This is a genomic window from Nonomuraea sp. MTCD27 (genome assembly GCF_041950495.1).
Lineage (GTDB): Bacteria > Actinomycetota > Actinomycetes > Streptosporangiales > Streptosporangiaceae > Nonomuraea.
In genome coordinates, this window is record NZ_JBGNUW010000010.1 from 279653 (window position 1) to 335451 (window position 55799).

Below are 55799 nucleotides of genomic sequence, written 5' to 3' on the forward strand. Positions count from 1 at the left end.
CCGCTCATGGCCCTCGCCGTCGGCCCGCTGCTGCGGCCGCTGCACGGACGGCAGCGCGCGCAGCGCGAGCTGTCCGGCGAGCTGTCCACCAGGGCCGCCGACATCGTGGCGGGTCTGCGGGTGCTGCGCGGGATCGGCGGGGAGCAGGTGTTCTCCGAGCGCTACCGTGAAGAGTCGCAGCGCGTGCGCCGGGCCGGGGTGCGGGTGGCCGGGGTCGAGTCGGTGCTCGAAGGCGCCCAGATCGTGCTGCCGGGGCTGCTCATCGCGATCGTCACCGGCGTCGGCGCCACCTTCGCCGTCGCCGGTGAGATCCCCACCGGGCAGCTCGTCGCCTTCTACCTGTACGCGGTGTTCCTCATCGGGCCCATGCGTACGCTCACCGAGGCCGCCGACAAGCTCACCAAGGGCCATGTCGCGGCCGGGCGGGTGATCCGGATCCTGTCCATCGAGCCCGAGATCACCGGCGGCACGGGGGGCAGCGAGGGCGGAGTGCTGCGCGACTCGTACAGCGGTGTCACGCTCCAACCCGGCTCGCTCACCGCCGTCGCCGCCGGCACTCCCGAGGAGGCCATCGCCATCGCCGACCGCCTCGGCCGCTACGCCGACGGCGACGTCACCTTCGGCGCCGAGGAGCTGCGTACGCTGCCGCTCGACCAGGTCCGCTCTCGGATCCTGGTCGCCGACAACGGCGCCCGGCTGTTCAACGGCCGGCTCCGCGACGAGCTGGACGTACGCGGGAAGGCCGACGGCGACCAGATCCGCGACGCCCTGCACGCCGCCTGCGCCACCGACATCGTCGAGGCCCTGCCCGAGGGGCTCGACGCCCAGGTGGCCGAGGCGGGGCGGGAGTTCTCCGGCGGGCAGCAGCAGCGGCTGCGCCTAGCCAGGGCGCTGCTGGCCGACCCGGAGGTGCTCATCCTGGTCGAGCCGACCAGCGCCGTCGACGCCCACAGCGAGGCCCGCATCGCCGAGCGGCTGGTCAAGGCCCGCGCCGGCCAGACCACCATGATCTGCACGACCAGCCCGTTGGTGCTCGATCGGGCCGAGCATGTGATCTATGTCGAGGGCGGGCGGGTGCTGGCGGAGGGGACTCATCGGCAGTTGCTGGACAGTTCGCCCGAATACGCGGCGACCGTGACGCGCGGGGAGGACTGACGTGATGACCCGCGCGGTGAGGACCGACCTGATGACCCGCGCCGCCCTCGCGGTGGGCGGTTCCGTCGTGACCCCTCACTTCCCTGGGGCGGGTTTCGTCGAGACCGCCACTGACTTCGCGGGGGCGGGTTTCTTCGCGACCGCCCCTGGCTTCCCGGCGGTGGGCTTCGTGGTGACCGCCTCTGACTGTTCGGCGGAGGACTGAGAGAGCCATGGCCCGTGAGATCCTGCCGGTCGCCGACCGGAAACAAGTGCGTGCCTACGCCAGACGGCTGACCCTGAAATATCCGCGCCGGCTCGCCTTCACCCTGCTCCTGCACGGCCTGGCCGCCGTCGCCGGGCTGGTCGTGCCGTGGCAGCTCGGCGAGCTGGTCCAGGACGTCCAGTACGGCGCCGAGGTCAACGTCGCCGTCGTGGCCGCCGCCATCGGCGGGTTCCTGCTGCTGCAGGGCGTCCTCATGCGGTACGCCGTGCTGGCCTCGGCCAGGCTGGGCGAGAAGGTGCTCGCCGAGCTGCGCGAGGAGTTCGTGGACCGGGTGCTCGGCCTGCCGCTGTCCACCGTCGAGCGGGCCGGGTCCGGTGACCTCATCACCAGGACCTCCCGCGACGTGGACGCGCTGTCGCGCACCGTGCGGCACGCCGTGCCCGAGACGCTGATCGCCATGGTCACCTTCGTGATCACGATCGGCGCGATGCTGCTGGTCAGCCCGCTGCTCATGCTGCCGATGCTGGCGGCGGGGCCGGTGATCTACATCTCCACCCGCAGGTACCTGCGACGGGCGCGCGACGGCTACCTCCGCGAGAACGCCGCCTACGCCGACGTGACCGAGGGCCTGGCCGAGACCGTCGAGGGCGCCCGGGCCGTGGAGGCGCTGGGGCTGCGGGAGCGGCGGTGGGCGCGTACGGACGGGGACATCGCCCGGTCGTTCGCGGCCGAGCGGTACACCCTCGGCCTCCGCACCCGGTGGTATCCCGCCGTCGAACTGGGCTACGTGATCCCGGTGGTGGCCGCGCTGCTGGTCGGCGGGCTGTTCTACGCCAGTGACTGGGTGACGCTCGCCCAGGTGGCCACCGCCACGCTCTATGCGCAGCAGCTCATCGACCCGCTGGACCGGTTCCTGATGTGGATCGACGAGTTGCAGGTGGGCGGGGCTTCGATGGCCCGGCTGCTGGGGGTGGCCAACGTACCCGACGATCGGGTGGCCTCTTCGGAGCGGCCCACCGGGGAACTGCTGGAGGCGTCCGGGGTCCGGTACGCGTACCGGGAGGGGCGGGACGTGCTGCACGGCGTGTCGCTGACCGTCCAGCCCGGTGAGCGGCTGGCCATGGTGGGGCCGTCGGGGGCCGGGAAGTCCACGCTGGGGCGGTTGCTGGCCGGGATCCACGGGCCGCGTACCGGGGCGGTGACCGTGGGCGGGGTGCCCCTGGTGGACCTGCCGCTGGACGACCTGCGCGGGCACGTCGCGCTGGTCACCCAGGAGCACCACGTGTTCAAGGGGTCGCTGCGGGACAACCTGCTGATCGCCCGTCCCGACGCCTCCGACACCGCCGTCCTGAAGGCGCTGGAGGCGGTGGACGCGCTGGACTGGGTGCGGGGGCTGCCCTCGGGGCTGGAGACCGAGGTGGGGTCGGGCGGGCTCGCGGTGTCGCCCGCGCAGGCCCAGCAACTCGCCCTCGCCCGCCTGGTGCTCGCCGACCCCCACACCCTGGTGCTCGACGAGGCCACCTCGCTCATCGACCCCCGGGCCGCCCGGCACCTGGAACGCTCACTGGCCGCCGTCCTGGAGGGCCGGACGGTGATCGCCATCGCGCACCGCCTGTACACGGCACACGACGCCGACCGGGTGGCCGTGGTGGAGGACGGGCGGATCACCGAGCTGGGGTCGCATGAGGACCTGGTGGCGGAGGGGGGCTCGTACGCGGCCCTCTGGGGCAGCTGGCACGGCACCCCAACCCCCACCCGCTCCTGACACCTCACCTCATCCGCTCCTGACCCACCCCCAACCACGCTCCTCACCCAGGGGTTGCGGCGGGGGTGGGTGGGCGTGGTCAGGCCACGGGGTGGGGGTTGGAGTGGTCAGGCCACGGGGTGGGATCGGGGGCGCTCGGGCCACGGGTGGGGAGGCAGCCCATTGGGGCGGAGCGGTCAGGCCACGGAGTGGGGTGGGGGCGGTCAGGCGACGGGTGGGGAGGCAGCCCATTGGGGCGGAGCGGTCAGGCCACGGAGTGGGGTGGGGGCGGTCAGGCGACGGGGTGCCACGTTGGGCCGTCGGCGGTAGTGTCCACGCGGCCGAACGCCACGTCGGCGAAGTGCACGCCGAAGCCGAGCGTGTTCGGTTCCTGCAGTTCCTGGACCAGCCGGCGCCGGTGCACGGCTGATTCGGCGGAGTCCAGGTCTGAGCCTGCCGACCACTCCGGGTGGCGGATCTGGACGGCGGAGTGGAGGGCGTCGCCGAACGCGATCAGGCGCCGGCCGCCGGACTCGATCGTGTAGCTCGCGTGACCGACCGTGTGGCCCGGGGTGAGCAGCAGGCGCACCCCCGGGAAGATCTCCTCGCCGTTCGTGACCGTGCGCGCCCGGGTCGCCAGCGTGGCGAGCATCTCCTCAGTCGTGCCGTGTGCGGTGCTCAAATGACGTTGTGACCATTCGGGCTCGGAGAACAGGTAGTCGGCCCCGGTGAAGGCGGGCCGGTCGCTGTCCGGTGCGGGGTGGTAGGCCCAGCCCAGGTGGTCGATGTGCAGGTGGGTGAAGGCCACTGCTTCGATGTCCTCCGGGCGGCGGCCAAGCTTGGCGAGGTTGTCCAGCAGGTCGCCCCCGCGCAGGGCGCCGATCAGCGGATTGCCTGGATCGTCGGGCAGCGACACGGGGCCCACACCGACGTCGATCATCAGGGCTCTCTCGCCGTGCTCGACGAGCAGCCCCCCGATCGTGGCCACCAGGTTTCCTCCGTCGTCGAGGAAGGCGGCGTTGTCCTCCCAGTCCCGCTCGGTCGCGGCGGGCAGCCACCCGTACGGCTTCAGCTTCACCACCCCATCGGGCACGTAGCTGAGCTTGAGGTCTCCCAGCTGGAGCGACCGGATGGGGGACGGGCGGTTGAGGCGCTCTTCGTAGGTGCTCATGCGAGGAACTTACAACTAGAACTATTCAAGCTGCAAATATGATGACTTGAGGTAATCTGACCGTATGACGTCGTCGTTCGAGGGTTCTCTTGCCGAAGCGGAGGCCCAGGCCATCGCCGAGCGGAACCTGTGTGGGCTGGTCAGCGCGTTGTCCAGACAGATCGAGGGACACGTCCGGGAACGGGCGGCGGCACTGGACCTGACCGCACCCCAGGCGACCGCGCTGCGCGAGCTCACCGGGCCGTTGACCATGCGCGACCTGGCCGATCGGATGGGATGCGAGCCGTCCAACGCCACGTTCGTGGTTGACCGGCTGGAGGAGCAGGGCATCGTCGAACGCCGGCCGCACCCGACCGACCGCCGGGCCAAGCAACTCGTCCTGACTCCCCAGGGTGTCGCGCTCCGCGAGCGGTTGATCGAGAAGCTCACGGAGGGCTCGCCGATGGCCGGGCTCACCCCGCAGGAGCAGACCACTCTGCAAGAGTTGCTCCAGCGCGCATTGCATTGAGGTGCTGTGGCCCGCCGCTGGTCCAAGGTCAGTCAGTCCTAGTATCGGCACGGTCCGCCGGTCCTAATACCGGCACGTCCTCTGTCAGTGCAGGTTTGGTGATGGTGGAGGTTCGGTGGTCCCTGCACTAGGGGTGTGGGTGTTGGTGGGCGATCTCCGAGCTCAGGATGGTGCCGGGGCGGAGCTGGCCGTTCCGGGACTGGTGGTGTGGGTGTTGGTGGGTCGGTTCCGGGACTGGTGGTGTGGGTCTTGGGGTCAGTGGGTGAGTCTGCGGGGGGTCAGCACGGGGTTTTTGGTTCTGGCAGGGTGCGGTCGGTGAAGTAGCGGTTGATGTGGTCGCGGGCGCAGGTGTTGACTCCGTAGAGGGTGTGTCCGGGGCCGTCGTGGTGGATGGTGACGCTGCCCGGCACCTGGGACAGCACGCGGGCCACCGCATCCGACTCGCCCCACGCGCCTACTCCGAGCAACGAAGGCAGGTTTTTGGGGAGGGCGGCGGGTGGGTTGGTTACCGGAACCGGCCAGCCGATGCAGTTGAGGGTCCCTACGGCGATGGTGTTGGCGGTGCCCGTGATGGGGGCGATCTTGCGTAGGCGGCTGATCAACGCGGTCATTTCCTTGCGGTTGGCGAAGCGGGGCCAGTCAGTGCATTCCGTGACGCCGGTGGCCTGGTCGGGGTAGCGGCCGCCACGAGCAGGGACGAAGTCGGAGGCGTCGCCCTTGCTTGCCTTGCGGATCGCGCCGGCCAACTTGGGCCAGGCCGGGGCGCCCTGGCGGGCGAGGGCCAGGGCGAAGGACTGGAGGTCGCGGGCCTTGTAGGCGACGTTTGCTGTTGTGGTGGGAATCGGGGTGCGGTCGGCCCGGGCGACGAGCGCACGCCAGAGTACGGGCACGTCCGCGCAGGCGTTGGAGGCGCACCAGGTGAAGAAGCGCCGCATCATCTGGTCGTTGATCTTGGCCGTCTCCTCCAGCTCGCGTCGCCAGTCGGTGGCGCTGTGGTTCCAGGTGCCGTCGAGCACCATCGTGCGGACCCGGTCAGGGAAGAGGCGGGCGTAGGCCTGGCCGTAGAAGCCGGCGTAGGAGGCGCCGTAGTAGTTGAGCTTGTCCTCGCCGAGGGCCTTCCTGATCGCCTCCATGTCCCTGGCCTGGTCGGCCGAGCTCATGTTGGCGAACAGCTCGGGGTCCTTGAGGCGGCAGGCTTCGGCGTAGCCTCGGTTGGCGTCGGACAGGCGGCCGAAGTCGGCGTCGTCCCTCGGGAAGTCGGCGATGGGGATGCGGGTCCAGGTGCACGGCAGGCCCGTGCTGAGACCTTGGAACTGCTCGCTGCCGTAGCCGCGGGTGTCCCACGTGATGAGGTCCATCTGCTTTCGGCGCAGATCGGCCCACCAGGCGGAGAGGGATTGGGTCAGGGAGATGCCCGGGCCGCCGGGGCCGCCATAGGCCACCAGGACCGAGCCTGTTGAGGTACCGGTGGTCGCCTTCAGACGGCCCACCTTAAGGGTGATCTTGCGGCCGGTGGGTTTCTGCCAGTCCACGGGGACCTGGAGGTCGGCGCAGTCCATGCCGATCTTGTCGTTGGGGCATGGTTCCCATTTCAGGGTGGATGGCGAGAGCGTTGCAGGGCCTGTGGTTGCGGCTACGGCCGGCGCGGGGTTCAGGGCTGCTGCGCTGAGCAGGACCAAGACGATGGTGAGGGGCTTGGTGATGGTGAGGGGCTTCGGCATGGCGTTCACGATGCCGGAGCTGGTGGTGGGATCGCGTCGGACCTGGGTTTGGTTTTCGGGGGTGGCGGGTCGGACCAGGGGTTGACAGACCGTGGCTTGATGGTCGCGGGTGTTCGGTGGTGCCCGGGTGCTTGGCCAACGCCATGGGATGTCCGTCCCTGCGGGCGCGGCAGTGGGACCCAGGCGTCGGTGCGGGGTGGACGGGGCGGTGCGGGGAAGGCGGGGGTGCCGGTGGATGTCTCCGGCAAGCCCCGCCGCCCTCTGACGGCCGCGGGCTCAGCCCAGGGATCGCTTGAGGAAGTCCACCTGGAGCAGGAGCAGGTTCTCCGCCACGACCTCCTGCGGCGTCATGTGGGTTACGCCCGACAGCGGCAGCACGCTGTGCGCGCGCCCGGCCGCGAGGAGGGCCGAGGACAGGCGGAGCGTGTGGGCGGCCACGACGTTGTCGTCCGCCAGGCCGTGGATCAGCAGCAACGGGCGTTCGAGCTTGGCCGCGTCCGCGAACAGCGAGGACTTCTCATAGACCTCCGGCTGCTGGTCGGGGTGGCCGAGGTAGCGCTCCGTGTAGCAGGTGTCGTACAGGCGCCAGTCCGTCACCGGCGCGCCCGCCACCGCCGCGTGGAACACGTCGGGACGGCGCAGCACCGCGAGGGCGGCCAGGAAACCGCCGAACGACCAGCCGCGGATGGCCACCCGCGTCAGGTCGAGGTCGTCGGGATATTGCTCGGCCACCCCTTGCAGGGCGTCGATCTGGTCGTCGAGCGCGGGGGTCGCGAGGTCGTTGAGCACGGCGCGCTCGAAGTCGGTGCCCCGGCCGGGGGTGCCGCGGCCGTCGGCGACGATGACGGCGAAGCCCTGCTCGGCGAACCACTGGCTCTCCAGGAACGCGCCGCGCCGGTTGAGCACCCGCTGCGCGTGCGGCCCGCCGTACGGGTCCATCAGCACCGGCAGCCGGCCCGACCCCTGTTCGTACCAGGAAGGCAGCACCACGGCGGTGGCCAGCTCGCGGCGGCCGGAACGGCCGATCGAGACCCGCAGGTCGAGGCCGGGACGCTCGGCGAACGACGGGATCGGCACCGCCATGCCGTCACGTCGTACGACCGTGGTCGAGACGCCCTCGGCGTCGAGGCTCTGCTCGGTGAGCACGCCCACCCCGCCCGACATCCGCCCCGAGAACACCCCGGAACGGGTCGAGACAGGCAGCAGTGAATGCCCGTCCCAGGTCCACAGGTGGATCTCGGTCGGGTCGCCGCTCGCGCTGAACAGCACGCTGTCGTGGTCGACGTCGAGCACGGCCCGCACCTGCAGCGTCGGGGGCGTGACCGCGCGGTCGCCCACGAACAGCCGGTGACCGCCCTCGGAGTTGGCCACCCACACCAGCGAACCGTCGTCGAGGTGCGCGGGCACGCCGCCGGTGATGTCGACCCAGGCGGGGTCGGTGTCCTCGCGCACCAGCGTGGACGCGCCCGTCGCCGGATCGACCGTGAACAGCCGCATCGTCCGCTGGTCGCGGGTCAGCGTCACGATCGACAGCGCGTGGGAGTCCCAGGCCGCCGTGGCGAGGTATTCCTCGGAGTACGGCACCGCCACCCGCGACCCGTCGAGCCCCAGCACGAACAGCTCGGTGGCCGCGTTGGGAGTCCCGGCGGCCGGATAGCGCTGGGCCACGGGCGGACGGTCGGGGTTGGCCGGGTCGGCGATGTGCCACACGTGCACGGGGGCGTCGTCGGCGCGCTCGGCCAGGAGCGCGTCGCTCTCCGGCGCCCACCAGTAGCCGCGCATCCGGTCCATCTCCTCGGCGGCGATGAACTCGGCCAGCCCGTACGTCACCGTCTCCGACTCCGGCTCGGCCAGCGCACGATCCACGCCCGAGCCCAGGTCCTGGACGCGCAGGGCGCCACCCGTGACGTAGGCGACATGCCGCCCGTCGGGGGACAACCGGGGATCGATGACCGCACCCGGCGTGTCGAGCCTGCGCGCTTCCCCGCCCGCCAGGTCGATCACGTAGAGCCCGCCGGACAGGGCGAAACAGACCCTGGTCAGATCGGAGTCGGCGGCGAAGGCGACCACGCCGCCGGCCGCCTCGCGGCTGCGCTCGCGCCTGGCCCGCTCCTCCGGCGGCAGGTCCTCCTCGGAGGCGTGCAGCGTGCGCGGGTCGACGACCAGGCGCTCGACATGCGTCTCCGTGTCGAGCTCCCACAGGCAGGTCACCGGGTCGGTGCCCGACTTCGTCCGCAGGAACACCACCCGGCCGCCGTCCGGGGAGATCGTGAAGCCTCTGGGCACTCCCAGCGTGAACCGGCGGGTCCTGGCAGACAGTCGTGGGAAGCTCTCGCTCATGGCCTCAATCCTGCCATTGCTACGCTCGTGGGCATGACTGATCGACGGCTGCTGCTCGTGCACGCCCACCCGGACGACGAGTCGATCGGCACCGGCGCGACCATGGCGAAATACGTGGCGGAGGGCGCCCACGTCACGCTCGTGACCTGCACGCTGGGCGAGGAGGGGGAGATCATCCCCGGCGACCTCGCGCACCTGGCCGCCGACCAGGACGACGCCCTGGGCCCCTACCGGATCGGCGAGCTCGCCGCCGCCTGCCAGGCCCTCGGCGTCGAGGACCACCGCTTCCTGGGCGGCCCCGGCCGCTGGCGGGACTCCGGCATGATGGGGGTGGCCACCAACGAGCACCCGAAGGCGTTCTGGCGCGCCGACCTCGACGAGGCGGCGGGCGAGCTGGTCAAGGTCATCCGCGAGGTACGCCCGCAGGTCCTCGTCACGTACGACGACAACGGCTTCTACGGCCACCCCGACCACATCCAGGCGCACCGCGTTTCGCGCAGAGCGTTCGAGCTGGCCGCGAAACCGGACTTCGGCGAGGGCGAGCCCTGGCAGATCGCGAAGTTCTACCACACGGCGGTCGCCAGGTCCGTCATGCGGCGCGCGGCGGAGGCGCTGCTGGAGGCCGACGTCGACTTCATCACCGAGAACGTCGACGACGTGCAGTTCGGCAGCGAGGACGAGGACATCACCACCGAGATCGACGCCCGCCCCTGGATCGGGAACAAGCTGGAGGCCATGCGCGCGCACGCCACCCAGATCAGCGTGGAGGCGCCGTGGTTCGCGCTGTCCAACAACATCGGCCAGGAGGTGCTGGCCGTCGAGCACTACACGCTGGCCATCGGCGTGCCCGGCCCGCCGGTGCCCGGACCGCCCGTCGAGGCCGGGGGGCTCGGTGAGCCGCACAACCGCGAGAACGATCTCTTCGCGGGCATCCACTAATCTCGTACGACATGGAACATCGCAGCCAGGCCGAGTCGGCGCTGGCCGGGGCGGCGTACGGCATGCTGTTCGTCCTGGGCGTCGTCATGGGGATCGTGGGCGGGTTCACGCATCCCGTGTGGCAGCCCGGGCCGATCCCGGGCTCGGCGGTCGTCTGGGTGCTGGTGCTGTTCGGCGTGTGCCTGGGGGCGGGCAAGCTGATGCGCGCCCGGCTCGGGGCCATGGCGGCGGCGCTCGGGTGGCTGCTGGTGACGATGCCGTTCACGCTGGAGCTCCAGGCGGGGGACCTGGTGATCGCCCACGGCGCCGCCGGTTATGTCTACCTGTACGGAGGGTTGGTGGGCCTCGTCGTGGCCTATCTGCTTTCGCCCTCGTCAAGAGGTGGATCATGGCTCCTGCACGGGTACCCTCCGAAGAATCCGACGTAGCGGCATAAAGTAGCTAGGTGCATTCCATCGAGCGGCACGTGGACCCGGGAACATACCGCAAGGTCGTCGGCCGCTTCGCCACCGGAGTCGCGATCGTGACGACCAGGCTGGGCGACGTCGACCACGCGATGACGGTCAACTCCTTCACCTCCGTCTCCCTCGAACCGCTGCTCGTGCTGTTCTGCGCGGAGAAGCTGGCCCGGTTCCACGACGCGGTGCTGGAGGCCGGGGTGTGGGGGGTGTCGGTGCTGCCCGCCTCGATGGAGGACGCCTCGCGGTTCTTCGCCCATCGGGGGCGCCCCCTGAACGGGCAACTCGCCACGTGGGCGCACCATCGGGGTGAGTCGGGGGTGGCGCTGTTCGACGGGGCGATCGCCACCGTGGAGGCCGCGACGTCGGCGGTGCACGACGGTGGTGACCACTCGATCGTGGTGGGCGAGGTGACCGCGCTGGACATTCCGGCGGACGGGGCGCCGCTGCTCTATCACGAGGGCCGCTACAAGTCCCTCTGACCCGCGCCGGGCCACTGCGGCAGGACCCTCTTGGTCGCGCCGGGTCCGCCGGCCGCATGCCGGACCCTCTGGCTCGGTAGGGCCGCTGGAGGGCCGTCGGAGGGCCGTTCGAGGCTGTGCGGCAGGCGTGGATCGGGCCAGGCGCCTGGCCTGGCCCGATCAGCTGCCGTGTCCCGGGCTTACTGCGCGGGAGGGGTGACCGTTTCCGACGGTGTGGTCGTCGGGGTCTCGGTCGGCACGCTCGTGTCCGTCGGCGTCGGGGTCTCCGTGGGAAGTTCCGTGGGAGGCTCCTCGGACGGTGGCGGACAGGTGGGGATCTCCGTGGGGGTCACCGTGGGCGACACGGTGTCCGTCGGAGGGTCGGTGGGGGTGTCGGTCGGGGTTTCCGTCGGGGTGTCGGTCACGGTGCCCGTCGGCGTGGGCGTCGGGGTCTCCGTGACGGTGGGTGTCACGCTCTCGGTCGGGGAGACAGTCGGGGAAACGGTTTCGGTCGGCGACACGGTGCCGGTGGGTTCTTCGGACGGCGGGAGGGTGTCCGTCGGCTCCACGAAGGGCTGACAGGTGAACGTCTCCGTGACCGTCGGGCCGGGCTCAGTGACGGTGACCGTGGGACCTGGTTCGGTCACCGTGACCGTCTCTCGTACGGTGACGGTCGGCAGGGGCGCCATGGCGGCGGCGGCCTGCCCTCTCTTCTTGTACGTGCCCCAGCCCAGCCGGGCCGTCGTGCTTCCTTCGCCACCGAGCACCGTGAGCTCCACGCTCGCGGTCTTGCACGATCTCTTCTTGCACACCCTCTGCTTGACGTTGAAGAGGGCCGCTCCCTCGTAGGTGACGGAGACGTTCAGATAGGAAACGCCTCTTCTCTTGACCACCCGCGTCTCGGCGGTGTACTCCCCGTTCGTGGGGCTCGCCGTCGGCGTGGGGGTCTCGGTCGGGGACGGCGACGTCGTGGGGGGCGGCGACGTGGTCGGGTCGCCGGCTAACGCCACTCGCGCGTTGAGAGGAGTGTCAGTGAATCGTAGGGGATCGGTCGCTGACGTCTGGGTGATCGCGACTCCGCCGGCTCCTGCCAGTGCAACGGTGCCGAGCAGCGCGCCCAGGATGGAGAATCTCATAATCCTGCTCTTGTGGGAGATTTCAGGACGGGGATCATTATTCCGACTTGTCAAGATTGGTCAAGACTGAGACGCATGGACAGGCGCTTCTGGTTCCGGCGTGCGGCGAACTACATCAATCTTTCGACGCCGCTCGGTTTGCTGATCGCGATCGTCGGTGGCGCGACCAGGCAGCCCGGTCCGAACGGGCTCGTCCTGGCCTTCGGCTACCGCTACCGCTTCCCCGTCGCGGGGGCGTTCACGGTCGGGAACGTCGTCCTGACCAGGAGAGACTCGCTGGACGAGCAGCTCATCCGCCATGAGGGGCGACACGCCACGCAGTGGGCGTGGTGCGTCGGGCTGCCCATGTTGCCGCTCTATCTGGCGGCCATGCTCGCCTCGGTGATCGTCTGTGGCCATCAGGCTTCGTACAACGTCTTCGAGCGACTCGCGGGTCTGGATGACGGCGGCTATCCCCGGCAGCCGGTGTGGTGGCGGCGGCCGAGGAGCGATCGCTGACCAGCGGGCTGGATCCGGCCCAGGACGAGGGTGGCGATGGCCAGGCCCGAAATGGCGCCGGCGCAGAGGACCGAGGCGGTGGACGCGGACACGGGGGTGAGGCCGGCCACGGCGAGGGCCGAGACGGCCGTGGCTGAGGTCACGTAGGTCCACGTCGCCAGCCGCACCATCCGCAGCCGCTGGGGCTCTGAGAGCGACGTGTGGGCCAGGAGCCAGGCCAGGGCGGGTAGGAGCAGGACGCCGTGCATGAAGACCGCGTGCGCGGGCTTCAGCGCCACGGCCACCGTGTACGCGAGCCGCCGGTGGCCTGTCATGACCTCCACCACTCCCCGCGCGATCATGATGCCCCCGAAGGTCACGGCGACGAGGAGGGTGGCGAAACCCGCCCGCACGGCCGATCGCATGCTCGGCACGAGGCCCAGGCCGGGCTCGGACCGGGCGTCGAGTCGACTGTCGGACCAGCGGCCGGGGTTGGGGCGGACGTCGGGGTTGGCGGTGGGGTTGGCGGTGGGGTTGGGGCGGAAGGCGGCGATGGTCATGGTGACGGCGATGGCGATGAGGACGCCGCCGCCCGCCGCCAGGCTCCTCGCGACGGTCGTGTCGAAGGCGGTCTCCATGTTGAAGTGTGATGGCACGCCCCGCCACGCCTGGAGGGAGATCAGCGCCACCTCCACCGTCGAGGCCACCGCGAACGCGCCCACCAGCCACGCGCGGGCGCGCACCCGGACGAAGCCGGCGACCCAGGTCAGCGTCAGCACGCTCAGCCCGAACGAGACGCCGAACGTGAACGGCTTGCGCCACGACACCGCGCCCTCCCACGGCCCGCCGTCCACGACGAACACGCCCAGGTGAACGAGGCCCGCGAGCACCAGCAGGACTCCGACGGCATACCAGAGGCGATTCATGGCGCCATGCTGGCAGCCGGGCCGCGGCGGGCGCGTCGGACGAGGGTCTGGATCGCGGCTACAACTCTGGTCGTAGGTTGAGGAGCACCGGCCTGAGCCCGAGCGCCGACCCCGGGTCGTACCCGCAGGCAGACAGCCTGAAGGCGGGCGGTGACCCCGGTCGTACGGTCAGGGTGCCGGCCTGAGGGCGGGCGGTGACGCCGGTCGTACGGTCAGGGTGCCGGCCTGAGGGCGGGCGGTGACGCCGGTCGTACGGTCAGGGGGCCAGCCTGAGCGTGTGCACCGCCGCCTTCTTGACCGACTCCTCCTTCGAGTACATGGGCAGCAGCTCGCCCCTGGCCCAGACCTCCGCCTGGTCCCAGTAGTTGGCGTGGAAGGCATGCCCAGAGGCGCCCGTCAGGTTGATCCACCGCGACTTGTCCAGGTCCCCGAGATCGACGATCATGCGCATCGACGGCACGGCGGTGATCTCGTAGCCGGTCTGAACGTTCCAACCCGTGGCGTTCACGGCGTCCTTGCCACCGGGCACCGAGAGCGGCCCCCGGTTGAACAGCGCCTCGACCGGCTCGATGCCCGAGGTCCCGAGCGAGCCGTTGACCAGCTCCAACCGGTGCAGGTCACCCCAGCGCCACGCCTTGACGTCCTCGCCCAGCAGGTCGGCGACCTCCTGGTGCGCCGAGGCCATCGCCTGGCGCAGGATGTCGTCGCGGGTCTCCTTGAGGTTCGCGGTGGTGACGTCGTCCCAGAACGGGTCCTCCGGGGCCTCCAGCAGCCGCCTGACGACCTCGTACCAGCGGTCCCCGCCCGTGGGCCGGGCCGACTCCGGCAGGTCGTCGTTGAACGTCAGCACGAGCACCTGGCGCCAGACGGCGTTGAAGTACGCCGCCGCGGCCGAGCCCAGGTCCTGCCGCCGGTCCCACGTCTTCAGCAGCTGCCTGGCCTGCCCGGCGGGGCCCGCCAGGTCGACCCGCATCAGGGCCGGGACCAGCGTCTCCGCGAACCCGTTGTAGGTGTCCTGCTGGATCCGCGACATCGCGGCCGCGTCGATCGGGCCCTTCTTGATGGCTTCCTTGACGAGGGTGCGGATGCGCTCGGAGCGGTAGCCGTACGACCAGTCCTTGGTCAGCAGGGGCCGGTAGCGGTTCGGGTCGATGACGGCGTTGTTCGCCGTGACGATGAAGCCGTCGGCCGGATCCTCGACGGAGGGGAGCTGGTCGTACGGGATGGGCGCGGTCCGCCAGTCGTACTCGCCCGTCCAGCCGGGGACCGGGAAGGTACCGTCGCCGTTCACCCGTACGGGGATGCGCCCGGGAGCCTGGTAGCCGATCTTGCCGCTTGTGTCCGCGTAGATGAGGTTCTGCGAGGGGACCTCGAACAGCGCCGCGGCGGCCTTGAACTCCCCCCAGTCGCCCGCCCGGTTCAGCGCGAAGATGGCGTCGGCCGTCCGGCCGGGCGTCAGCGCCGTCCACTGCAGCGCCACCGCGTTGGCCTCGCCGCTGGGTCGTACGCTGCCGATCACCTCGTTGACCAGCGGCCCGTGCCGCGTGCTCTTGACCGTGATCGTGACCGGGGCGCCGCCCGCCACCTTGATCTGCTCCTGCCGGGTCTCCAGCGGGATCCGCTCGCCCCTGTACAGGTACGTGTCCCCCTCCACCTGCTCCAGGAAGAGGTCGGCCACGTCGGGCCCCAGGTTCGTGAACCCCCACGCGATCTTGTCCGTGTGCCCGATGATCACCCCGGGCACCCCGGAGAAGGTGAACCCGGTCACGTCGTACGGGCACTCCTCCGTGACCTTCCGGCAGTGCAGCCCCGCCTGGTACCAGACGGACGGCATCTGCGCCGACAGGTGCGGGTCGTTGGCCAGGAGCGGCTTGCCGCCCGCGGTGTACTCGCCGGAGATCACCCACGAGTTCGACCCGACGCCGTCGCGGTCGGCGGTGCTCATCGTGCTCGGCACGGCCGCCAGCGTCTTGGCGGCCTGGGCGAGTACCTGGTTCGCGGGAAGCCGGGGCTCGGCCCGCTGGTTGAAGCGGCCCTGGTCGAGAGTGCCCTCGTTGACGATCGGGAGGTGGCGGTCGAAGGGGTAGCCGGGGTAGAGCTGCTCGACCCGCTCCCTGGGCAGCTTGGTCAGCGCGAGGGCGCGGTCGATCTCGTCCTCCACGTTGGAGCGCAGGTCCCATGCCATGGCCTTCAGCCACGCCAGGGAGTCGACCGCGGTCCACTTCTCCGGCGTGCCGCCGCCGCCCTGGAGCTTCAGCACCGAGTATTCGAGGCTGCGGTCGGAGGCGTTCGGGTTGGCGCTGAGCCAGGCGTTCACACCCTTGGCGTACGCGTTCAGGTAGTCCTGGGTCTGCTTGGCCAGCTCGGGCAGCTCCTGCTCGGCCACCCTGCGCCAGCCCATGGTCCGCAGGGCCTTGTCGTTGTCCAGCGTGGCCTTGCCGAACAGCTCGGAGAGGCGTCCGGCGGTCGTGTGGCGGCGGAAGTCCATCTCGTAGAAGCGGTCCTGGGCGTGGACGAACCCCTGCGCCATGAACAGGTCCGCCGAGCTGTCGGCGTAGATGTGCGGAATTCCTGATTTATCACGATAAATCTCCACGCTCCCCGTCAGCCCGGGTAACCGCAGCGACCCGTCCATCTGAGGGAACGACTTCCGCACCGTGTACACGAGAACCCCGGCCAGCACGAGAGCCAGCGCGACCAAGACGGTCAACACCCGAGCGAACCACCGCAACGGCCACGGCATCCACGCATAGGGCCTCACCGCCACCTCCTTGTGCCGAACTGGCATCAAGTCTGGCAGTTCGCGATCACTGCTCGGTCCCGCTCAGACCCAGGTCTGACCCTCCGGCGTGTCCGACACCCGCACCCCCAGCTCGGCCAGCTCGTCCCGCAGCCGGTCCGCCGCCGCCCAGTCGTGCGCCTCCCGCGCCCGGGCCCGCGCCTCCAGCAGCTCCCCGGCCCCGGCCGGCAGCACCGGCGTCTTCCCGATCTCCGTGGACAGGTCGAGCCCGAGCACCTGGTCGAGGTGCAGGAACGTCTCGAACTTGGCCCCGGGCGCCACCGACTCGTCCCGCTCCAGCTCCCGCAGGATCCGCAGCGCCGCCGGGGTGTCCAGGTCGTCGTCGAAGGCCGCCTCCACCCGCTCGGCGTGGGCCTGGGACATGGGCGCGCTGACCGACTCCGACCATTCGGCCACCCGCGCCCGCCACCTGCGCACCGTGCGGTCGGCGGCGCGCAGCGTGTCCCACGTCAGGTTCAGCTGCTGGCGGTAGCGGTGCTCCAGGAACGCCATCCGCACGGCCAGCGGGTCGAGCCCGGCGTCGGCCACGTCGGACAGCAGCACCACGTTCCCCGTGGACTTGGCCATCTTGCGCCCGTCGAACAGCAGGTGCTCCCCGTGCACCCAGTGCCGCACCACCTCGTGCCCGGCCGCCGAGTCGGACTGGGCCCGCTCGTCCTCGTGGTGCGGGAAGCGCAGGTCGATCCCGCCGGTGTGGATGTCGAAGCGCGGGCCGAGGAAGCGCAGCGACATGGCCGAGCACTCCACGTGCCACCCGGGGAACCCCCGCCCCCACGGCGTCTCCCAGGTCAGCTCGCCCTCGCCGGGCTTCCACAGGGCCCAGTCGGCGTGGAAGCGCTTGCGCGGGTCGACGGCCTCGATGCGGTGGGCGGGCTTGAGCGCCTCGAGGCGGTTCCCGGAGATCTCGCCGTACGTCGGGAACGTGCGTACGTCGAAGAACACCGACCCGTCCGGCACCGTGTACGCGTGCCCCCGCTCGATCAGCTTGGCGATCAGTTCGATCATCAGGTCGACGGTCTCGCTGGCCCGCGGCGTGTGCTCGGGCGGCCGCAGGTTGAGCGTGGCGGCGTCGCTCGTGAAGGCGTCCTCGTAGAAGCGCGCCAGCTCCAGCGGCGAGCGCCCCTCGGCCCTGGCCTGCGCAAGGACCTTGTCCTCGCCCTCGTCGTCGGAGGAGTCGTCGACGAGATGGCCGACGTCGGTGATGTTCCGGCAGGCCAGGACCCGCACCCGCCGTCGCTCCAGGACCCGTCTGATCAGGTCGGACAGCAGGTAGGTGCGCAGGTTGCCCACGTGGGCGCGGCGATAGACCGTCGGCCCGCACGTGTACATCCGCAGCGCCCGCCCGGCGGCGATCTCCTCGACCTGCCGGGCACGCGTGTCGTAGATCCGCAACATCTCCCGAGCTTAGCCCGGCGTCATCCGCCCAGGAAACCGAGTATGTCCCGGTCACCGCGCTCGCGCAGCCTGCCGAGGATCTCCTCGCGGGTGGCCGTGTCGGGCAGCCCGATCCTGGCGCCGATCAGCCGCAGCCCCTCGATCTCCGAGCTGACGGGCGCGGTGTAGCCGAACAGGTAGAGCGCCCGGTTGATGGGTGGCATCCCGACGGGCGCGGCCGGCAGGTAGCGGGTCAGCAGCTCGCCGCCGTCCGACACGGTCAGGAAGACGTGGTCGCCCTCGTTCGCCTTGTAGTCCGCCAGCACGTTGCGGATCGACCCCATGGTGGGCTGGTTGTGCCAGCTGATCACCACGTCGCCGGAGGGCGCGGAGGCCGTGAGCTGCCCGCCGGGCGCCATCCCCAGGTACGCCGCGAACCCCGTCGGCAGCGGCGACCCGGAGCCGCGCAGGTGCTCGGCGTTCACGTCCACCCGGTGCCACCAGCGGCCGTCGCGGGAGCGGAAGCTGCGCCGGGTCTCCGAGACGTCCTTGCGCGGCTGGTACGGCTCCACCTCACCGCTCGGCGACGTGCCCGCCACCCGGATCCAGCCCCGCTGCGTGCGCTCGAACCCGGGCCCGCCGGAGTAGGCCCGGACCGAGCTCTCGCTCACGTCGTAGCGGGAGGTCAGGTTCGTCACGATCGTGCTCACCGACGCCTCGCCGCCGGCCCGCTCGATCTCCCTGGCGATCATCTCCCTGATCCCCAGGTACTCGTCGCCGCCCCACCTGGTCAGGCCGTACTTGTTGCGGTCGACCCGGCGGAAGCGCTCGTCGGCGGTCAGCTGGTTGCGGATGCCGACCAGGCTGTAGTCCTCGCCGATGCGCTCCTGGATCTCCTCGGGCGACAGCGGCGTGCCCGCCACCGCCAGCACCGCCTCGGCCTTCTCGTTGATGCTGCGCGGCCACGGCACCACGTGCTGGCCCAGCACGCGCAGCTGCGGCACGGCCAGGATCCACCGCTCGGCCACGTCCTCGCGCACGCCGAGCTGGGCCACCATGGCCACCGCCTCGCCGAGCGGGCGCGGCCCGTCGGAGAAGAGCTGGCGGGTCTTCTCCCTCAGCTCGTCGGCCCCGCCCGCCACGAGCCACCCGTCGGCCTGGTCGTAACCGGTCAGCAGCGTACGCACGAACCGCCACGCCGGGATCCCCAGCGTGCGCAGCTCGCCGCGGTGCCACGGCACGGCGGCCTGCAGGTCGTCGGCCGGCACCGCCGAGCCCAGCCGCCCGCGTAGCCACGTCACATGGGCCACCAGGCCGGCCGCCTCGGGCTTGCCGAGCCAGGCCTCCACGTGGTCGCGCAGGTCGCGCTCGATCTGCCTGATCCGCTCCCGCGTCACCGAGAACCGCTGGGCCAGCTCGTCCAGCGTGGCCCGCTGCGTCGCGTACAGCCGGTCGCGGGCGATGGCCCGCTGCCGGTCGTCCAATGCCCCGAACAGCTCGTCGATCAGCTCGGGCAGCGGCCGGTCCGGCCGGGACGGCGCGGGGACGGACTCGGGCACGGGCTCGAGCAGCCGTTCGAACACGCCGCTGAACAGCTTCTGCACCACGTCCTTGCCCAGGCTCTCCGGCGTCCGCTCGGACTCGGCGGGGTCGGAGAAACGCAGCAGCGGCAGGATGTCGCCGAGCATCAGATGTCCCCAGCAGGCCACGGCCAGTTCGGCCAGACGGCCTGCCACGGTCTGCGTCCCGACGATGGCACACGCGCGGTCGAGAGGGATCGCCTGCCACCAGGCCTCGGGCAGCTGGGGCTCCTCCACGATCGGCGCGATCTGACCAGGGGGGGTCCAGCGCAGGGGTGGCGCGAGGTCGCTCAGGCTGAGGTTCATTGAGGTCCAACCGGCAAAGGGAAGATATCCGCAGTTCAGACTATGTGATCAGAGGGGTAGAAACGGGCTGCCTCTTCCGGAATGGGAGATATAGAGCATCGAGCGGGCCCGGGTGCAGGCGACGAACAGTATGCTCCGTTCACGCTGCAGGGCACGAGCCCGGGCGTACGGTTCCTCCGGCGGCGGCTCGGGCACCACGCCCTCCGCCACGCCGATGAGCGCCACCCGCTCGAACTCGAGTCCCTTCAGCTGCTGGAAGGTCGACACCCGCACGTCCAGCCCGTCGAGCACCCGCTTGGCGTCGCGGACCAGCCGCTGGTTGCGGGCCCCGACCGCCATCTCGCCGGGGGCCACGCCGTCGGCCAGCCAGGCGTCGACGGTGGCGCGCAGCCCGGCCAGCTCCGCCTCCGCGGTGTCGTACGCCCTGACGACCGGCCGCTCGCCGTTGTGCGTCGCGCTGAAGCCGTACATGTCGGTGGCGCCCCTGACCAGGCCGGTCGAAGGGCCGCCGCCGCGCAGGCGGACGACGAAGGACAGCAGCTCCTGGGGCAGGCGGTAGGAGAGCCCGAGCGTGTGCTGATCGGCGGGGATGCCGACCGCGCCGAGCGCCACCCGGGTGTCGGTGACGCGCTGGTGCGGGTCGCCGACGACGAACAGGTCGTCGCGCGCTCGCGGCACCGCCGCGCGCAGCAGCCGCCACTGCGCCGGGCTGATGTCCTGCGCCTCGTCCACGACCACGTGACGGTACGGCTTGAGCCCCGGATCCACATCGTCGAGCAGGTCACCCGTCGAGATCGACAACAACCGGAGGGCGTCGTCCGTCAGCTGGGCCAGCGAGCGGGCCCCCGGGCCGACCAGCACCGGGCGGCGGCCCTCGGAGTCGGCCACGATCCGCAGGGCCAGGCGTTCGGCGTTGTCCACCTCGACCCGCTTGCGTACGACCTCGTCCTCGATCAGCAGGTCCAGCTTCGCCGACAGCTCCTCGGCCAGGCTCTGCGAGAACGTCACCAGCAGCACGGGCCCGGCGCCGCGCGCGGCCAGGTGGGCGGCCCGGTGCAGGGCGACGACGGTCTTGCCGGTGCCCGCGCCGCCCACGACCAGGACCGGCTGCTCGTACCTGGCGGCCCTGGCCAGCCGGTGCTGCGGCGGGTGCAGGAACGTGCACCAGTCCGGCGACCGCAGCACCCGGTCGAGCGCCACCTTGTCGGGGACGAACACCGCGCGGTCCGGGCTGCGCCGCAGCGCCGCGTACAGGTCCTCGGGGTCGATCGGGCCGGTCTCCTCGTCGGACGCGCGCCAGGCGTCCAGCTCCCGCCACGCCTCCGCCAGCGTGCCGCCGCGGGCCAGCACGGCCAGGGGGACGTACTGGGTCGGCGGGAGCAGCGGTTCGAGCGCGGCGACGTCGGCCTCGGTCGTGATCAGCCGGAACAGCGGCAGCGCGTGCCCGTCGAGGCCCAGCCCGAGCAGGTCGCCGTCGCAGATCGGGTCGAACAGCCGCGAGGGCCGCACCGACCTGCGTAATGCGGGCTCCACCCGCTCCAGGGCGGCGGCGTCCCACTCCTCGACGACGCCGATCGCGGGGTTGACGGCGTACCGGTGGCGGCGGGCGTACGACCAGGCCTCGGCGTCCGGCAGCACCGTGCGCAACCAGTACACGTCCCGCTGCCGCACCACCACCCCGCGGTGCCCGTCCGCCAGGCGCAGGGTCGCGACCCGCGGGTCCCTGGCGCCCCTGACCCGCTCGGGGTGCGGGGCGCCGGACACGTTCAGCAGGAACCGGCGCAGCGCGACCACGGCGTCCCTGCGCACCGGCTGGGCCAGTGCGCTGAGCTCCCTGGGGAACTCGGGGCCGATCGCGAGCCGCGGCACCGGCTCAGTCCAGCAGTTCGAGCAGGTCGCGGTCCCCGCGTTCGCGGAGCCTGTCGAGCAGTTCGGGCAGGGCGACCGGGCCTGTCATGCCGATCCTGGTGGCGATCACCCTCGCCGCCTGGTCCCGGGTGCCTCCCGGCGCCGTGTAGCCGACCAGGCGCAGCGCCTTGGTGATCTTCTCGGCTCCCTGGGCGGCGACCGGGAGGTGCCGGGCCCGCAGCACCCCCTCGTCCGACAGCGTCAGGAACAGGTGCCCGCCCTCCCTGGCGCCCACGTCCATGAGGAGGCGCTCGATGGACTCCAGCACCGGCCGGCCGTGCCAGGTCATCGTCAGCTCGCCCGCGGCGCTCCTGACCGTCCTGCTCTCGCCCGGCGACAGGCCCAGGTACGACGCGAACCCCGTCGGCAGCGCGCACTCGCCACCCGCCAGCTGCTCGGCCGTCACGTCGATGCGCAACCACCACCGGCCGTCGGGCTGCCGGAAGCAGCGCCTGGTCTGGGAGACGTCCTTGAGCGGCTGGTACGGCTGCTCCGGCTCGTGCGCCCCGCCGTTGGTCTCGCCGACGGGCGGGGCGACCGGGGTGAACGCCTGGAACTGCGGCGGGCCCGGGGGAGGCGGCGGCGGCAACTGCACCGGGCCGAACGCCGACTGCACCAGCTCCACCGGCGGCTGCGGTTGCGGCTGCGGCGGGAGCTGGACCGGGGGCAGCTGGACAGGCGGCGGGGACGGGGCCAGGGTCGCCAGCACGAACTGCCAGGCCGGGACCTCCAGCGCGCGGATCTCCACGTTGTGCCAGGCGGCCGCGCCGATCAGCTGCTCCTTGGGAGCCGTCGGGCCGAGGGTCCTGACCAGCTCGTCCAGATGCGCCCGGTACGGGGCCGCTTCCTCGCTGGCCAGCCAGTGGTCGAGACGGGTGCGCAGCTCGTTCTCGGTGGCGGCGATCTCGGCCGGGGGGACGGCGAAGAGCTTGGCCAGCTGGTCCACGGCGGAGGGCTCGTCGGTGAACACCCGATTCTGCGCCACGGCCCAGCTCTTGTCGTCGAGCCCGGCGAACGCGGCCTCGATGAGCTCGGGCAGCTCCTGCTCCTGCTCGTCGTGGTCAGGCTCCCGCTCGGCGGCCTCGTCCGCGTCCTCGGCCTCCTGGAATGCGGCCTCCTGGAATGCGGCTTCCTGGGGTGCGGATTCCTGGAGCGCCGCCTCCTGGAGCTCGGCGGCCTCCTGGGCGGCCGGCTCGGGGGCGGGCTCATCGGCGGCGTCCAGCACGGGCTCGGGCTCCGGCTCGGGCGCCTCGTCGGCCGTCGGTTCCGCATCGGCGTCCACGACCCGCTCGGCGCCCTCCGGCACCTCGCCGTGCGGCGCCGCGTCCTCGCCGGACGGCGTCTCCTCATGGGCGGGGACGTCCCCATGGGCGGGGACGTCCTCATGAGCCGCGGCGACCTCGTCCGGCTCGCCCTCCGGGGCGGTGTCGCGCTCCTCGGGGGCCTCAGCGGCGTGCTGCACGGCGAAGGACTCGAAGGCGGGCTCCTGGCCCGCGGCCCCGTGCTCCGGCGCCGCAGCGACCGGCTCAGCCTCCTCCGCGGGAGCCTCCTCCGCGGGAGCCTCCTGCGCGAGAGGCTCCTCCGCGGCGGGCTCCTCCGCGGGACCCTCGTGCGCGGAAGCCTCGTGCGCGACCGGCTCCTCGTCGAGGGGCTCGTGCGCCAGAGACTCGTGCGCGGAAGGCTCCTGCGCGGGGTACTCCTGGGGTTCCCGCTCGTGGACGGCCTGCTCCTCCACGGCCCGCTCGTGCGCGAAGGGCTCGTGGGCCAGCGGCGCCGGCGCGACGGCGGGCGCCTCGGCCTCCCGAACGACGGCGGGCGCCGCGGCCTCCGGCGTGACCGGGACGGGCGTGGCGACGTGCGGGCGCGCGTGCGCGTGCGGATGCTCGTGCGAGTGCGCGAGACGTACCAGGACGGCCGAGAACAGCGTGTTCAGCACCGGCCGCGCCTGGATGAAGGGCTGGTCCACCAGCTCCCGGCTGGTGAGCGCCAGCAGCCCGGCCCACGACCCCGCCCGGTCGAGCGCGATCGCGACGGCGGGCTCGTCGGCCTCGTCCGGGTCAAGGACGTGCAGTGCCGGCAGGACGTCGCCCACCGCGGCCGCGGGCCAGTGCTCCAGGGCGATCTCCGTCAGCAGCTCGCCCAGCGACTCGGGGCCGATCGCCGTCAGGACGAGCGGCATGGGCAGGCTGCGCCACCATGCGTCCGGCAGGTCCGGCTGCCCGGTGAGTAGCGTGATCGTCGACGCGTCGCTCCACCTCAACGGTGGTACGAGGTCGCTCAGGCAGAAGTTCATCCCGTTCCGTTCACCAGCCCCTCACGCCGCCGCAGCGGTGCAGCCATAATCTCGCCGCCCACGGAACAGACCATAGTCCGGCAAAACAGCCCTACGCATCATGCCCGACGCATCAACGCCGAACAGCGGCAAAGCGTAGACGCACGTAGTCGGCCATCCAGCCAGTCTCCCTGCGAAGTGCGGGCGCGGCCAGTTCGTTGACGCGGTGGAGCAGGGGCTCAACGATCTCCGGGGGGAGCCCTTCGAGCACCGATCCGGCGAACATGCGCACCCAGTCGGCGGCCCCGCCGGGGCACTCGTCCAGGGGGGTCGGCCGGTCGAAGTATTCGAGCAACCTGACCACGAACCCCTCCTGCTCGAGGCGGCGGGCGTACTCGGCAGGCGTGGGAAAGTACCACGGCAGCTCGGGTTCGCGCAGGCCGTATTCGCGCCAGGCGGTCAGCATCGCGGTGGTCAGCTCGGCGCAGTTCCCGGCCCCGCCCATCTCCGCGACGAAGCGCCCGCCAGGCGTGAGAGCCTCGCGGACGCTCGCGATCACGGCGCCGGGATCGCGGCTCATCCAGTGCAGCGCGGCGTTGGAGAAGACCGCGTCGTACGGGTTCACGACCGTGAAGTCGTGCCCGTCGCCGACGATGAAGTTCATGCCCGGGTACTGCGCGATCGCCTTCTCGATCATCGCGGCCGAGCCGTCGATGCCGAGGACGTCCGCGCCCCTGAAGGCGATCTGGGCGGTCAGCACCCCGGTGCCGCAGCCGAGGTCGAGCACGCGCTCGCCGGGTCGGGGGTCGAGCAGGTCGACCAGCGGCGCGCCCTGCGTGGAGACGTAGCCGAAACTGCTGTCGTAGGCGCGACTGTTCCACCGCTCCAAGCTCGGTGTGTCGTATCGCAAGACGATCAGCTCACATTCGATCAGACGTCGGGCCCCCGTGGCCGTGCTGTCTGTTCACTTTAGAGCCTGATCGTCCCTACGACATATCAAGTCACTTCGGACTCATCCCACGCTCTTGGCCCACTCCTTCCTGAGGTACGCCTTCGCCGCGTCTGCCTGCGGAATCGTCATGAGCACGGGAGGCCCGGGTGCCTTGGGCAGCTTCGCGGCCTGCTCGGCGTCGAGCGTGCCCTTCATGAGCATCGCCTCGCCGCGCGCCGGGCGGGTGTAGCCCTTCTGGAGCAGGTTCTGGCCCTCGTCGGAGAACAGGAACTCCTGCCAGAGCCGGGCCGCCGCCGGGTGCGGGGCGGCCTTGTTGATCGCCTGCACGTGATAGCCGCCGAGCGCCGAGTCCCGGGGGATCGTCACCTTCCAGGCGTCGGCCTGGTGCGCGCTGCGGGCGGCGTTCAGGTGATCCCAGGCCACGACCACGTTGGCCTTGGCCAGGTCGGTGAGCTGCCCGGCCTGCTTGAGCTTGGCGAACAGCGCCACACCCTGCTCCGGCTGCGGCACCCCCGAGCGCATGGAGGCCGCCATGACGCCCCCGAACGCCGCCGCCGAGCGCAGCGGGTCGCCGTCGAGCGCGACCTGGTAGCCGGGTTTGAGCAGGTCCGCGAAGGAGGCCGGCGGCTTGACCTTGCGCGGGTCGTACCCGATGGACATGTAGCCGCCGTAGGCGGCGTACCAGGCGCCGGACGGGTCCTTGACGTGGTCGGGCAGGTCCTGCCAGCCCTGCACCTTGTACCGGGCGAACCGGTCGGCGCCGGAGACGGCCATGTCCATGGTCAGGTCGAACACGTCGGGCTTGAGTTGCGCGGCGGCGTCCAGCTCCCGCTTGCTGCTGGCGCCGGGCTCCAGCTCGTTGACCTTGATCCCGTATTTGTCGGCGAAGGTGTCGATGATCTCGCCGTAGTTGGCCCATTCGCGGGGCAGGGCGATCACGTTGAGCTCGCCCTCCCGCTTGGCGGCCTCGGCGAGGCGGTCCATGGTGCCGAAGCCGGCCTTCAGCGAGCTCGCCTGGGCGTTGACCGGCGGCAGGTTCTTGGCCTCCGAGGTGCGGGAGTCCGTGGACGACGCGCCGCATCCGGCGCTGGCGAGGATGGCTGCTGCGGCGGCGCAGGTACGTACAGTCACAGAACGAATACTTACTGTTACATACGCCCAGGTCGAGGAGGCGCGGCCGGAACGACCTTGGCGGCCACGAGTGTCTCCTCGGGAATCTCCACCACGGTGCCATCTCTTTTGCGAACTTTGAGCACTCCGTCCGCCCAGGACACGAGGATTCCCACCGCGTCGCGAAACCCGCCGGGCACGCGTCTACGAGTAGTGATGCGTGCCCCTATATCCTTGCTTGTGATGGCGATGACGAGGCGTGCGGCCACGAGTTTGCCACCCTCCGTTTCGGCCAGCTGGCAAGCACGGCAATACTAGGGCCTAGCAAACCGCGGTCAGAGTCATGCCATGGTGCGGAGAAGAAGGAGCTCGAGGTGACCTACGTCATCGCGCAGCCTTGCGTGGACGTCCTGGACAAGGCGTGCATCGAGGAATGCCCCGTCGATTGCATCTACGAGGGCGAGCGCATGCTTTACATCCACCCCGACGAGTGCGTGGACTGCGGCGCGTGTGAGCCTGTGTGCCCCGTCGAGGCCATTTTCTACGAGGACGACCTTCCCGAGCAGTGGAAGGACTTCTACAAGGCGAACGTGGACTTCTTCGAGGACCTCGGCTCGCCCGGTGGCGCCTCGAAGGTCGGCAAGATCGACAAGGACCACCCGGTGGTGGCGGCGCTGCCACCGCAGGCCGAGGAGCACTAGAGGACTGGCGCCACTCCGTCCGTGCACGGGGGCATCCGGGTGGATGCGCCCCGTTCGCGCGGCGTGCCCACGCGCACCGGTACGGCACTGCGACACCCTGGAGAATCGTGAACAAGCTGCCTGACTTCCCCTGGGACCGGCTGGAGCCGTACAAAGCACGCGCGCTGGCACACCCCGACCGCATCGTCGACCTGTCGATCGGCACACCGGTCGACCCCGTGCCGCCGATCGTCCAGGACGCCCTCGTGCGGGCGGCCGACAGCCCCGGCTATCCCTTCACCCACGGCACCAAGGCGCTGCGCGAGGCCGCCGCCGGGTGGCTGAGCCGCAGGCACGGCGTCACGGTCGACCAGCAGGACGTGCTCCCGCTGATCGGCTCCAAGGAGTTCGTCGCCTGGCTGCCCACCTACCTGGGCGCCGGGCGGGTGGTCTTCCCCGAGCTGGCCTACCCCACCTACGACGTGGGCGCCCGGCTGGCCGGGGCGGTGGGCACGGCGTCGGACAGCACGCTCGCGCTCGGCCCCGAGCACGTCGACCTCATCTGGATCAACTCCCCGGGCAACCCCACGGGCCGGGTGCTGCCCCCCGAACACCTGCGCAAGGTCGTGGCCTGGGCCCGCGAACGCGGCACGGTCGTGGCCTCCGACGAGTGCTACATCGAGCTCGGCTGGGAAGAGGAGCCGATCTCGATCCTGCACCCCGACGTCTGCGGCGGCTCCCACGAGGGGCTGCTCGCGGTGCACTCGCTCTCCAAGCGCTCCAACCTGGCCGGCTACCGCGCCGGGTTCGTGACGGGCGACCCCGTCCTGGTCAAGCGGCTGCTGGAGACCCGCAAGCACGCGGGCATGATCATGCCCCAGCCCGTGCAGGCGGCGATGACCGCCGCGCTCGGCGACGACGAGCACGCCGACCGGCAGCGCGAGCTCTACTCCGCCCGCCGCGCCCTGCTGCGCCCGGCGCTGGAGAAGGCCGGGTGGAGCATCGACCACTCGACGGCCGGGCTCTACCTCTGGGCCTCGAACGGGCAGAGCGCCTGGGATCAGGTAGGCAAACTCTCCGAAATCGGCATTTTGGTCGCGCCGGGAGAGTTCTACGGATCAGCAGGTGGACGGCACATCCGCATCGCTGTTACCGCTACTGATGAGCGGATCGGTGCGGCGGTGCGCCGGCTCCAGTAGGATCGCCCGTCAAAGCCCGCCTTGCGGGCTCGATACGCATAAATCGATAAGGGCTTATGCCGAGGCAGACCGCGAGTGGAGCGAGCTGATCGATGAGCATGACCTCCATGGTCGTTCTCGGGCTGGGCATCGCCACCATCCTGCTGCTGCTGGGCGCCTTCTGGGCCACCCTGCGGCAGGACAGGAGGGGCCGCTCGGCCGCGCCGGCCGAGGTCGCTCCCATCGAGACCCCGCTGGCGGCGCCGGTCAGCGCCCCGGGCCAGGCCGGCACCGACTACACCGACCCGCGCACGATCCGGGTCGGCGACCGGATCGAGGTGCACGGGTCACCCGCGCGGGTGCTCGGTGCCATGTACGTCTCCTGGCAGGGTCAGCAGTGGACCGAATTCCTGCTCAGGGACGCCTCCCGGCGCTTCCAGTGGCTCTCGGTCGAGGTGCGCGACGGCAACCCGCCACACCTTGAGGTGCATCTCTGGACCGACGTGCCGACGCAGGGCATGGTGCCGGCCAAGAGCATGCTGATCATGGAGGGCGTGGAGTTCTTCCCCATCGAGCGGGGCACGGCCGCGTTCAGGAGCGAGGGCGACACGGGCAACCCCGACAGGGGGCTGCTGGACTTCGCCGACTACCGCGCCTCGGACGGGCGGCTGCTGTCCTTCGAACGCATCCAGGGCAGCGCCTGGACCGCCAGCTACGCCCAGCCCCTCCCGCCCGGCTCCATCTCCATCGTCCGCCGCGCGTCCTGAAGGGCCCCGTCAGGCCAGCTCCACCTGGCGGTTGTCGGCCTGGCCACCCTTCTGCCAACCTTCGAGCTCGACGTTGTTGGACCAGGTCGCCCCGCTGTACTGGACCCGGCTGAGCGCGTATTTCTCCGCGTGCGCCACCCACCAGGCCGCCACCAGCCACCCGCGCTTCGTCGTGGTGATCGCCGTGCTCCCCAGCGCCCTGGCGAGCTGCTTGCGCGCCTCGGCGGTCCGCGGCTGCGGCGCGGGGGTCTTGTCCGAGGGATAGAAGCAGTGCACGGACTGCGGCACCCGCCCGGTGAAGGCGGCCGCCAGGAGTTTCGCGTCCGACTCGTGCGGCGCGTACGCGTAGCCGCCCGCCGACCGCTGGACCGCCTGCGCCGCCTCGGCCAGCGGGATCTTCCGGTAGTTCTTGACCTTGACCAGCGCGGCGAAGAACTTGTTCGTGGCGTAGACCGGGTCCATGAGCTGCTTCTTGGTGCCCCAGCCCTGCGACTCCCGCTGCTGGAAGACCCCGACCGAGTCGCGGTCGCCGTAGCCGACGTTCTCCAGCTTCGACTCCTGCATCGCCGTCGCGTACGCGATCACCACGGCCCGCTCCGGCAGCTTGCGCCGCGCCGCGACGGCCGCGATGGTGGCCGCGATCTGCGCCTGATGCGGGAACAGGGACAGCACACCGTCGGGGGTCGTCACGCTGCAGTAGGCCTCGGGAACACGCAGCGGCGTCCTTTTCAGCAGCTGGTAGAGGCCCACGGAGACGCCGACGGCCAGCACGACGACGATGATCGCGATGGTGATGACTCCACGGGAGAAGCGCAGGTGCACCCTGAAAAACCTACCCGGCCGGATAAGCTCCGTGGCCATGAGTCACGTGAGCACCTCGTCACCGGTACCCTCCGTGGTGGACGAGTTGTGGGAGCGCCGCGCGGAGCTGTCACCGGCCGACGTCGAGGCCCGCCATCTGGTGGCCGGCGCGGTGGACCTGCTCGACAAGGGCGAGGCCAGGGCCGCCCGGCTGGTGGGCGGCGAGGTCGTCGTGGACGAGCGGGCCAAGCGGGCCATCCTCCTCAGCTTCCGGGTGCTCGGCATGGGCCGCTCCCAGGTGGGCGACTTCCACCACCACGACAGGCACCCGCTGAAGAGCACCTTCGACGGCGTGCGGGTGGTGCCGGGGGCGATCGCGCGCTGGGGCTCGTACCTGGCGCCGGGGGTGGTGCTGATGCCGTCGTTCACGAACATCGGCGCGTACGTGGACTCCGGCACGATGGTCGACACCTGGGCCACGGTCGGATCCTGCGCCCAGATCGGCAAGAACGTGCACCTGTCGGGCGGCGTGGGGATCGGCGGCGTGCTGGAGCCGCCCAACGCCGTGCCGGTCGTCGTCGAGGACGACGTGCTGATCGGCAGCCGGGCGATGATCGTCGAGGGTGCCCGGGTCGGCCAGGGAGCGGTCGTCGGGGCCGGCACGATCCTGTCCGCCTCGATCCCGGTCATCGACGCCGAGACAGGCGAGGAGCTGGCCCGCGGCCAGGTGCCCGCGTGGAGCGTGGCGGTGAGCGGCACGCGGCAGAAGGAGTTCCCCGGCGGCACGTTCGGCCTCCCGTGCGTGCTGGTGATCAAGCGCCTGGAGCCGGGGCGGCGGCATGACAAGGCGGCACTCAACGAGGTGCTGCGCGAACACGGAGTGAACACCTGATGCTTGACCTGACCCAGGACGTACGCGACCTGACCGCCGCCATCGTGGACATCGAGTCGGTGAGCGGGGGCGAGAAGGCGCTGGCCGACGAGGTCGAGCGGGCGCTGGCGGCGCTGCCGCACCTGAAGGTGACCAGATCGGGGGAGACGGTCGTCGCCCGCACCGAGCAGGGGCACTCCGAGCGCGTGCTGATCGCCGGGCACCTCGACACCGTCCCCGTCGCCGGCAACCTGCCCAGCCGGGTGGAGGGCGACCTGCTGTACGGCTGCGGCACCTCCGACATGAAGGCCGGCGTGGCGGTCGCGCTCAGGCTGGCGGCCACGGTGCCCGCGCCCAACAGGGACGTCACGTACGTCTTCTACGACTGCGAGGAGGTCGAGGCCGAGCGCAACGGCCTCACCCGGATCGCCAGGGACCACGCCGGCTGGCTGGCGGCCGACTTCGCGGTGCTGATGGAGCCCACCGACGGCGTGATCGAGGGCGGCTGCCAGGGCACGCTGCGGGCCGAGGTCACGGTGACCGGCAAGCGCGCCCACAGCGCCAGGTCGTGGTTCGGGGTCAACGCCATCCACGGGATCGAGCCGGTGCTGGCCCGGCTGAACGCCTACGAGCCGCGCCGGCCGGTGGTCGACGGGCTCGAATACCACGAGGGGCTGAACGCCGTCGGCGTGCGGGGCGGGGTGGCGGGCAACGTCATCCCCGATCTCTGCGTGGTGAGCGTCAACTACCGCTTCGCGCCCGACCAGTCGATCGAGGAGGCGGAGGAGCACGTACGCGAGGTGTTCGACGGGTTCGCCGTGAGCCTCGTGGACGCCGCGCCCGCGGCCCGGCCGGGGCTGACGCATCCGGTGGCGGCGGCCTTCACCGCCGCGGTCGGCGGCACACCGCGCGCCAAGCTGGGCTGGACGGACGTCGCCCGCTTCTCCGCGCTGGGGGTCCCCGCCGTCAACTACGGTCCCGGCGATCCGAATCTCGCGCACCAGCAGGGCGAGTACGTGTCGCTGCCGAAGATCGTGGACAGCGAGCGGGCGATGCTGGACTGGCTCACAATATGAAAGTGGCCTTCCTCGCCGGCCATTTGGCGGGGAAGACCACTTTCAGTCCCGAGCAGCACCCTCGCCGATTAGACGCGGGGGAGTCGAAATTCGGTTCCACGGTTCTTTCAAGATTTTTTAGATCCCTGTTCTGCCTGGGTAACCAGCGATTTCGCTCGCCGCGGGCAGTCTAGGAGCTCGACCGGGCCGGGGGACCGGCCATGTGCGAGAGAGGCTAGCGTGATCCGCATGAACCAGATACGCCGGGAACGCCGCCAGGGTCAGGCAGTCGTGCGTGGCAGCCTCGTCCCCACCTCCACCCACGACCAGCGCCTGCTGGCCCGCCAGGGTCCCTCCGACTGGGTGCACATGGACCCGTGGCGGGTGCTGCGCATCCAGGCGGAGTTCGTGGAGGGCTTCGGCCAGCTCGCCGAGCTGCCCCCGGCGGTCACCGTCTTCGGCTCGGCCCGCACCCCGTCCGACTCCGCCGAGTACGAGATGGGCCGCGGGCTCGGCCGGCGCCTGGCCGAGGCCGGCTACGCCGTGATCACGGGCGGCGGGCCCGGCGTCATGGAGTCGGCCAACCGGGGCGCGAGCGAGGTCGAGGGCGCGGTGTCGGTCGGGCTCGGCATCGAGCTGCCCTTCGAGCAGCGCATGAACGACTACGTCGACCTCGGCATCGAGTTCCGCTACTTCTTCGTGCGCAAGACGATGTTCGTCAAATACTCCTGCGGCTTCATCGCCCTGCCCGGCGGCTTCGGCACGCTCGACGAGCTGTTCGAGGCGCTCACGCTGGTGCAGACCCACAAGGTCACCTCCTTCCCCGTGGTGCTGATGGGCACGGAGTTCTGGGGCGGGCTGCTCGACTGGATCAAGGGCACGCTGCTGAGCACCGGGAAGATCGCCCCGCAGGACCTCGACCTGATCACCGTCACCGACGACGCCGACGAGGCCGTACGCATCATCGTCGACTCCGACCTGGCCCGCTCCAGGCAGCGCGAAGAGGAGCAGGAGGCCACCGCCGTCCAGACGGCGGAGCCCCAATAGGCTTTGCCGACGTGAATATCTGCGTGTTCTGCGCCTCGAGCCTCACCATCGACCGGAAATACATCGAGCTGGCCGCGAGCGTCGGCACCGAGCTCGCCAAGCGGGGCCACACCCTGGTGAGCGGCGGCGGCTCGGTCTCGTGCATGGGCGCCGTCACCTCGGCCGCCCGCGCCGCCGGCGGTCACACGGTCGGCGTGATCCCCCAGGTCCTGGTGGACATGGAAGTGGCCGACGAGGAGTCCGACGAGCTCGTCGTCACGGCCGACATGCGCGAGCGCAAGGGGATCATGGACGCCCGCTCCGACGCCTTCCTGGTGCTGCCGGGCGGCATCGGGACGCTGGAGGAGCTGTTCGAGATCTGGACGGCGCGGGTGCTCGGCATCCACGACCGCCCCTTGGTGCTGCTGGACCCCTGGGGCCTGTACGAGCCGCTCAGGAAGCTGGTCACGGGCATGTACGACGAGGGCTTCACCCGCCCCGACGTCTTCGACGCGATCTCCTGGACCTCGACCGTCGATGAGGCGTTCGCCCACCTCGAATCGCGGGCGCAGCCGGTGCGTCCCAGCGTCGCCGAGCTGGGCGAGGCCACCGGCTGACCTGCGCCGCGGCCGCGCCCGGAGAGGGTACGCGCGGAATGCGCTACTTGTGGTGGACCGCTCATCGCGGTCCGCCATGTGAGTACGATGCCAATGTGCTGGTCATACTCGCCATCGCCGCCCTCGCCATCCTGGCCTGCGTGGTCCTGGTCTCCCTGGGCAGGGGCGGTGAGCTGACCGAGTTCCCGCCCGACGTGCCGCCGCTCGACCTGCCCGAGGCCGGGCAGCTCACGGCGGTCGACTTCATGGCGCTCCAACTGCCGGTCAACCTGGTCGGCTACCACACGCAGAGCGTCGACGAGACCCTGCGCCGGGCCGCGGGCGCCATCAGCGCGCGCGACACCCGGATCGCGGTGCTGGAGCAGCGCGTCTCCGAGCTGCTGTCGAGCCGGCTGCACGCGCGCCAGGAGATCTACGCCGCGCCCGGGGCCGGGCCGCGCACCGAGCACGAGCCCGAGGCGCCGGCCGAGTCCCGCGAGCTGCCGGAGTCAGGCGACCCCGTGTCCGCCAGCGGGGCCTCGGTGTCCTGGGACGGCGGCGCGGAGATGAAGCACCCGCCGGAGGAGCCGGAGTGGCGCGTGCCCCAGCCCGACGCCGAGCAGCCCGCCGAGACCTCGGAGACCGCCGAGCTCTCGCAGGACGGGGACGGGGAAGGGAAGGCCGCCGGCGAGGCCGGGGAAGAGCCCGTACGCGCCAGCCTCGGCAAGGACGGGGACGATCGCGCGTGACCGAGCCGGTGATCCGCTGCGCCTGGGCGGGCATGGCCGACCCGATGTACATCGCCTACCACGACGATGAGTGGGGCCGCCCGCTCAGGGGTGACGACGAGGTCTTCGAGCGCGTGTCGCTGGAGGCGTTCCAGTCGGGCCTGTCGTGGCTGACGATCCTGCGCAAGCGGGAGAACTTCCGCGCCGCCCTCGACGGCTTCTCGATCCCCAAGGTCGCCGCGTACACCGAGCACGACGTGGAGCGTCTGCTCGGCGACGCCGGGATCGTCCGCAACCGCGCCAAGATCGAGGCGGCCGTGGCCAACGCCCGGGCCGCGCTCGACCTGTCCGGCGGCCTGTCCGACCTGGTGTGGCGACACGCCGACCCCGACGCGCCGGTGCCGAAGACGATGGCCGACGTGCCCGCCGTCACCCCCGGCTCGAAGGCGCTGGCCAAGGAGCTGAAGAAGCACGGCTTCAAGTTCGTCGGCCCGACCACGGCCTACGCGCTGATGCAGGCGATCGGCCTGGTCAACGACCATATCGAGGGTTGCCTGGCACGAACGAGGTGAGCTCCACGCTGTGGCTGCGCCCCAGCGACCCGCCGAGCTTGACCGTGACGACCGGCACCTTCCCCGTCCGCACCGACACCGTGTCGTCGGCCCGCGCCACCCAGCGCGCGCCGCGGCCGAGCGTGATCGTCACGACGTCCACCGTCCTGCTCGGATCGGCCACGGCCAGGATGAGCCGTTCGCGGGCCCGGCGCAGCAGCACCATGCACGGCGCGTCCACCTCGACGAGCCCGATGCCGCCCGCCGCCCAGAACGTGGCCCCGAACAGCCCGCGCGTCTCCACGGCCTGCAGCCGGTCCGTATTGGACAGCACCCGCACCGGACGGCTGCCCCGGAACGACCGCGTCCGCTCCCGCGTCGCGTTCGGCAGCAGCACGTAGCTGTAGCCGGCGTCCACGGGATCCACGCCGTGGTCGAACCAGAACGTCACGTAGGGCCGCGTGACGGGGTCGAAGGCGCCCGCGGTGTCGTCGCCCGTGTTGATGTCGCGCCACCGGCCCGTACGCGTCTCCACGAGCATCCTGGCCCCGTCGAACACGTAACCGCCCACCCCCGGCAGGTGCGCCCACCCGTCCCCCATGTACGGCCGCTCGGGTGTGGCCCGGTTGTCCACCACGGTCTCGATCGTGCGCCCGTCGGAGCCGGTGATGCCGCTGCCCAGCGCCACCACGGCCGAGTCCAGGCAGAACCACGACTTGCGGGCCCGCAGGCTGACGCCGTCGCCGACCAGCTCCATGGCGGCGACGCCGTACCGGCCCTCCAGCGCCACGCCGCCCGCCCACGCGTTGGCCGGCCGGTAGGCGCGGAAGCTGAGGTCCTCGCGCCGGCGCGTGTCCACCGTGGTCCCCGGCAGCCGGTACGGGTCCACCGTCGGCCAGAAGTCCTGCCCGTAGTGGCCCAGGTCGGAGCCGTAGAGACAGGTCATGCCGTCGCCGGTGTACCAGCCGTGCAGGTTCTCCCCGTTGATCGCCTCGTAGGCGGCGATCCGCTGCGAGGACAGGCTGATGGCCAGGGACCAGCCCGGCCGCCGGTGCACCACCCGGTCCATGCAGGGGAACACGAAGTGCCCGACGGGCCCGGGCGCGGCCTCCAGGGCCTTGTCGTCCAGCACCGCGACCGCCCGCCGGGTCTCCGGCACGTTCGCGTGGCCGAGGTAGGGCCGGGCCCTGCCGCGCTCGATCCAGCCCTTGGCCAGCTCCCTGAACCGGCTCCGGTACGGCTCCGGCGAGCTCTGCGCCAGCAGCAGCACGGCCCCGATCAGGCCGTGACCGGCCACGCTGTCGGAGAACGCCTGCCGGGTGGCGGCCCGCCCCCTGACGGTGTCCATGAGCAGCCCGTCGTGGACGAACGGCGCGAAGGAGCGCTCGACCGCGTCCAGCACCACCCGCCGCCCGGGATCGTCCACCTCCCACGGCGAGCCGTCCAGCAGCGCCAGGGTCTCGGCGACCGCGATGAGCAGGGACAGCCCGTAGGAGCCGGTGTAGGCGAGGTCGCCGTGCTGGATGAACGAGCCGTCGCGGTAGAAGCCGTCGCCGCAGTCGGCGTACCCGAACACGCTGTGCCGCCCGCCGTCCCGCACGTCGGACAGCCCGTCGCGGGCCAGGGCCAGCTTGCCCGCGCTGCGCCCGGCCACGCCGCGGAAGGCGACGATGGCCGCCTTGTCGGCCCGGTTGGCGCCGCTCTCGCTGGCGTCGGGCCAGCCGGCGCGGCGGTCGGCGTCGGGGCAGAACCGGTCGATCGCCCCCAGGTACGCCTCCAGCCTGCCCTCGTCGAGCCGGTCGCCGAGCAGGACGCACGTGCGGGCCAGCTCGGCGGGCGTGCCGATCTCCCAGAACCACCAGTTGCCGGTCTCGGGGAGCGCCGCGTTGTAGTGGCGCTCGTGGAGCACGTCGAGCGCCTCGACCACCTTCGCCACCACGGCGTCGTCGCCGTGCTGGGCCGTGCCGCCCGTGGCCCAGGCGGTGGCGATCAGGCGCAGGCGGCCGTAACTGCCGGTGACGTTGCCCGGCCGCCCTTCGAGCGGCAGATCCGGCCAGATCAGGCCGGGCACCATCTGGGCCAGCCACTCCGCGGCCCGTCCGCCCAGCGCGGCCAGCGGCCGGACGTAGACCGGGTCGGAGGCGTCGAACTCACCTCCGGTGAGCAGGGTCACGGCGGTCGCGCGGAGAGCCTCGAAGTCGTGCGGGGCGGGCGGGCGCGGGGCGTCGGATGGGCGCATGGCGCTAGCTTTACCCATACGGGTGTGATGGATCAGTTACTCAGCGTCGAAGGTTGGCAGTTCTTTCGCCAGGAACGCTCGGGTGGCGTTCTGGTGGTCATGGGTCGCGACGCATTCATCTTGTAGGTCGGCTTCGAGGGCCAGCGCGTCGGGCAGCGCGTGCGTCGCGGCGTAGGCCAGGGCCCGCTTGGTGGCCGCGTAGGCCAGGGTCGGGCCCTGCGCGAGACGTACGGCGAGGTCGTGGGCGGTCTTCAGCAGGTCGTCGGCGGGCACCACGCGCGTGACCAGGCCCAGCTCCAGGGCGCGGGCCGCGTCGAGCGGCTCGCCGAGCAGCATCAGCTCGGCGGCGCGGCCGTGCCCCACCAGGCGCTGCAGCGTCCACGACGCGCCCGAGTCGGGCGACAGGCCGATGCCGGCGAACGCCAGCGCGAACTTGGCCTTCTCCGAGGCCACCCGCAGGTCGCAGGCGAAGGCCAGGGACGCGCCCGCGCCCGCGGCCACGCCGTTGACCGCGGCCACCACCGGCTTGGCCATGGTGCTGATCAGCTCCACGATCGGGTTGTAGTGCTGGCGCACGGTGTTGGCCAGGCCGCGGCCCGCCTCCAGGTTCGCGGCGTGCTCGCGCAGGTCCTGGCCCGCGCAGAAGGCCCGGCCCGAGCCGGTGAGCAGGACGGCCCTGACCGAGCGGTCGGCCGCGGCCCGGCGCAGCGCGGCGTAGAGGGCCTCCTTGGTCTCGGCGGTCAGCGAATTCATCGCGTCGGGGCGGTCGAGGGTGATGGTGGCGACGGCGTCGGCCACGTCATAGCGGATCAAATCAACTCCCTGTCGACGAACGCGGCGGCTGCGGGCAGCAGCCGGGCTGCCTCCTGCTCGAAGTAGGCCCTGGCCTTCTCGCCCGGCCAGCCCGCGGGCAGCAGTTCGGGCGGCAGGCCGGGGTCGCGGAACAGGAAGTTGCGCCAGCCGTGCACCAGCCGGCTCCGCGTGGCGAACACCTGGTCGGCCGGGGCCGTCTCGGGCAGCGTGCTGATCAGCGTGACAGCCTCGGCGTGCCAGTGCTCGTACGCCTCGCCGATGGCGGTCAGATCCCATGCCCTGGCGACCAGCTCGCGCGGGTCGCCCTCCAGCGCCGCGTCGAACCTGTCGGCCCGCACGCCCTCGCTCTCCAGCAGGTTGTCCAGCTCGATCGAGGAGCGTGGACCGATCCAGGTGCTTTCGGACAACGACGCGTAGCCGAGAAATGTCAGATCGGCTCTGAGCCGCTCCCTGCGCGGCCGCTCCTTGACCGGCTCGAAGACGATCACGTGCCAGCGGCCGTGCCAGGTCAGCGTTCCGGCTCGGTAAATTCTCAGCGCGGCCTCATCCAGCCGCCTGACGCATTTCGGCGTCAGCCCGTAACCCGCTCCCTGAGGGAGTCTCACGGGTCGCAACCACCCCTGCCGCACCATGCGTGAAACCGCTGTCCTGACGGCCGGAGCGGCGATTTCGAGGGGCTTCATCAGGCGTACGAGAGAGGCGACGGACGCCTGTCCACCGCGCGAACGCAGGTGGTCTCCATAGAGATCGAACAGAGCGGCGCGAGCGTGCACGAAGTCCAGTTTGGACGTCATCGCACGCCTCGACAACGCATTCTGGGAGGAGATCGTTACCCATGAGGGCTCTCGATGCGGGAGAATAGGACATCACAGAAGACGTGAATGCGCCGACCACCCCCCACGGGAGGTCGGAAATCGCGGGCCGCGGGAGCCCAAGGCAGGAAGGGATGCACGCATGGCGGCGATGAAGCCGCGGACCGGCGATGGTCCGCTCGAGGTCACCAAGGAAGGGCGCGGCATTGTCATGCGGGTCCCCCTGGAGGGTGGCGGCCGGCTCGTCGTGGAGATCTCCGCCGACGAGGCAAAGGCGCTCGGCGAGGCGTTGAAGAACGTCGTCGGCTGAGAGCTCCCGAGACAACTTGATCCACGACCCTGGCGTAACCACGGCGCCAGGGTCGCTGACGTTTGAGGAGATGTTCCGTGCCCATTGAGACCACTGCGTCGGTGGTCGCCGAGGTTCCCGACGACGCCGAGCTGCTGGCCGTACCCTACGCCTCCGACCTCAGCCCCGCGGTCGATCTGCACCTGCCGGTGTCCGACCTGCTCGCGCACTACGAGGCCAAGGGGGAGGCGGGAGAGATCGTCGAGGTCCCGGTGGCGCGGGGCGGCGGCATCGGGCGGGTCCTGCTGTACGGGGTGGGCGACGGCTCGCCGCGTGCCCTGCGCAGGGCCGCCGCCGCGCTGACCCGACGGGCCAAGGGCCGGGACACGCTGACCGTGGCGGTGCCCGAGGGCGACGTCACCGCGTTCGCGGAGGCCGCCCTGCTGGCCGCGTACACGTTCCGGATCGGCGAGGCCGGCAAGAAGGCCGTGCGGGCGCTGGCGTTCGCCGGGGCGGACGAGGGGCAGGTGCGGCGGGCGGAGACCGTCGCGCACGCGGTGGCGCTCGCCCGCGACCTGGCCAACACGCCGTCCTCCGTCAAGGACCCGGCCTGGCTCGCCGAGCGCGCGGCCGAGGTCGGCCTGCCGGTGGAGGTCTGGGACGAGGAGCGGCTGCTGGCCGACGGGTTCGGCGGCATCCTCGCCGTCGGCAGGGGCTCGGCCAGCCCGCCGCGGCTCATCCAGCTCTCCTACACGCCCGCCGAGCCGGCCGACCGGCACGTGGTGCTGGTGGGCAAGGGCATCACGTTCGACTCGGGCGGGCTGTCGCTCAAGCCGACCGACAACATGAAGACCCAGAAGACCGACATGGCCGGCGGCGCGGTCGTCATCGCCGTGCTGGGCGCGCTGGCGGCGCTGGGCGCGCCCGTACGCGTCACCGGGCTGATCGCCGCCGCCGAGAACATGCCCTCGGGCACCTCCCAGCGGCCCAGCGACGTCATCAAGCACTACGGCGGGCGCACCGTCGAGGTGCTCAACACCGACGCCGAGGGGCGGCTCGTGCTGGCCGACGCGCTGGCCTACGCCGACGCCGTCCTCGACCCCGACGCCGTCGTGGACATCGCCACGCTCACCGGGGCCATCACGGTGGCGCTCGGCCGCAACGTCGGCGCCGTCTACTCCTCCGACGACGTGCTGGCCAAGCAGCTCGTGGAGGCGGGGCAGAGCGCCGACGACCGGCTGTGGCGGATGCCGCTGATCGAGGACTACACGCCCGCGCTGGAGTCGTCGATCGCCGACCTCGCCAACGTCGAGGCCGGGTCCAGGTTCGGGGCGGGGTCGATCACGGCGGCGTTGTTCCTGCGGGAGTTCGCCGGGGATCGGCCGTGGGCGCACCTCGACATCGCGGGCGTCGGGCGCAGCACCGTGGAGGAGGGCACGCTCAGCAAGGGAGCCACGGGGTTCGGCGTACGCGTGCTCCTGGAGTGGCTCACCCGCGGCTAGCCCCTGGGAGCTGGGCGCGCCCGCGTCCGGCTCCCCGCCGCTAGTCGGAGACCTTGATCGCGGCCAGCAGGCCGTCGCCGAGCGGCATGAGCACCGAGCGCAGCCGCTCGTCCGACTGCACCAGCTTGCCCACCTCGCGCAGCGCCACCGTGTCGGTGTCGCGCTGCGTGGGGTCGGCCACGCGGTGGTGCCACAACATGTTGTCGAAGGCCACGATGCCGCCCACGCGCAGCAGGCGGACTGCCTCGGCGAGGTAGTCGGCGTATTCCTGCTTCGCGCCGTCGGCGAAGACCATGTCGTAGCCGCCGTCGGACAGCCGCGGCAGCACGTCGAGCGCGCGGCCCGAGATGAGGCGCACCCGCCCGCCCGAGAAACCGGCCTCCGCGAACGCCTGTCTGGCCAGCCGCTGGTGCTCGGGCTCGACGTCGACGCTCGTCAGCGTGCCGTCCGCGCGCATGCCGCGCAGCAGCCACAGCCCCGAGACCCCGCAGCCCGTGCCGACCTCGACGACGGACTTGGCGTTGACGGCGGTGGCGAGGAAGCACAACGCCGCGCCGCCGCCGGGAAGGATGGGCGTGGCCCCCATCTCCAGCCCGCGCTGCCGCGCCGCGTGCAGGATCTCATCCTCGTGATGGAACTGCTCCGCATAGGCCAGAGTGGCCTCCACCGGAGTGGTCATCGGCCTCCTCCCCACACTTTCGTTCTGGTTGCTCGCACCAGTCGCAACACGTCATACACGCCATTGCCACCGATCGCAGCCTAGGGGAGACACGCCGGGACGGGAACTCAGGAGGGACCTAAGGCGTTGCAGGTTTAAACGGGCTTTGCCGGTCCGGAAGGCAGGCAGTGCGCACGAAGGGACGAAACCAGGCACTATGGCGGTAGCGGTGGTCCCAGAGAGAGGAGTTCTGGTGGACGAAAGCGACCACCAGACCGATACTCCGATGTCGTCCGACTGGACGCCTCCCACATGGGAGGAAGTGGTGCGGACACACTCCGCACGTGTGTATCGGCTGGCCTACCGGCTGACCGGCAATGTCCACGATGCCGAGGACCTGACCCAAGAGGTCTTCGTCCGGGTTTTCAGGTCGCTGTCGAGCTACACCCCCGGCACGTTCGAGGGGTGGCTGCACCGGATCACGACGAACCTGTTCCTCGACATGGCGCGGCGCAAGCAGCGCATCAGGTTCGAGGGACTCGCCGACGACGCCGCCGAGCGGCTTCGCGGCCGCGAGCCCTCTCCGGCGCAGGCGTTCGACGACGCCCACCTGGAGCCCGACATCCAAGCCGCCCTCGACGCACTCGCCCCCGAGTTCCGGGCCGCGATCGTGCTGTGTGACATCGAGGGCCTGTCTTACGAGGAGATCGCGGCCACGCTCGGCGTCAAGCTGGGTACGGTCCGAAGCCGTATTCACCGTGGCCGGGCGCAGTTGCGGGAGGCGCTCGACCACCGGGCCCCCCGTACTACCCAACTCCCCCCGACCGTGATCCGTGGGGAGGAAGTCTGATATGGCTCATCTTGGAGAACGTGTTTCCGCGCTCGTCGACGGAGAGCTCAACCACACCGAACGCGAGCGCGCGCTCGCCCATCTGACTTTCTGCGCTGACTGCAGGCGCGAGGTCGAGTCGGTGCGGGCGCTGAAGTCGCGCCTGCGCTCGCTCGACACACCGGCGATGCCGGCGGACCTGACGATGTCCCTGCTCCGGATGGCGGAGCCCGGGGGCCCGCTGCCGCCGAGGGAGCGCCCTTTCCCCACGCGCACGTTCGGGGGAGTGCCCATTCCTGGGCCGCACAGCATCGCTCCGCTGGACAACCGCCCGCGCAGGGACGCCATCGGTGGAGCCTCGGGCCCTGGTCGTGGCGCTAGGCGGCGGACGACGTACGTCGCGGTCGGGATGGTCTCCGCGGCCGTGGCGCTCGGCACCTTCTTCGCGGCGAGCGGCGTGGGGCAGAACAATCCGGCCCCACCGGTTGAACTGTTCCAGCAGCCGGCTCGTACTACGCCTACGAACGCGCCTTCGACCGCCACGCCTTGACCCCCCGGTATGCCGGAGACACTCGGTTGGCGTAGTCGGCGGCGCGCGGGGCATACGATCTGGGTTCGGGAATTGTTACAGACAAGTCCTGATAAAGCTTTATAGCCCTCGTATGCCGCAAGAGCGAGGATTGCGGTGGCCGAGCCAAGGAGTGGTGAGACTTAGATGACCGACGAGACGCGCCCCACCGAAGGACGCACGACGTCGGACTCCCCCGAGCCACAGGGGCGGCCGGACTTCCTGCCCGCGGACGGCGACCAGAACGGCATGCGGCCCGAGCCGCCCGCCTCGTTCGGCTCGTCGTGGGGCGACCCTTCGGGCCGGCCCGAGGTCTTCGGCACGCCGCCGTACGAGCCGCGTTCGTACGACTCCCCGAGCGGCCCTTCGTACGGAGCCCAGGACAACCCTGCCCAGACCGGCCCCCAATACGGCGCTCCCTCCTTCGGCTCGCCGGAGGCGGGGACCCGCTCCTACGACAGCCCGTCGTTCGGCCCCCCGGAAGGGGGCCCACGCTCCTTCGACAGCGGCCCGTCGTTCGGCCCGCCCGACACGGGGTCGCGGTCCCACAACAGCCCGTCGTTCGGTTCCTCCGACACGGGCCCGCGCTCGTACGACAGCGGCCCGTCGTTCGGCCCGCCCGACACTGGCACGCGTTCCTACGACAGCCCGTTCTTCGGCGCCCCGGACGGTGGGGCGCGCTCCTATGAGGGACCGCCGCTCGGCGGCTCCTCCGACGGGCCGTCGTTCGGCGCTCCGCCCTCCTACGGCGGCGGGACCCCGCCGCCACCGCCGCCGCGCCAGGCCCTCCCCATGGGCGCGGGCTGGGCGCCGCCGCCTCCGGGCGCGCAGGGCTCGGGCGCTCTGAGGCGCGGGCCCTCCATCGGGTTCCTGGTCGCCATGGCCGTGGTCATCGCCCTGGTGGCCTCGCTGCTCGGCAGCGTCGGCACCTACCTGCTGACGAAGCCGACGGGCAGCAACGACCCCTCCTACAGCCTTGGCCCGCTCCCGACCGGCGCCACCAACCGGGCACCCGACTCGGTGGCCGGCGTGGCCTCGCGGGTGCTGCCCAGCGTGGTCTCGCTGGAGGTGGGCAACGGCAGCAACACCGAGGGCGCGTCGGGCTCCGGGTTCCTGATCAAGAACGGCTACGTGGTCACCAACAACCACGTGGTCTCGCTGGCCGCCAAGGGCGGCGAGATCCGGATCATGTTCAACAACCGCAAGACCACCTCGGCGCGCATCGTCGGCCGTGACCCCGGCTCCGACCTGGCCGTGGTGAAGCCGGAGGAGACGTTCGGCACGCCGGAGATCACCCTCGGCAACTCCGACCAGGTCGTGGTCGGCGACCCCGTCATCGCCATCGGCTCCCCGCTGGGCCTGACCGGCACGGTGACGACCGGCATCGTCAGCTCGCTCAACCGCCCGGTCATCGCCGGCGACGACACCGGCACCAGCACCGAGGAGCCCGCCTACATCAGCGCCATCCAGACGGACGCCGCCATCAACCCGGGCAACTCCGGCGGGCCGCTGGTGAACGGCCGGGGCGAGGTCGTCGGGGTGAACTCGGCGATCGCCACGCTCGGGCGCTCGATGAGCAGCCAGAGCGGCAGCATCGGCCTGGGCTTCGCGATCCCCGTCAACCAGACGCGGCGGGTGGCCGAGGAGCTGATCACGACCGGCAAGGCGAAGCGGCCCAAGATCGGCATCGTCCTGGACAAGGACTACCGGGGGCAGGGCGTACGCATCGCCTCGGAGCCCGCCGGGGGGCAGCAGCCGGTGGACGCCAACGGGCCCGCCGGGAAGGCGGGGCTGAAGGCCGGTGACGTGATCCTGGAGATCGACGGGCTGGCGCTGCAGGACGGGAACGAGCTGATCGCCCTGATCCGCAGCAAGTCGCCGGGGGCCAAGATCACCATCAAGTACCAGCGGGCGGGGCAGGAGCGTACCGCCACGCTGGTGGTGGTCGCCGACGAGGAGCCGACGCCCACGCCGTCCTGACCGCACCGCCACGCTTTCCCACCGCGCCGCAGCAGGCATCCGCCTCCTGCGGCGCGGCCGTTTCTCGGGCGGAAGGCCGTTGCCGGGTGAGCTGAGCGGGGCGGGTGGGGGGTCGTTCCCGCCGGTGATATGACCTAGGGGAGACGACCGACCTACCCCCAGGAGCCCTTAGTCTGTGGATAGGCCGGGGTTGTCCTCGGAGAGGTTGGACTGCGGTAGGAGCTCACGGTGTTCGGACTCGGGTGGATGGAGATCGGAGCGCTGATCGTGATCGCGCTGCTCGTCTTCGGTCCGGAAAAACTGCCCCAGGCGGCCTCACAGGCGGGCAGGACGCTGCGCAACCTGCGCCGGATGGCCAACAACGCGCGCGACGACCTGCGCGCCGGTCTGGGGCCGGAGTTCCAGAACTTCGATCCCGCCGACCTCAACCCGCGCAACTTCGTGCGTAAGCATCTCCTCGACGACATCGAGGACGACTGGAACAACACCGACAAGTCGCGCGAGCTGGAACCCGCCACGACGGCTCCCTACGTGCCCGAGCCGGTCGATGAGCTCAATTATGGGGAATTGCCCCCGTACGACTCAGAAGCGACCTGAGAAGCCCCTCACGAACGCGAAAGGGCCCGCCCCCAAAGGGAGCGGGCCCGTTCGGTCTCAGCGGCGCGGTGCCAGGCCCAGCTGGAGGCCCTTCAGGCTGGAGGAGCGCTTGCTCAGGTCAGCCGCGATCTTGCGCAGTTCGGCGGCCGCCGGGGCGTCCGGCTCGGTCAGCACCAGCGGCTTGCCCTCGTCGCCGCCCTCGCGCAGCCGCAGGTCGATGGGCACCTGACCGAGCAGCGGCACCCGGGCGCCCAGCGTACGCGTCAGCGCGTCGGCCACCGTCTGTCCGCCGCCCTCGCCGAACACCGCGATGCGCTCGTCGCAGTGGGGGCAGGGCAGCCACGCCATGTTCTCGATGACGCCGGCGATCTGCTGGTGGGTCTGGGCCGCGATCGAGCCGGCCCGCTCGGCCACCTCGGCGGCGGCCATCTGCGGCGTCGTCACGACCAGGATCTCCGCCGACGGCAGCCGCTGGGCCACCGAGATGGCGATGTCGCCGGTGCCCGGAGGCAGGTCGAGCAGGAGGATGTCGAGGTCGCCCCAGTAGACGTCGGCGAGGAACTGGTGGAGCGCCCGGTCCAGCATCGGACCGCGCCACACCACCGGCGTGTTGCCCTCGGGCTTGAACATCCCGACCGAGATGACCTTGATGTCGTGGGCCACCGGCGGCATGATCATGTCCTCGACCTTGGTGGGCCGCTCGGCGGCGCCCAGCATGCGAGGAATGCTGTGACCGTAGATGTCGGCGTCGACGATGCCGACCTTGAGGCCGCTGGAGGCCATGGCGGCGGCGAGGTTGACCGTCACCGAGGACTTCCCGACGCCGCCCTTGCCGCTGGCCACCGCGAACACGCGGGTCAGCGAGCCCGGCTGGTTGAACGGGATCTCCTTCTCCGGCCCGCGGTCGCCCCGCAGCTTGGTCTGCAGCGTCTTGCGCTGCTCCGTGCTCATGACGTCAAGTTCGATCTTGACGCCCGTCACACCTTCGACCTTGGAGACGGCGTTCGTCACGTCGCGGGTGATGGTGTCCTTCATCGGGCAACCGGCCACGGTGAGGTAGACGCCAACGCGCACCGCCCCGTCGGGAGCGATCTCGATGCTCTTGACCATGTCGAGATCCGTGATCGGGCGACGGATCTCGGGGTCGATGACGGTGGACAGTGCCGCCGTCACCAGTTCCTGGGTTGGTGCCATCGAAGTCTCGGCACGAGGGAGTGCCGTCCCTCCTTTGTCGGTATATGTGTGACAGGCGCTGGGCGCCAGCGAGGATGCCCCTCCATGGTATGAACCGGAGCCCTCGCTGGGTTAATCCGCACTGTTAGATGTCTGTGCAACAACGTCTAAGGTTACTCCGTGACTCTTCTGGGCGACGAGGGCCTGACCGTAGAGGAACTGACGGTTTGGCGCATGTTGCAGCGTGCACAGGTGCGCATCACCCGCCACCTGGAGGCGGAGCTGCTCGTCGCCCACGAGCTGCCGCTGGCCTCGTACGAGGTGCTCATGCAGCTCGCGGAGGCCCCGGAGCGGCGGCTGCGCATGAACGACCTTGCCGCTCGCGTGCTGCTCTCCCGCAGCGGCCTGACCAGGCTCATCGACCGGCTGCAGCGAGATGGGCTGGTCACGCGGGAGGCCTGCGCCGACGACGCCCGCGGGCTCTACGCGGTGCTGAGCGATCTCGGGGCGGCGCGGCTGGCCGAGGCGACGCCGACCTACCTGCGCGGCATCAGGACCCAGTTCCTCGACCTGCTGGGGTCGGGGGAGATCGCCCAGGTGCGGGCGATGCTCGCCAGGCTCGACCTCACCGGCGCTCCTCAGGGGTGTTCCTGAGCTCCTCCAGCAGCTTGCCCAGCTCCGAGCGCAGGTAGTCGCGGGTGGCGACCTCGTTCAGCACCAGGCGCAGGCCCGCGATCTCGCGCGTCAGATATTCGATCTCGGCCTGGTTGCGCTCGGCGGTCTCGCGGTCCTGCTCGTACTGGATGCGGTCGCGGTCGTCCTGCCGGTTCTGGGCCAGCAGGATCAGCGGCGCGGCGTAGCTGGCCTGCAGGGACAGCATCAGCGTGAGGAAGATGAACGGGTAGGGGTCGAACTTGAGGTTGGCGGGCGCGAACACGTTCCAGATGCCCCAGACCGCCACGAACACGGTCATGTAGACGATGAACCGGGCGGTGCCGAGGAAGCGGGCGATCTGCTCGGAGAGGCGGCCGAACGCCTCCGGGTCGTAGTGCGGGCGCAGCGAGCGGCGCAGGGCCCGCGGCTGGTCGAGTCGGTCAGACGTCACGGTCGGCCCTCTCGCGCCAGTCCTCGGGCAGCATGTGGTCCAGCACGTCGTCCACCGTCACGGCGCCGACGAGCCGGCCCAGCTCGTCGACGACGGGGGCGGCGACGAGGTTGTAGTTGGCCAGGTAGTAGGTGACCTCGCGCAGCGTGAAGTCCGGCCTGATCGGGTCGATCGACGGGTCGATCACGCCGCCGAGCAGCGTGGACGGCGGCTCGCGCAGCAGCCGCTGGAAGTGCGAGACCCCCAGGTACGTGCCCGTCGGCGTCTCCGTCGGCGGCCTGGTGACGTAGACCTGGGCGGCCACGGCGGGCGTCAGGTCTCCCTGCCTGATGTGCGCCAGCGCCTCCGCCACCGTGGCGCTGGGCGGTAGGATCACCGGCTCGCTGGTCATCACGCCGCCCGCGCTGGTCTCCGGGTATGTCAGCAGCCGCCGCACCGGCTCGGCCTCACCGGGCTCCATCAGCGCCAGCAACTCGGCCGCCTTCTCCTCCGGCAGGTCGTTCAGCAGGTCGGCGGCGTCGTCGGGCCCCATCTCCTCCAGCACGTCGGCCGCGCGCTCGGGCTCCAGCGTGCCGAGGATCCCGATCTGGTCGTCGGGCGGCAGCTCCTCCAGCACGTCGGCCAGCCGGGTGTCGTTCAGCGCGCGGGCGATCTCGACCCGCCGCTTGCTGGGCAGGTCGTGCAGCGCGCTGGCCATGTCGGCGGCCCGCAGCGACTCGAACGCGGCGATCAGCCCGGCCGCCCCCTGGTCCTTCTGCAGCTTGTCGAAGCCCGACACCTCGCCCCAGTCGACGGTCCGCGGCTCGCGCCGCCGGCCCTTGTAGACGGCGACCTTGGTGATCTCCCAGGTGGACGGCTTGATCTCCGCCATGGCCACGTCGTAGACGGTCATGGGCTCGTCGCCGAGGCTCACGGTGAGGTCGAGCATCTCGCCGATGACCAGCGTCTCGGTGCCGCGCTGCTCGAACCTGCGCATGTTGAGCCGCCCGGTGAAGACCACGGACCCGGCCTCGATGCGGCGTACGCGGGTGATGGGCAGGAAGACGCGGCGGCGCGGTTGCACCTCCACGACGAAACCGTGGACGTTGGGCCGGCCGCCGATGCGCAGCCCCACCACGACGTCCCTGACGCGGCCGATCTGGTCGCCGGCCGGGTCGAAGACCGGTGTCCCCGCCAACCGGGCCACGAAGATCTGCACGTGGCCAGGCTAACAGTGCTGCCCCATTGCGCCAGGAACGCCGGACATGTCAGTATCAAACCTGCTTAACGGTAATTACTTGGCGGGGGTGTGCGGTGAGGTATGCGGGACTCGCGCTCGCGTTCGTGTCCTCGGTCTGTTTCGCGTTCTCGGGACCCATGGCGAAATACCTCATAGCCGCCGGGCTGGCGCCTATGGAGGCGGTGTGGACCCGGATGGCGGGGGCGGGCCTGCTGCTGGTGGCGGTGCTGGCCGTGGTGCGGCCGCGGGCGCTGCGGATCCCCAGTGCCAGGCTGCCGTTCTTCGCGCTGTACGCGGTCATGGCGGTGGCCGGCGTGCAGGCACTGTACTTCGTGGCGATCACGCGGCTGCCGGTGGGGGTCGCGTTGCTGCTGGAGTTCATGGCGCCGGTGATGGTGGTGGCCTGGGTGCGGTTCGTCCGCAAGCTCCGGCTGGCACGGGCCGCGTACGTCGGCGCGGTCGTCGCCGTCGTGGGCCTGGCGATCGTCGTGGAGGCGTGGCAGGGGCTGCGCCTGGACGCGCTGGGCCTGCTGCTCGGCCTGCTGGCCGGGGCGTGCTGCGCTGGATATTTCCTGATGAACGATAGCTTCGGCGACGACGTGGACCCGCTGGGCCTGATCGCCTGGGGGATGACCGGCGCGGCGGTCGTGCTGATCCCGTTCTCCCGCCCGTGGGACATCCCGTGGAGCGCCTTCACGGTCTCGGCCGCCCCGGAGGGCGGGGTGACGCTGCCGGTGCTGGCCGCGTACCTGTGGATGGTGCTGATCGCCACCGTGATCGCGTACATCCTGGGCGTCAACGCCGTGCGGCGGCTGTCGGCCGCGGTGGGCGCCACCGTCGCGTCCCTGGAGGTCATCGGCGGCGCCATCGTGGCCTGGGCCCTGGTCGGTGAGACGCTCGGCGCGTTCCAGATCGTGGGCGGCCTGATCGTGCTCTCCGGCGCGCTGCTCGCCCAGACCGCCACCTCGGCCTCTCAGCCGGAGCCCGTGCCGGACCTGGAGGCGGTCAGCGCTCGGGGGTGAGGCGCCAGACGGTGGACTCGCGGGCCCAGCGCTCGGGCAGGTGCTCGCTGTCGCGGGCGTTGAGCCGCTCCTTGGCCAGCACCGCCACGACGTCGGCCGCCGCGGCCTGGTCGACGGCCGCGACCGCGGCCTCGAACTCCACCAGCCGCGCGCCGTTGTCCTTGCTGCGGAGCGTGACGTGGACGCGGTCGAGGGCGTCGAGCCCCGGCAACTGCTGCTCCTCGCCCCCCGTCACCAGGTAGATGGCGCCGTCGTGCCAGGCGTGCCAGGCCAGGCGGGGGCGGTCGAGGGTGAGCCAGAGGATGCCGGACTTCTTGGCGCCCTCCTCGACGGCCGCGGTGTTGTCGCTCACGGATCCGACTGTAACCGTCGGGCTCCCGGGCCCGTTAGAGGAGCGGGCGACTTCACCCGGATGATCGCCGAGTAGCGTGTGCGCATGCGCTCACGACGTTCTGTGCTCGCCGTGCCGGGCAGCAACCCGCGGTTCCTGGAGAAGGCCCAGACCCTGCCCGTCGACGAGGTCTTCCTCGATCTGGAGGACTCCGTCGCGCCGCTGGCCAAGGAGGAGGCGCGGGCCAACATCGTCGCCGCGCTGCGGGAGGGCGACTGGTCCGGCAAGACGCGCGTGGTCAGGGTGAACGACCTGACGACGCAGTGGACCTACCGGGACGTGATCGAGGTCGTCGAAGGGGCGGGGGAGTTCCTCGACTGCGTCATGCTGCCCAAGGTGCAGGACCCCACCGAGGTCGTCTGGCTGGACACCCTGCTCACCCAGATCGAGAAGACCATGGGCTACGAAGTGGGCCGCATCGGCATCGAGGCGCAGATCGAGAACGCGCGTGGCCTGGTGAACGCCGACGCCATCGCCGGCTCCTCCGAGCGGCTGGAGACGCTCGTCTTCGGCCCGGCCGACTTCATGGCCTCGGTCAACATGCGTACGCTCGTCGTCGGCGAGCAGCCGCCCGGCTACGTCGAGGGCGACGCCTACCACTACATCCTCATGCGCCTGCTCATGGCCGCGCGGATGCACGACCTGCAGGTGATCGACGGGCCCTACCTGCAGATCAAGGACGTCGAAGGCTTCCGCCGGGTCGCGCGCAGGGCGGCGGCGCTGGGGTTCGACGGAAAGTGGGTGCTCCATCCCGGGCAGGTGGACGCGGCCAACGAGGTGTTCTCGCCGGAGCAGGAGGACTATGACCACGCCGAGCTCATCCTGGAGGCGTACGAGTACTACACCTCCGTGGAGAAGCGCGGCGCGGTCATGCTGGGTGACGAGATGATCGACGAGGCCTCGCGCAAGATGGCGCTCGTCGTGGCCGCCAAGGGGCGGGCGGCCGGGCTCACCCGGACGACGAGCTTCACACCTTGAACCCGACGGCGGTGAAGAACCAGAACGACGAGGTCAGCCAGAGGCCCACCAGCGCCGTGAACGCGAGCCCGCCGAGCACGGGCAGCGTCCAGCCGGGCGTGTTGCGCTTGGGCAGCGACAGCAGCTTCGCGGTGAACACGCCGTAGAAGAAGCAGCCGAGCAGCGAGTGCGCGAGCACGCGGGGCACGTCGTACTGCAGGCCGAGGGCGTACAGGCAGTGGAAGGCGACCGGGATCGTGAGCAGGAACGCCAGCCGGCCCGACCAGCGGTGCACCGCCGGCGGGATGGTGACCCCGAGCTTGCCCCACATCGACAGGGCCGAGACGACCTGCACGATCGCCAGCACGAACGCGCCCGTCGTCAGCCACACCTTCATCGGCAGCGCCGCGGAGAAGCCGGCCACGCCGACCGCGAATCCGGTCGGCGTGTGGGCCCGCCCGTACACGCCGAGCGCGAGCACCACGAGGCCGCCTGCCAGCAGCGGAACCAGTAACGGGGTCAGGCTGCGGGAGGGTTGCTGGTGGACGGCGGTCATTGCATCTCCTCGATGAAGCCGTCGACGTCCTCGGGGTAGACCGTGGTGTCGTCGACAGTCACTGGTGCGGTCGGCTGCTCGCTGTCGAGCCGCGGGATGTCGAGCTGCTCCTCTCCGGCGAAGGCGGCGCCGACCTGGTAGTAGCCGCCGTTCGGGTTCTTGATCATGATCCAGCCGGCGCGCAGCTTGGCGCCCCTGACCACGGCGGTGGCCCGGTACAGGCCCGACGGCTTGACCACCGTGGGCGCGACGAAGCTCCACTTCTTGCCGCCGACGGACACCGAGCCCTTGGCCTGGCCGCCGCCGAGTGCGGCCGAGATCTTGGAGCCGGCGTTGGCCACGCCCTTCAGTTGCAGCGTGCCCGCCGCCTCGTCGCCCTTGAACCAGGCCTCGGTCCTGCCGTCGCAGAAGTAGCCGACCGCCTTGCCGTTCCTGATCGAGATCGCGATGAGAGCGCCGTTGCCCTTCACCCGGCCGCCGTAGTCTGCCTTGGCGATCTTCTGCGCCTCCGTACGCGTCGGTGAGGGGGACGGTGCCGCGGAGTTCTGCTCGGTGGTGCCCTCCTCCACCGACGGCGCCTCCGCGGCGGTGTTGGCGGCCGGGTTCTCGGCCGCCGGTGTCGCGGTGATGCTGGCGACACCCAGCCCCACGGCGAGCACTGCTCCCGCCGCGAGGGTGATGAAAGGTCCCAGCCTTGACATGGACTGCTCCCAGGGTCGAAATGCTTACGCCTCCGAGCATCCGCCTAAAACGGCGGGCCGTCTGTGAACTAATGCGCACCAAGCGGACAGAATGGAGAGATGCAGGAGAATCCAGGGCCTCAATATCCGCCGTACGGCACCCAGGTGCCCGCTCATCCGTACGGGCAGCCGCCGTCCTGGTTCCTGCCGACTCCTCGTGGGGCTCGTTTCGACCACCTCGCCAGGAACGCCGCGGCCCGTCCGTGGCGCGCGATAGTGGGTACGCTCGTCGTCGGCGCCGGGTTCGTCATGATCGGCGTCGTGGTCGTCGTCGCGTTCGTGGTGCTGGCCGGGATCCTGGGCCTCCCCTCGCCGGTCGACGCGTCCGGGATGCCGGAGGGCACGCCTCTCGGGCTGGCCATGACCCTGCTGTCGATCGCGCCCGTGCTCCTGCTCGTGCTCGGCACGGCGGCGTTCGTCCAGCGGCGCCGGCCCGGGACGCTCTCGTCCGTGGCGGGCAGGTTGCGCTGGTCCTGGATGATGCGGTGCGTGGGGGTCGCGGTGCTGGCGCTGGCGCTCGGCCAGGGCGCGCAGTGGGTGGCGCTGAGCGTCTCGGGCCTGGACGCCGACATGTTCGGGTGGGCCGGGTGGCAGGTGTTCCTGCCGCTGCTCATCGTGATCGTGGTGCTGGTGCCGTTCCAGGCGGCGGCGGAGGAGTACGTCTTCCGCGGCTGGTTCATGCAGGCCGTCGGGGCGCACGTGCGCAATCCCGTCTGGGCCATCGTCATCGGGTCCGCGCTGTTCGCGTCGTTGCACGGCTATTCGTGGGCGGGGCTGCTGGACGTGTTCGCGTTCGGGGCCGTCATGGCCTGGCTGGCGGTGCGTACGGGCGGCCTGGAGGCCCCGATCGCCCTGCACGTGATCAACAACGTGGTGGCCTTCGGGGTGAGCTCCGCCGCCGGGAACCTCGACGACGCGCTGGATCAGGGGAAGGTGCCGGTGCCCTGGCAGGCGTTGACGGGAACCGTGGTGCAGCTCGGGGTGTATGCGTTTGGTGTGATGTATCTAGCCAAAAAGCGGGCAATTAGCACTATTTCGGAATAAATCAGGCGAGAGGTGCCGGGAATCTCGCTAGAGAGGTCTCGCTATTCCGGCTGAGTCATGCTGGTCTGGATGCTGTCGGCCGGCGCGGGTCCCTCCCGGACCCTCCTGGAACGGTCCGCGACCCGGCCGAGATCTACCTGTACGACTCGTTTGACTAGGAGGTACGGCGCGTGGCCTCCGGCCCCAGCGAACCGCCACGGCGACCGCCGGAAGACGACGACCCGCGTTCCGAGGGCGCTTCAGAACCACATCCTTCCGAAGAGCCCAGGATCAGCCATTCGCCGCCCGGCCCCACCGATGATCGGGCCAGAGGCTTACCGCTGACCTCACCCTGGGGGATGCCGCCGTTCGCCGCGCCCATACCCGAGGAGGAGCCGCAGGAGTGGCCCAAGGGGCGCCGGCCGTACAGCTCACCGACGGCCGAGCCCGAGGTGGAGCCGCGCCGCCGGCCTAGGCGCATCGTCAACCGGCCCGACAAGCTCGTCGCCGGCGCGCCCCTCTCCGCGGACCCCACCTCGGAGCCGCCCGCCTCCGAGACCATCCCTGGGCCCGCCCCCGAGCCCACCCCCGGGCCCGGCACCGAACCCGTTCCCGAGCCGGTCTCCGAGGCGCCTGAGCCCCACGTGGCCGCCTCCCAGGACATCGACCAGGAGCCCTCCGGGCAGGAGGAGACGGCGGACGAGCCGGAGGTGCGGCGCGTCGGGCGGCCCCCGGCGGGCCGTCCCACCCGGCCCGACCTGCTCGTCGCGACCGGCCCGCCGCGCCCCCAGGGGTCGAGCGGCCGCCACCACAGGGGCCCGGCCCCCGCCGCCGTACGCCGGTCCAGCCCCGTCCACCGGGGCAGCAGGGCCGTCCCGGTCGTCCTGACCGTGGCCGCGGCCGTCCTGGTGGCCACCGGCGTGCTCGTGTGGCAGTGGAGCGACGACGAGGCCCCGGGCCTGAGCCTGGCGGCGGGCACCGGCCGGTCGGGGGACGAGCTGTTCACCGTCCCCGCCGCGGGCGTCGGCGCCAACCAGAAGCTCAACGACATGACCTCGGTGGGCCGCGCGGTGGTCGCGGTCGGCAGCGACACGACCAGCCCGACCCCGCGCCCGCTCTTTCTGTTCTCCCCCGACGGGGGCAAGAACTGGCAGCTCGGCCAGGTGAACCGGGCCTCCACCCCCACGGTCCGGCGCGTGGTCGGCGGGAACGGCCGCTGGCTGGCCAGCGGCGGCGACGACGTCTCCGGCGAGCGCGGCCTGTGGACCAGCACCGACGGGTTCAGCTGGACGGCCGTGGAGGAGTCCGGGTCCGCCTTCAGGGCGGGTGACCACATCGACGACATCGCCAGGACGGGCTCCGGGTTCGTCGCCGTGGGACGTGCGACGGGCGCCGACGGCGGCTCCGGCCCCGCGGCCTGGCGCTCCGGCGACGGCGCCACCTGGGAGCGAATCGAGACGAGGGAGCTGGGAGTCCGGGAGATCAAGGCCGTGGTGGCCAAGGGCGACACGGTCGTGGCCATCGGAGTACCCGCGGACGGCGAGGGATCGCGGGTGCTGCGCTCGGCCGACGGCGGGCGCAACTGGCAGGCGACCGGCTTCCAGCTCCCCGAGGCGCTCGCCCCGCGTGCCGGGATGGTCGCCGTGCTGCCCAAGCGCTTCGTGCTGGTGCCGACGCGGCGGCGGACGGTCGAGGGCGACGTACGCGTCTACTGCTCCCCGACCGGGGCGCAGTGGTCGCAGTGCGGCTCCATCGGCGGCCTCGGCCCCGAGAGCCCCGGCGTGGAGTCGCTGATCTCCTACCCGACGGGCGTCGCGGCGATCGCGCAGTCCGTGATCGGCAAGTACGCGGTCCTGACCACCGCGAACGGGAGTGACTGGGCCAAGCGGACCGACCTCGGGGACCTGCGGGGGGCGACCCTGCGCGGCTTCACGATCTCCGGCGGCACCCTGTTCGCCGGCGGCGACCAGGCGGCCTCCGACGTCGACAACCAGCTCGTGCTCATGACCGCGCCCCCGCGCGGCTCCGTCTCCCGGGTGCCGCTCGGCGAGGTCGAGGGCCTGACCAGGATCGCCCGCGAGACGAACGCGCTGGCCGGCGCCGGCGGCCGGTACGTCGCCGTCGGTTCGGCCTCGGGCGACGCCGGCCTGTGGACGATCAAGAGCTGGCAGAGCTGGAAGTCCATGAGCCTGGGCGGCACCGGCAGGCAGACGCTGGAGGACGTGGCGCACGGCGGCCGCGGCTGGCTGGCGGTCGGTGGCACCGAGACGAACGTCGCCGTCGCCGACCCGCTCCTCGTCACCTCCGAGGACGGCGAGAGCTGGAGGAAGGTGAACGCCACCGGCGACCTGGCTCGCCGGCCCGACCAGCCCTACCTGCGGGCCCACGTGGTGACGGCCGGCAAGGAGGGCTATGTGGTGGCGGGCGAGACCAAGGACCAGTCGGGCACCCTCGGCGCCGCCATGTGGTTCACCCCCGACATGCGCAAGTACACCCGGTCGAAGAAGCTGCCGCAGGGCGGCTCGGGCGTGCGCGTCCACGACGCCATCGCCACCGGCGACGGGTACGTGGCGGTGGGCGGCTCCGGGAACGCCGACCAGGAGACCACCGTGGTCTGGCACTCGGAGGACGGCGTGAACTGGAGCGCGCGCGACCGCGTGTCCCCTCCGGGCGCGACGTCGGCCGGGCTCCGCCGGGTCACCACCTACCAGGGCAAGCTGGTGGCCATCGGCACGGCCCTGACGGGAGGGACGCGGCACGCGTTCGCCGCCGTCTCCGACGACGAGGGCCGGACCTGGCAGACGGCCTGGCTCCCGGCGGACCGGGCGGCCGCGGTGTACGACCTGGCGGCGGCGGAGGAGGGCCTCGTGGCCGTCGGCTGGCACGGCGTGCCCGGCGAGGGCGACAGCGCGGCCTGGACCTCGCAGGACGGGCTGTCGTGGAACCGCATCGGGCTCACCCAGGACCGCCTGGCGGGCCAGGGGACGCAGTGGTTGTCGGCGGTGGCCGTGGCGGGGTCGGAGGTCGTGGCGCTCGGCCGGTCCACGACGTACAGCGCCGACCACCTGATCCTGTGGACCTCCAGCCTGACGTCCAACCGATAGGCGGGGCGAGCTCCCGGCTCAGCTCGGCGGGAGCACGCCCCACGCCGTCAGCGACTCCAGGAGGCCCTCGGACAGCGGCAGCCGTACCAGGTCGGCGCGGTCGCACCAGCGCACGTCGGCGGCGTCGTCCCCGGCGGCGGGCACCCCTCCCGACACGGTGGCGAGGTAGTCGCGGATCACGTACGTGACCCCGCCCGGCTCCGGCCGGTCCACCGTGCCCGCCAGGCGGCCCACCTCGACCTCCAGCCCGGTCTCCTCCAGCACCTCACGGCACACGCCGGCCTCGTCGGTCTCCCCAGGCTCCAGCCGCCCCCCGGGAACGGACCACAGCCCCATGCCCGGCGGGTGGCCGCGCTTGATGAGAAGGAGCCGGTCAGAGGCGTCGAAAATGATCGCGCCGACACAATTTACGCGCACATGACCAAG

The 55799-nt window shown here is 71.3% G+C and carries 52 protein-coding genes (1 of these 52 cut by a window edge); 28 read left to right on the forward strand and 24 right to left on the reverse strand.

What is annotated here, in order from left to right:
* The 3 genes in view from ACBJ59_RS29120 to ACBJ59_RS29130 are tightly spaced (at most 7 nt apart) and all read left to right on the forward strand, a layout consistent with a single transcriptional unit that may run on beyond the window.
* A protein-coding gene (locus tag ACBJ59_RS29120; protein ID WP_375113399.1) for an ABC transporter transmembrane domain-containing protein crosses the window boundary here: on the forward strand, nucleotides 1-1155 show its 3' portion. Its footprint begins 534 nt before the window's first position; the window shows 1155 of its 1689 coding nt (coding positions 535-1689); the start codon falls outside the window, past its left edge; the stop codon is at nucleotides 1153-1155.
* A 4-nt stretch (nucleotides 1156-1159) separates the two neighbouring features.
* The gene (locus ACBJ59_RS29125) at nucleotides 1160-1360 is read left to right on the forward strand and encodes a hypothetical protein (RefSeq protein ID WP_375113400.1); all 201 of its coding nucleotides are present in this window, start codon (nucleotides 1160-1162) and stop codon (nucleotides 1358-1360) included.
* 7 nt (nucleotides 1361-1367) lie between these two features.
* Nucleotides 1368-3125 (forward strand): ABC transporter ATP-binding protein, encoded by a 1758-nt coding sequence (locus ACBJ59_RS29130; RefSeq protein ID WP_375113401.1) that lies wholly within the window; start codon nucleotides 1368-1370, stop codon nucleotides 3123-3125.
* A gap of 271 nt (nucleotides 3126-3396) precedes the next feature.
* Here the strand turns inward: ACBJ59_RS29130 and ACBJ59_RS29135 are convergent, their stop codons facing one another.
* Nucleotides 3397-4275, reverse strand: coding sequence for an MBL fold metallo-hydrolase (locus tag ACBJ59_RS29135; protein ID WP_375113402.1), 879 nt, complete (start codon nucleotides 4273-4275; stop codon nucleotides 3397-3399).
* Between the two features lie 64 nt (nucleotides 4276-4339).
* Between ACBJ59_RS29135 and ACBJ59_RS29140 the strand changes: the two genes are divergently transcribed.
* On the forward strand, nucleotides 4340-4783 hold the full coding sequence (locus tag ACBJ59_RS29140) for a MarR family winged helix-turn-helix transcriptional regulator (protein WP_375113403.1): 444 nt from the start codon (nucleotides 4340-4342) through the stop codon (nucleotides 4781-4783).
* 278 nt (nucleotides 4784-5061) lie between these two features.
* Here ACBJ59_RS29140 and ACBJ59_RS29145 read toward each other — a convergent pair whose 3' ends face one another.
* Complete coding sequence (locus ACBJ59_RS29145; RefSeq protein WP_375113404.1) at nucleotides 5062-6342, reverse strand: alpha/beta fold hydrolase; 1281 nt, start codon at nucleotides 6340-6342, stop codon at nucleotides 5062-5064.
* A gap of 438 nt (nucleotides 6343-6780) precedes the next feature.
* A complete protein-coding gene (locus ACBJ59_RS29150) occupies nucleotides 6781-8844 on the reverse strand; it encodes a prolyl oligopeptidase family serine peptidase (RefSeq protein WP_375113405.1) in 2064 nt (687 codons plus the stop codon).
* 33 nt (nucleotides 8845-8877) lie between these two features.
* Between ACBJ59_RS29150 and mshB the strand changes: the two genes are divergently transcribed.
* From mshB to ACBJ59_RS29165, 3 genes are read left to right on the forward strand one after another with little or no spacing between them, the layout of a single operon-like run.
* A complete protein-coding gene (gene mshB, locus ACBJ59_RS29155) occupies nucleotides 8878-9783 on the forward strand; it encodes an N-acetyl-1-D-myo-inositol-2-amino-2-deoxy-alpha-D-glucopyranoside deacetylase (RefSeq protein WP_375113406.1) in 906 nt (301 codons plus the stop codon).
* A gap of 11 nt (nucleotides 9784-9794) precedes the next feature.
* Nucleotides 9795-10211, forward strand: a complete 417-nt coding sequence (locus ACBJ59_RS29160) for a DUF6113 family protein (RefSeq protein WP_375113407.1) — start codon at nucleotides 9795-9797, stop codon at nucleotides 10209-10211.
* A 17-nt stretch (nucleotides 10212-10228) separates the two neighbouring features.
* Entirely contained in the window at nucleotides 10229-10723 is a 495-nt protein-coding gene (locus ACBJ59_RS29165) for a flavin reductase family protein (protein WP_375113408.1), read from the forward strand.
* Between the two features lie 179 nt (nucleotides 10724-10902).
* Here ACBJ59_RS29165 and ACBJ59_RS29170 read toward each other — a convergent pair whose 3' ends face one another.
* Nucleotides 10903-11838: a hypothetical protein gene (locus tag ACBJ59_RS29170; RefSeq protein WP_375113409.1), complete on the reverse strand. Its 936-nt coding sequence runs from the start codon at nucleotides 11836-11838 to the stop codon at nucleotides 10903-10905.
* Nucleotides 11839-11913: 75 nt separating this feature from the next.
* On the opposite strand from ACBJ59_RS29170, the gene ACBJ59_RS29175 reads away from it, so the two are divergent.
* Nucleotides 11914-12336 (forward strand): hypothetical protein, encoded by a 423-nt coding sequence (locus ACBJ59_RS29175; protein WP_375113410.1) that lies wholly within the window; start codon nucleotides 11914-11916, stop codon nucleotides 12334-12336.
* Here ACBJ59_RS29175 and ACBJ59_RS29180 read toward each other — a convergent pair.
* The 8 genes from ACBJ59_RS29180 to ACBJ59_RS29215 all read right to left on the reverse strand — a co-directional run bounded on the left by ACBJ59_RS29180 (nucleotide 12288) and on the right by ACBJ59_RS29215 (nucleotide 25564).
* Complete coding sequence (locus ACBJ59_RS29180; RefSeq protein WP_375113411.1) at nucleotides 12288-13241, reverse strand: hypothetical protein; 954 nt, start codon at nucleotides 13239-13241, stop codon at nucleotides 12288-12290. The genes ACBJ59_RS29175 and ACBJ59_RS29180 overlap by 49 nt on opposite strands.
* A 256-nt stretch (nucleotides 13242-13497) precedes the next feature.
* Entirely contained in the window at nucleotides 13498-15984 is a 2487-nt protein-coding gene (locus ACBJ59_RS29185; RefSeq protein ID WP_375113509.1) for a penicillin acylase family protein, read from the reverse strand.
* A gap of 81 nt (nucleotides 15985-16065) precedes the next feature.
* On the reverse strand, nucleotides 16066-17436 hold the full coding sequence (gene cysS / locus ACBJ59_RS29190) for a cysteine--tRNA ligase (RefSeq protein WP_375113412.1): 1371 nt from the start codon (nucleotides 17434-17436) through the stop codon (nucleotides 16066-16068).
* A gap of 20 nt (nucleotides 17437-17456) precedes the next feature.
* On the reverse strand, nucleotides 17457-19301 hold the full coding sequence (locus ACBJ59_RS29195) for a sigma factor-like helix-turn-helix DNA-binding protein (RefSeq protein ID WP_375113413.1): 1845 nt from the start codon (nucleotides 19299-19301) through the stop codon (nucleotides 17457-17459).
* Nucleotides 19302-19349: 48 nt separating this feature from the next.
* The gene (locus tag ACBJ59_RS29200) at nucleotides 19350-21170 is read right to left on the reverse strand and encodes a UvrD-helicase domain-containing protein (protein WP_375113414.1); all 1821 of its coding nucleotides are present in this window, start codon (nucleotides 21168-21170) and stop codon (nucleotides 19350-19352) included.
* A 4-nt stretch (nucleotides 21171-21174) separates the two neighbouring features.
* A complete protein-coding gene (locus ACBJ59_RS29205) occupies nucleotides 21175-23502 on the reverse strand; it encodes a hypothetical protein (RefSeq protein ID WP_375113415.1) in 2328 nt (775 codons plus the stop codon).
* Nucleotides 23503-23614: 112 nt separating this feature from the next.
* The gene (locus ACBJ59_RS29210; protein WP_364118743.1) at nucleotides 23615-24391 is read right to left on the reverse strand and encodes a methyltransferase domain-containing protein; all 777 of its coding nucleotides are present in this window, start codon (nucleotides 24389-24391) and stop codon (nucleotides 23615-23617) included.
* A 102-nt stretch (nucleotides 24392-24493) separates the two neighbouring features.
* Nucleotides 24494-25564: an ABC transporter substrate-binding protein gene (locus ACBJ59_RS29215; protein WP_375113416.1), complete on the reverse strand. Its 1071-nt coding sequence runs from the start codon at nucleotides 25562-25564 to the stop codon at nucleotides 24494-24496.
* A 353-nt stretch (nucleotides 25565-25917) separates the two neighbouring features.
* Between ACBJ59_RS29215 and fdxA the strand changes: the two genes are divergently transcribed.
* From fdxA to ACBJ59_RS29230, 3 genes are all read left to right on the forward strand, one after another.
* Entirely contained in the window at nucleotides 25918-26244 is a 327-nt protein-coding gene (gene fdxA / locus ACBJ59_RS29220) for a ferredoxin (protein ID WP_354905819.1), read from the forward strand.
* Between the two features lie 107 nt (nucleotides 26245-26351).
* Complete coding sequence (gene dapC / locus ACBJ59_RS29225; RefSeq protein ID WP_375113417.1) at nucleotides 26352-27422, forward strand: succinyldiaminopimelate transaminase; 1071 nt, start codon at nucleotides 26352-26354, stop codon at nucleotides 27420-27422.
* Nucleotides 27423-27514: 92 nt separating this feature from the next.
* Nucleotides 27515-28168 carry a DUF4178 domain-containing protein gene (locus ACBJ59_RS29230; protein ID WP_375113418.1) on the forward strand — a complete coding sequence of 218 codons (654 nt, stop codon included), beginning with the start codon at nucleotides 27515-27517 and terminating at the stop codon, nucleotides 28166-28168.
* Nucleotides 28169-28177: 9 nt separating this feature from the next.
* Here the strand turns inward: ACBJ59_RS29230 and ACBJ59_RS29235 are convergent, their stop codons facing one another.
* Nucleotides 28178-28990, reverse strand: coding sequence for a hypothetical protein (locus ACBJ59_RS29235; RefSeq protein ID WP_375113419.1), 813 nt, complete (start codon nucleotides 28988-28990; stop codon nucleotides 28178-28180).
* 37 nt (nucleotides 28991-29027) lie between these two features.
* On the opposite strand from ACBJ59_RS29235, the gene ACBJ59_RS29240 reads away from it, so the two are divergent.
* The 6 genes from ACBJ59_RS29240 to ACBJ59_RS29265 all read left to right on the forward strand — a co-directional run bounded on the left by ACBJ59_RS29240 (nucleotide 29028) and on the right by ACBJ59_RS29265 (nucleotide 33817).
* Nucleotides 29028-29861 (forward strand): 2,3,4,5-tetrahydropyridine-2,6-dicarboxylate N-succinyltransferase, encoded by an 834-nt coding sequence (locus ACBJ59_RS29240; RefSeq protein ID WP_375113420.1) that lies wholly within the window; start codon nucleotides 29028-29030, stop codon nucleotides 29859-29861.
* Nucleotides 29861-30916 (forward strand): succinyl-diaminopimelate desuccinylase, encoded by a 1056-nt coding sequence (gene dapE / locus ACBJ59_RS29245; protein WP_375113421.1) that lies wholly within the window; start codon nucleotides 29861-29863, stop codon nucleotides 30914-30916. Before ACBJ59_RS29240 ends, dapE begins: the two co-directional genes overlap by 1 nt.
* A gap of 228 nt (nucleotides 30917-31144) precedes the next feature.
* Nucleotides 31145-31942 (forward strand): TIGR00730 family Rossman fold protein, encoded by a 798-nt coding sequence (locus tag ACBJ59_RS29250; protein ID WP_364118730.1) that lies wholly within the window; start codon nucleotides 31145-31147, stop codon nucleotides 31940-31942.
* Nucleotides 31943-31953: 11 nt separating this feature from the next.
* On the forward strand, nucleotides 31954-32538 hold the full coding sequence (locus ACBJ59_RS29255) for a TIGR00730 family Rossman fold protein (RefSeq protein ID WP_375113422.1): 585 nt from the start codon (nucleotides 31954-31956) through the stop codon (nucleotides 32536-32538).
* Nucleotides 32539-32633: 95 nt separating this feature from the next.
* Nucleotides 32634-33266: a hypothetical protein gene (locus ACBJ59_RS29260; protein ID WP_375113423.1), complete on the forward strand. Its 633-nt coding sequence runs from the start codon at nucleotides 32634-32636 to the stop codon at nucleotides 33264-33266.
* Nucleotides 33263-33817 (forward strand): DNA-3-methyladenine glycosylase I, encoded by a 555-nt coding sequence (locus tag ACBJ59_RS29265; protein WP_375113424.1) that lies wholly within the window; start codon nucleotides 33263-33265, stop codon nucleotides 33815-33817. The genes ACBJ59_RS29260 and ACBJ59_RS29265 overlap by 4 nt, the downstream gene beginning before the upstream one ends.
* On the opposite strand, the gene ACBJ59_RS29270 is transcribed toward ACBJ59_RS29265, so the two are convergent.
* Genes ACBJ59_RS29270 through ACBJ59_RS29280 form a run of 3 tightly spaced genes read right to left on the reverse strand, consistent with a single transcriptional unit; the run spans nucleotide 33777 to nucleotide 37642 of the window.
* Nucleotides 33777-36035, reverse strand: a complete 2259-nt coding sequence (locus tag ACBJ59_RS29270; protein WP_375113425.1) for a polysaccharide lyase 8 family protein — start codon at nucleotides 36033-36035, stop codon at nucleotides 33777-33779. The two genes, ACBJ59_RS29265 and ACBJ59_RS29270, sit on opposite strands and share 41 nt — an antisense overlap.
* A gap of 36 nt (nucleotides 36036-36071) precedes the next feature.
* The gene (locus ACBJ59_RS29275; RefSeq protein ID WP_375113426.1) at nucleotides 36072-36848 is read right to left on the reverse strand and encodes an enoyl-CoA hydratase-related protein; all 777 of its coding nucleotides are present in this window, start codon (nucleotides 36846-36848) and stop codon (nucleotides 36072-36074) included.
* Nucleotides 36845-37642: a PaaX family transcriptional regulator C-terminal domain-containing protein gene (locus tag ACBJ59_RS29280; protein WP_375113427.1), complete on the reverse strand. Its 798-nt coding sequence runs from the start codon at nucleotides 37640-37642 to the stop codon at nucleotides 36845-36847. Before ACBJ59_RS29280 ends, ACBJ59_RS29275 begins: the two co-directional genes overlap by 4 nt.
* A 160-nt stretch (nucleotides 37643-37802) precedes the next feature.
* Here ACBJ59_RS29280 and ACBJ59_RS29285 point away from each other — a divergent pair, with 160 nt between their 5' ends.
* Nucleotides 37803-37970, forward strand: a complete 168-nt coding sequence (locus ACBJ59_RS29285) for a DUF3117 domain-containing protein (RefSeq protein ID WP_020545024.1) — start codon at nucleotides 37803-37805, stop codon at nucleotides 37968-37970.
* 77 nt (nucleotides 37971-38047) lie between these two features.
* Nucleotides 38048-39451 carry a leucyl aminopeptidase gene (locus ACBJ59_RS29290; RefSeq protein ID WP_375113428.1) on the forward strand — a complete coding sequence of 468 codons (1404 nt, stop codon included), beginning with the start codon at nucleotides 38048-38050 and terminating at the stop codon, nucleotides 39449-39451.
* Between the two features lie 40 nt (nucleotides 39452-39491).
* Here ACBJ59_RS29290 and ACBJ59_RS29295 read toward each other — a convergent pair whose 3' ends face one another.
* Nucleotides 39492-40130, reverse strand: coding sequence for an O-methyltransferase (locus tag ACBJ59_RS29295; protein WP_375113429.1), 639 nt, complete (start codon nucleotides 40128-40130; stop codon nucleotides 39492-39494).
* A gap of 196 nt (nucleotides 40131-40326) precedes the next feature.
* Here ACBJ59_RS29295 and sigE point away from each other — a divergent pair, with 196 nt between their 5' ends.
* The 4 genes from sigE (at nucleotide 40327) to ACBJ59_RS29315 (ending at nucleotide 44083) form a co-directional block, all read left to right on the forward strand.
* Nucleotides 40327-40959, forward strand: a complete 633-nt coding sequence (gene sigE / locus ACBJ59_RS29300; RefSeq protein WP_364118717.1) for an RNA polymerase sigma factor SigE — start codon at nucleotides 40327-40329, stop codon at nucleotides 40957-40959.
* Nucleotide 40960: 1 nt separating this feature from the next.
* Nucleotides 40961-41488, forward strand: a complete 528-nt coding sequence (locus tag ACBJ59_RS29305) for an anti-sigma factor family protein (protein ID WP_375113430.1) — start codon at nucleotides 40961-40963, stop codon at nucleotides 41486-41488.
* A gap of 165 nt (nucleotides 41489-41653) precedes the next feature.
* Complete coding sequence (locus ACBJ59_RS29310) at nucleotides 41654-43486, forward strand: trypsin-like peptidase domain-containing protein (protein WP_375113431.1); 1833 nt, start codon at nucleotides 41654-41656, stop codon at nucleotides 43484-43486.
* Between the two features lie 228 nt (nucleotides 43487-43714).
* Complete coding sequence (locus ACBJ59_RS29315) at nucleotides 43715-44083, forward strand: sec-independent translocase (RefSeq protein ID WP_364118711.1); 369 nt, start codon at nucleotides 43715-43717, stop codon at nucleotides 44081-44083.
* A 57-nt stretch (nucleotides 44084-44140) separates the two neighbouring features.
* Here ACBJ59_RS29315 and ACBJ59_RS29320 read toward each other — a convergent pair whose 3' ends face one another.
* Nucleotides 44141-45277 (reverse strand): P-loop NTPase, encoded by a 1137-nt coding sequence (locus ACBJ59_RS29320; protein ID WP_364118709.1) that lies wholly within the window; start codon nucleotides 45275-45277, stop codon nucleotides 44141-44143.
* 213 nt (nucleotides 45278-45490) lie between these two features.
* Here ACBJ59_RS29320 and ACBJ59_RS29325 point away from each other — a divergent pair, with 213 nt between their 5' ends.
* The gene (locus ACBJ59_RS29325) at nucleotides 45491-45910 is read left to right on the forward strand and encodes a MarR family winged helix-turn-helix transcriptional regulator (protein ID WP_375113432.1); all 420 of its coding nucleotides are present in this window, start codon (nucleotides 45491-45493) and stop codon (nucleotides 45908-45910) included.
* On the opposite strand, the gene ACBJ59_RS29330 is transcribed toward ACBJ59_RS29325, so the two are convergent.
* Together ACBJ59_RS29330 and ACBJ59_RS29335 are read right to left on the reverse strand one after the other, a co-directional pair.
* Nucleotides 45882-46361 carry a DUF1003 domain-containing protein gene (locus ACBJ59_RS29330; protein WP_364118705.1) on the reverse strand — a complete coding sequence of 160 codons (480 nt, stop codon included), beginning with the start codon at nucleotides 46359-46361 and terminating at the stop codon, nucleotides 45882-45884. The two genes, ACBJ59_RS29325 and ACBJ59_RS29330, sit on opposite strands and share 29 nt — an antisense overlap.
* Nucleotides 46351-47559 (reverse strand): magnesium transporter MgtE N-terminal domain-containing protein, encoded by a 1209-nt coding sequence (locus tag ACBJ59_RS29335; RefSeq protein ID WP_375113433.1) that lies wholly within the window; start codon nucleotides 47557-47559, stop codon nucleotides 46351-46353. Before ACBJ59_RS29335 ends, ACBJ59_RS29330 begins: the two co-directional genes overlap by 11 nt.
* A 95-nt stretch (nucleotides 47560-47654) precedes the next feature.
* Between ACBJ59_RS29335 and ACBJ59_RS29340 the strand changes: the two genes are divergently transcribed.
* Nucleotides 47655-48602, forward strand: coding sequence for a DMT family transporter (locus ACBJ59_RS29340; protein ID WP_375113434.1), 948 nt, complete (start codon nucleotides 47655-47657; stop codon nucleotides 48600-48602).
* Here the strand turns inward: ACBJ59_RS29340 and ACBJ59_RS29345 are convergent.
* Complete coding sequence (locus ACBJ59_RS29345) at nucleotides 48586-48954, reverse strand: hypothetical protein (RefSeq protein ID WP_364118699.1); 369 nt, start codon at nucleotides 48952-48954, stop codon at nucleotides 48586-48588. The two genes, ACBJ59_RS29340 and ACBJ59_RS29345, sit on opposite strands and share 17 nt — an antisense overlap.
* A gap of 84 nt (nucleotides 48955-49038) precedes the next feature.
* Here ACBJ59_RS29345 and ACBJ59_RS29350 point away from each other — a divergent pair, with 84 nt between their 5' ends.
* Complete coding sequence (locus ACBJ59_RS29350) at nucleotides 49039-49971, forward strand: HpcH/HpaI aldolase/citrate lyase family protein (protein ID WP_375113435.1); 933 nt, start codon at nucleotides 49039-49041, stop codon at nucleotides 49969-49971.
* Here ACBJ59_RS29350 and ACBJ59_RS29355 read toward each other — a convergent pair.
* Together ACBJ59_RS29355 and ACBJ59_RS29360 are read right to left on the reverse strand one after the other, a co-directional pair.
* Nucleotides 49961-50506, reverse strand: coding sequence for a DUF6529 family protein (locus tag ACBJ59_RS29355; protein WP_364118695.1), 546 nt, complete (start codon nucleotides 50504-50506; stop codon nucleotides 49961-49963). The genes ACBJ59_RS29350 and ACBJ59_RS29355 overlap by 11 nt on opposite strands.
* On the reverse strand, nucleotides 50503-51207 hold the full coding sequence (locus ACBJ59_RS29360; protein ID WP_375113436.1) for a hypothetical protein: 705 nt from the start codon (nucleotides 51205-51207) through the stop codon (nucleotides 50503-50505). The genes ACBJ59_RS29355 and ACBJ59_RS29360 overlap by 4 nt, the downstream gene beginning before the upstream one ends.
* A gap of 99 nt (nucleotides 51208-51306) precedes the next feature.
* Between ACBJ59_RS29360 and ACBJ59_RS29365 the strand changes: the two genes are divergently transcribed.
* The gene (locus tag ACBJ59_RS29365) at nucleotides 51307-52290 is read left to right on the forward strand and encodes a lysostaphin resistance A-like protein (protein WP_375113437.1); all 984 of its coding nucleotides are present in this window, start codon (nucleotides 51307-51309) and stop codon (nucleotides 52288-52290) included.
* A gap of 338 nt (nucleotides 52291-52628) precedes the next feature.
* On the forward strand, nucleotides 52629-55373 hold the full coding sequence (locus ACBJ59_RS29370) for a hypothetical protein (RefSeq protein ID WP_375113438.1): 2745 nt from the start codon (nucleotides 52629-52631) through the stop codon (nucleotides 55371-55373).
* Nucleotides 55374-55391: 18 nt separating this feature from the next.
* Here ACBJ59_RS29370 and ACBJ59_RS29375 read toward each other — a convergent pair whose 3' ends face one another.
* A complete protein-coding gene (locus ACBJ59_RS29375) occupies nucleotides 55392-55790 on the reverse strand; it encodes an NUDIX hydrolase (RefSeq protein WP_375113439.1) in 399 nt (132 codons plus the stop codon).
* Nucleotides 55791-55799 lie beyond the last annotated feature (9 nt).

Bases quoted from the DNA above. Each gene is read 5' to 3' on its own strand.
- ACBJ59_RS29125 (WP_375113400.1), top strand. From the start codon at position 1,160: ATGACCCGCGCGGTGAGGACCGACCTGATGACCCGCGCCGCCCTCGCG.
- ACBJ59_RS29130 (WP_375113401.1), top strand. From the start codon at position 1,368: ATGGCCCGTGAGATCCTGCCGGTCGCCGACCGGAAACAAGTGCGTGCC.
- ACBJ59_RS29135 (WP_375113402.1), bottom strand. From the start codon at position 4,275: ATGAGCACCTACGAAGAGCGCCTCAACCGCCCGTCCCCCATCCGGTCG.
- ACBJ59_RS29140 (WP_375113403.1), top strand. From the start codon at position 4,340: ATGACGTCGTCGTTCGAGGGTTCTCTTGCCGAAGCGGAGGCCCAGGCC.
- ACBJ59_RS29145 (WP_375113404.1), bottom strand. From the start codon at position 6,342: ATGGACTGCGCCGACCTCCAGGTCCCCGTGGACTGGCAGAAACCCACC.
- ACBJ59_RS29150 (WP_375113405.1), bottom strand. From the start codon at position 8,844: ATGAGCGAGAGCTTCCCACGACTGTCTGCCAGGACCCGCCGGTTCACG.
- mshB (WP_375113406.1), top strand. From the start codon at position 8,878: ATGACTGATCGACGGCTGCTGCTCGTGCACGCCCACCCGGACGACGAG.
- ACBJ59_RS29160 (WP_375113407.1), top strand. From the start codon at position 9,795: ATGGAACATCGCAGCCAGGCCGAGTCGGCGCTGGCCGGGGCGGCGTAC.
- ACBJ59_RS29170 (WP_375113409.1), bottom strand. From the start codon at position 11,838: ATGAGATTCTCCATCCTGGGCGCGCTGCTCGGCACCGTTGCACTGGCA.
- ACBJ59_RS29175 (WP_375113410.1), top strand. From the start codon at position 11,914: ATGGACAGGCGCTTCTGGTTCCGGCGTGCGGCGAACTACATCAATCTT.
- ACBJ59_RS29180 (WP_375113411.1), bottom strand. From the start codon at position 13,241: ATGAATCGCCTCTGGTATGCCGTCGGAGTCCTGCTGGTGCTCGCGGGC.
- ACBJ59_RS29185 (WP_375113509.1), bottom strand. From the start codon at position 15,984: ATGCCGTGGCCGTTGCGGTGGTTCGCTCGGGTGTTGACCGTCTTGGTC.
- cysS (WP_375113412.1), bottom strand. From the start codon at position 17,436: ATGTTGCGGATCTACGACACGCGTGCCCGGCAGGTCGAGGAGATCGCC.
- ACBJ59_RS29195 (WP_375113413.1), bottom strand. From the start codon at position 19,301: ATGAACCTCAGCCTGAGCGACCTCGCGCCACCCCTGCGCTGGACCCCC.
- ACBJ59_RS29205 (WP_375113415.1), bottom strand. From the start codon at position 23,502: ATGAACTTCTGCCTGAGCGACCTCGTACCACCGTTGAGGTGGAGCGAC.
- ACBJ59_RS29230 (WP_375113418.1), top strand. From the start codon at position 27,515: ATGAGCATGACCTCCATGGTCGTTCTCGGGCTGGGCATCGCCACCATC.
- ACBJ59_RS29240 (WP_375113420.1), top strand. From the start codon at position 29,028: ATGAGTCACGTGAGCACCTCGTCACCGGTACCCTCCGTGGTGGACGAG.
- dapE (WP_375113421.1), top strand. From the start codon at position 29,861: ATGCTTGACCTGACCCAGGACGTACGCGACCTGACCGCCGCCATCGTG.
- ACBJ59_RS29250 (WP_364118730.1), top strand. From the start codon at position 31,145: ATGAACCAGATACGCCGGGAACGCCGCCAGGGTCAGGCAGTCGTGCGT.
- ACBJ59_RS29270 (WP_375113425.1), bottom strand. From the start codon at position 36,035: ATGCGCCCATCCGACGCCCCGCGCCCGCCCGCCCCGCACGACTTCGAG.
- ACBJ59_RS29280 (WP_375113427.1), bottom strand. From the start codon at position 37,642: ATGACGTCCAAACTGGACTTCGTGCACGCTCGCGCCGCTCTGTTCGAT.
- ACBJ59_RS29285 (WP_020545024.1), top strand. From the start codon at position 37,803: ATGGCGGCGATGAAGCCGCGGACCGGCGATGGTCCGCTCGAGGTCACC.
- ACBJ59_RS29295 (WP_375113429.1), bottom strand. From the start codon at position 40,130: ATGACCACTCCGGTGGAGGCCACTCTGGCCTATGCGGAGCAGTTCCAT.
- sigE (WP_364118717.1), top strand. From the start codon at position 40,327: ATGGCGGTAGCGGTGGTCCCAGAGAGAGGAGTTCTGGTGGACGAAAGC.
- ACBJ59_RS29305 (WP_375113430.1), top strand. From the start codon at position 40,961: ATGGCTCATCTTGGAGAACGTGTTTCCGCGCTCGTCGACGGAGAGCTC.
- ACBJ59_RS29310 (WP_375113431.1), top strand. From the start codon at position 41,654: ATGACCGACGAGACGCGCCCCACCGAAGGACGCACGACGTCGGACTCC.
- ACBJ59_RS29320 (WP_364118709.1), bottom strand. From the start codon at position 45,277: ATGGCACCAACCCAGGAACTGGTGACGGCGGCACTGTCCACCGTCATC.
- ACBJ59_RS29325 (WP_375113432.1), top strand. From the start codon at position 45,491: ATGTTGCAGCGTGCACAGGTGCGCATCACCCGCCACCTGGAGGCGGAG.
- ACBJ59_RS29350 (WP_375113435.1), top strand. From the start codon at position 49,039: ATGCGCTCACGACGTTCTGTGCTCGCCGTGCCGGGCAGCAACCCGCGG.
- ACBJ59_RS29355 (WP_364118695.1), bottom strand. From the start codon at position 50,506: ATGACCGCCGTCCACCAGCAACCCTCCCGCAGCCTGACCCCGTTACTG.
- ACBJ59_RS29360 (WP_375113436.1), bottom strand. From the start codon at position 51,207: ATGTCAAGGCTGGGACCTTTCATCACCCTCGCGGCGGGAGCAGTGCTC.
- ACBJ59_RS29365 (WP_375113437.1), top strand. From the start codon at position 51,307: ATGCAGGAGAATCCAGGGCCTCAATATCCGCCGTACGGCACCCAGGTG.
- ACBJ59_RS29370 (WP_375113438.1), top strand. From the start codon at position 52,629: ATGCCGCCGTTCGCCGCGCCCATACCCGAGGAGGAGCCGCAGGAGTGG.